Here is a 41,311-nt window from a genome sequence, read left to right as displayed (position 1 = left end):
CGGATAAGCATCTGAAGCAGCTCTGGCGTCAGCTTTCCGCTGATACGAAGCGTGCCGGCGGGCAGAACCAGCTCACAGCAGGGGGCATCGTCGCTCTGAACGGACGGTGGATGAGGCTGTCCGGGGCCTGATTCAGCAGCGAGCGTCACGGGCAACATGACCGGCGCATCTGTCCGCGCAGCCAGCAGCCCCTGCTGATAAAGTCGCCGCCAGTTGAACAGGAGATTATCGTTAATGTTATTTTCGCGGGCAAGCTGTGCCACGCTGACGCCGGGCTGCATCGACTGCTCCACCATGGCGATTTTGAAGTCGCGGGGGAAGTTGGGGCGTCGTGGTCGTTTGCGGGCGACAGGGATTTCACAGGGAGCAGGGACGACGGGAAGAACGGACGATTTTCGGGATGCCTGTTGGTAAAGGCGCTTATCCAGAATTTTGGCGTTGATTCGTGGCGGCAAAGGCCAGGAGAGACCGGCCTTCCTGAAGCGAACAAAGAGATCGCAGGCCGTGGTTTTGGGGATACCCAGCCTGCGCCCGGCCTCAATACGCGGCAGCTTTTCATCAAAATGGAGGCGAAGCGCCTCAAGGAGCCATGTCCGGTGTTTCACGCGATAGTGTCCATTAAAAAATGATGGACACTATTTTCCCGGAACCGGAGCCCGCTGCACAGACGGTTTAAATGTGACGCTTACATTTATCATGGCTTTTGTATGAAAAAAAACTAAGTCAGGACCATTTGTACCCAAGAAAAGCTAAATTATAGGGCTTTGTTGAATAAATGGATTTTATGCTGTGGTACTATGAAAACGGTTGTTTCAGATAACATAAAATCAATGCGTTACATGCTTGCGTATGACGGTGTTCTGTCTGGCATCAGCGTTTTCTACCAAAACAGTGCAGACAAAACAGAATGATTACCTATTATTCAACAAAGCCAAATTATAGTTGAATGACATTAAAAAAAATTGAGAAATGCTGAAGTATAAAAAGATATAGGCATAAAAAAATAATGGGCATATACGATCAATATTTCGAAACAAAATGAATTATTTAATTAAAAAAATCTCACAATTGGTATTTTATGCTAATATTTACTTATTTACGATGTAATGTCCTTGTTGTTGTATGATTCATATCTGTTATGTTCTACTGTGTGGCTTTGAAGATACAGGTCTATCTATTAATGATGTTGCTGAGATTTTAATTTTTTTTATAATATTCAGTCTTTTTGTTGAGTGACTTGTTATTTAAACTAAAAAACCGAAAGTAATTGCTACCGGGTAATGATTGTGATGGACGATCGATATTGTAGTCCTGATAGGTTTGGCCTATCACATTAGGTTGAAATGATCGATTCAAACCATTGGTCTTTTTTGAATTAGAGTATAATCTTTATTAAGACCAACCTTTATTTTGCATCACCACTGTGCGGATTGATTATAATTTGCGCATGCAAATAAAGGTTATGTCTCTTAAATAAGAGAAACTGATGACTATATCTACCGCATTAAATCAGTTTTTTTAGCTGACCTCATTACTGATGCTTCATGAGAAAATTAGAGGGAGCATGACTGATGATAAACATAATTAAAGATCTTTACGGGCCTGAAGTCATCGCCGCGCTATCGGGTTCGTTACTTTTTAACATTTCGCAAAAGAATTTTTATGGTCTAAAAAAGTTTATAGTGTTTATGGTTTCTTTTTCAATGGGTATTGTAGGTGCTGAAAATGTAGCATCTATTTTAAATGCCTACCTACCAGCAGAGATCTCACCAAGTCGAGAGATCGGCGCATTCATTTGCAGTTCCCTTATTGTTACAGTAATTATGAATGTCATTTCAAAAATGGAAAATGGTTCAGATAAAAAAAATAATCTTAAGGGGGGGGGGGCATGAATGATTTTATGCAAACGATTTTGATGAATGTAAATGTAATTGTATGCGGTGCCGCCGCGGTAAAACTTTTTCTCTTTGATAAAAAATTCTTAAGGCTGCGATTGAGGCTTTCTCTTTACTTTATGATGTTATCCTTAGCAACGGTAGTGGTAAGGGTTTTAACTGGTGAGTATTATTATGCGGATTGGTCTGAAACCGTAATTAATATCTCGCTGTGTTCATTCATTTTTTTGAAGAAAAGTTTTCTATATCATAGGGCTGAAACATGAAAATAAGCAAAAACGGCTTGCAGTTAATAAAGGATTTTGAAGGTTGCAGAATTCGAGCATATCAATGCTCAGCCAATGTCTGGACAATTGGGTACGGGCACACTCATAAAGTTCAGCCAGGAGATTGCATAACGCAAGAAGAAGCCGAGCATCTTTTAGCGAAAGACATCCAACTTTTTGAGGGTGTTGTCAACAGACTCGTTAAAGTCTCATTAACGCAAAATCAATTCGATGCATTGGTTTCATTTGTTTTTAATCTTGGAGAGGGGAACTTATCATCCTCTACATTACTAAGACACCTGAATTCAGGAGACTATCTCTCTGCCGCAAATGAATTGCCAAGATGGGTTAATGCAGGTGGTAAGCAAATACCAGGATTAGTGCGACGAAGGGAAGCTGAAAGGTTAGTTTTTATAAAAGACATGAAGGACAAGACATAATACCCTCCCCCACATTAATCAATCTAAATAAATTGAGGTTACTACTATGAGTAGTATTGAAGATATCAATAAAGTGCTGTCTGGTCAATCTGCTACCCATGGTTGGGATGCAATGGTTGCTTACAATCGCGACCGGGTAAACACACTTTTACATCAGCAATATATTGAGAAGGTCAGAGCTGGTGAGCATTACCATCCCTTTGATAATGAGTCAGATTCCACTGCTACCGGTTATCATTTCAAAAACCTGGTTCTCGGCCCTCCACTGATTTCTTTTGAGAATTCCACTCTTCAGGATTCCAAAGTGTCTGTGCGAATGATGTTCATTGACGGAAGTTTTATTCGCACAGACAGCGACGGTCAGGTCGTGCAGTGGGACAGATATACGCCTGCCAGTAAATATGGACTTAATATCACTATTGAACTGAAATACGGCTCCGGTAAGGTGAGTGAGGATGGCAAGGTTACTATCGATTTTACCGAGGCACAGATTTTTAAAATTGAGGGGCTAAACGATCTGCCTGCTGACGTTATCCTGGCTTTTCAAAACTTCCTTAACAGCAACCCTATGAGCTATACGCTTGGCGAACTGAAGCATGACGATAATCAGGAGACACTTTATCCTGATGAATTTGTCGTGCGTACACAAAAATACCCAGGTAGTAGTGCACTGGCATCTGCCAGTAATGCTGATGGTGCCGTACTGGTATTTATCAAGACACAGTATGGTGGCAAAGGAACTCTACCTTCCGATAACGACAGTCAGCCCTGGGTTATTCCGGAAGGAAAATCCGCGACACTGCTGATTTCTGATAAGCTGTTGTATGGTCCGTTACTGGCTGATAACTTTAAGAGCCGGATTACAGACTTTAAATCGGAAACCTCAGAAACAGACGGCAACTATTCTCTCAAATTCACTGATGGCTATGTGCCGACCACAAATGTTATTCAGAAAAGTATTGCTACAATGGGTGGCCTTCTGGCTATGTGGAGTTCAGATAAAGACCAAAATAAGAGACCCGCTCGATTATCAATGTCTGGTCTAAAGATGGTTAAGGGCGATGATAATCAAACTATTAAAGCTCAATTCGTGGAAGAAGCGTTCACTGATACATTTACTTTTGAGGCTTCCACCTTAGATGAGCCAATTTTTCAGACGCAAGATGATATTTTCTACCGTTCAGGTCAATTTTTAGCAAAACTGACACTGGACGATAAAGGGAATGTAATCTTTAACGGCAAGGCCGATTTTAAGTTGCAAGCAGACTCTAAAGCGCCATGGTACGATTTCGGTACGCTTGCAACAGAGGATTTCGCCAATGAAGCGACCTCTAATCTGAATAAAAACGGTTTATTCTCTCTGGACAGCATCAAGACCTTCTACCTCAGTAACGTCCTGTTCCCCGGAGATAACATTCTGTCTTTCAGCGAAGTTTATAATCCCGGGGACCTGGCTTTATACGGTGAGGTTGCACAGTCACTGACAACATTAACCATTACTCCGGATGAGTCAGTGATTGGCTGCGGACAGACATTACAGTTCAGCGCCAGCCTGAGTGATGGTTCTGCACCACAAGGGCTTGTCTGGTCGGTAGACGGAGTGGGCAGCATTGACTCTAACGGGCTGTATACTGCTCCAGCTACCGGAGACATTACCCAGACTAAAAATGCTATCATTACCGCAACTACCAGTGGGGGCCTTAAAAGCATTGCCATTGCAACGGTGCTGGTCTCTGCGCTAGATGTGGAACCTGCATTTATTCTCGTAAAAGAAAAGGCGGTGAGCCCGATACAGTTCACAGCCTACCTGGCTGGTTCTGCTGAAAAGAAAGTGACATGGACGCTTGTCGCGGATGTCAGTGATGCCGGAAGTATTGATAAAAATGGGGTTTATACACCGCCAGCCGGTCAATACGATACTGATGAGCCGATTGTTATCAGCGCCGTAGCAAGCTTACCGTCCGGGGAGCAGTCCCGTGCGATCATTTGTCTGTGGGGAGAGCAGATTGAATTGGGCTTCCCTGTCACACCGGCATATACACTTAATGTGACAGAAAAAAGCACCGCAAGTTTCAGTTCGCAAAACAGACACTTTGATGCAGAGAAATGGACAAATTACCCGGTGCTGGGCACGTTGTCTGATCCTGTGAAGCAGCCATCCGAAGATAAGATGCATATCTGGTCGTGTGATTATCACGCACCTGATGTGATTACCCAGCCACAACTGGTATTTATCAAAATAACTCAGGATGAACCTGATGCAGTCGCAGGTTATGCGCTTGTTGAACTGCAGCCTTCAGTATCACCGTGGAGTCGTGTAAAGGAACTTACCACCCTTTCAATCAGCACTGTGGGGTCATCCGCTGCAGGAACTGAAATCTACGGTAACGGCCTGAACCAGGCTACCATGCAAATTAATATCAATGCACAAGATAAAGACGGCGATCATGTAAATGTACTGGCGCAAGATATTATTCCATATATCACGCTCGTTGATTACTCTACTGGAGAAGAAATATCAAATGCCGGTGTATGGGCATATACAGATAAGATTAACGACTATAATACTTCTCCAACGGTATTGCAGTCGGGAACTAATGTCATATCGTTATATGTTACAGCAAACCAGGGGGCACTTACGAAAGATATTGCTGTCAAAGTCCAGTTGGTTAACCCAGACGCAGAAAACAAGTATGTTTCAACAGCAAAAGATATCGACGATGGGTTCGACAGTAAGGTAACCGTCAAAACGCTGCAACCGATCAACTATTCAGATAAAATGAACATTAAATATGGCAGTGATGCCCCAGTAAAGATTAAGGATAATTTGAGTTTTACGGTTATTACTGGTGATTCGTATGTTAGTAAATCAACTGGTGAGTGTTATCAAAGCATTGTTGAAATAGCCCCTGCCAACCAAGATGGTTCCGGTTTTAAAACGGTAATTATGGATTATAATCCTGTAATTAATGAAACGGTGAATACCGAAAATCAGAGTTGGGGGGATATAAAAAATGAGTTGAGCTTTTCCTGCCTTCCCTACGATAAACTACGTAAAAGTTGTTCTGTCGCGGGGTATCACGCTGGTAGCGGAAGTACAGATGATCCCGCATTAAAATCAAGCGCAATGATTTACTTCGACGCGAAACAGTTTGAGGGGAAGGATACTCATGATTTGGAGGGTGTTATCTATTTCCACAATGGTGATAAAAAGTATCGCCTCGAGGTAAGTAATATTTCTACCCCCTCATCAGGTGGCAGCAGCATTCTATTTTCAGGGTATATTTTTAAAATTCCTGATGCAGAAGTCAATCCACTAGGGTGGGATAACTCACTAAATCCAGTAAAAATCACGGTAACAGATCGTTATGGTAACTTCGGGAACATAACTTTACGGTGGGATGACCACGAGCATTATGTGACGCCTGCAATCATTTAATATTCTGTCATATACAGACTGCTCAGGGTAATTACCCTGAGCAGGGTTATTTAATAATTTTGCATTCACATATGTTTTTAACTATGGAGTGGCTTTGTTGAATAAATGGATTTTATGCTGTGGTACTATGAAAACGGTTGTTTCAGATAACATAAAATCAATGCATTACATGCTTGCGTATGACGGTGTTCTGTCTGGCATCAGCGTTTTCTACCAAAACAGTGCAGACAAAACAGAATGATTACCTATTATTCAACAAAGCCTATGGAGTATAAAATATGTCAGATTTTACTTCTCAGAGTGGCAATTTCCTTAGCGCATTTTCAGGTGCCGTTGATCCTCGCACAGGAATGTACAACTATAACTTTTCTGTTGCACATCTCACGGGTAATGCCGGCCTGGGGCCATCAATGCCAGTTGTGCTCTGCTACTCACCTTTAAATACAACTAATACCGGGTATGGTATTGGTGTTAACCTCCCTGTTTCCAGCTATGATAAAAGCACCCGAACACTTCAGCTCTCCAGTGGAGAACGTTATAAGGTAAGTGAAGCCAACCACGCTCTTAATATTATTCACTCTAAACCTGTCAATTTCAGGGCTGAAATTCGAGAGGATGGTTATTATATTTTCTACAAAAATGGTGTCACCGAGCGTCTGACTGCATCTTCAAAGGGCGGGAGCATGAAGGTCGCAGAGGAAATTATCTCTCCCGCGAATCGTAAGTTAGTGCTTAAGTGGGAAACTTATGGTAACGGTAAAAGACTTACCTCAGTCAGTGATGAATCCCGCACATTGCTGAACATTAAGCACACCACAGCCATGGTGACTTTTAGCATCTGGCCCGGCAGTACTGAGGAACACAGTGTTTTGCTTAAATTTCAGAATGATTTCCTGACGTCAGTGATGAACAAGCATGATTCTGCTGAATTGTCTTGGGCGCTGGGGTACACCAATAAAATCCTGACTGTGGTGAGCGGGCCCACAGGGCTTAAGGAGCTGGTAAATTATTCGGCGACCGGACACAGGTTCCCTACTGGTGGCCCAGGCCAAACGGTTCCTTACGTTATCAGTTATAAACAATCAGGTAAGGATGGACAGTTACTCCGACACCTGAGTTATGAGTTTTCAGATAAAAATTTTCTCGGGTATGGCGGAAGTAATCAATATTCCTGGGATAATGATACTGATTATCTGTATGGCGTTCTGGGAGATTACGAGTACACCAGTACTGAAACGGCTCATGATAAGCAAGGTAATCCTCTTAGCAGAGTCAAAAGAACATATAGCAATTATCACTTACAGACCAGTGAACAGAGCGCTATAGTGGGAACGACCTGCCAGGTTTTAACAAAGACGGAGTACTATGCCATCAGTGGGAAATCCTTTGATGATCAGCCAGCCAACTTTCAGTTCCCCAAACAACAGACCCGAACCTTTACAGACAGCTCAAAACCTGATGGTGAAAAGAGCCGGACAGAAATCACGCTGACAGATTTTGATGAGTACGGAAATCCTGTATATGAGAAAAGTCCTGATGGGTATGAGACGTATTATGATTATTATCCCGCAGAAGGGGATGGGGATAATTGTCCGGCTGAACCCAATGGATTTATTCGCTTTCTGAAAAAGAAAACGCACAAACCTCGTAAAGATGATGACACCACCCCTGAATTTGCAGAGTATTCTTATACTTTGTTAGGTGATACCCGCTGCGTGGTACAAAATACCCGTAAGCTAAGTTCCGGTAATATTCTCCTTTCAGAGCAGACGACTGAATATAATTCCGACAGCCTCAGCTCTGATTTTGGGCGCGTTATTAAAATTACGGGAATCAGATATGATGGCGTAAACTCATACACAACACGCCAGACATTTGCCACTTCCGTCAGTGACGGGAGTATGATTCAGAAGGTCACCTTTACTGGCCACGATAACCTTGAATCCACCCACAGTCGTACCCTGTCATTATTTTCTGGCCTGTTGTTCAGCGAGACAGATCCCCTTGGCGTAACAGTAAAACATGAATACGATCTTCTGGGGCGTATTGTTTCACAAACTGTCGCTCCTGATACTGAGTATGAGAATGTTGTTCGCTGGGATTATTCCATGGGTGATAACGGTCCCGTCACCACCCAGACAGATACCACAGGCAATCAACTGAGGATTTTATTTGACAGCGCAGGTCGTGAAATCGGGCGGCAGCAATTCGATCCTGATGTAACGAAAAAATTCTACGATATATACTCACAATCCTTTGATTTACTGGGCCGGGTGTCAACGGGTTTAAGCAGCGACTGGCTACCAGACTCAGGCAAGAGTATCTCATACAGTTTGCAAACGACTGTACTCAATGATGACTGGGGTGGCGTCCGGACACAACGCTTCAGTGACAATACCCGGCACGTTCAGGAGTCGGACCCGCTGGCATTGAAACAAACAACCTATATGCAAGGCGATGCCGGCAATACCACGACGATAACAGGCTCCGTTGCCACGTCTTTTGATACAGCAAGCTATCTGGCTCTGACGGATACGTTAACAGATACTTCTAATAATACCCAGGGTACGCGTCTTTATGGCTGGGACGGCTGGGGGCAACTGCGCAGAGAAACAGATGAGCGAGGTAATGTCACAGAACGAACCTATGACGCCTTTGGTCGCGTTCTTACACAAACTCTGCCAGATGGCAGTGTAGTGACCAGAACCTATTCCCCTCATCTGGCAGGAGAGCAGGTAGCCAGTATCACTGTCACGGGTCCTGATGCGGGGGGCAATACTCAGACCTGGCTGCTGGGAACTCAGGAATTTGACAGTCTTGGTCGCCTGACAAAACAGGTGAGTGGAGGCAGGACGACCACATACGTTTATGAAGGAGCATCCACGGGGCCGTCATTAGTGACGCTTCCGTCAGGTAAACAACTGCAATATACCTATATCCCCGAGCTGGGCAATGTGGTTAGCAGCGTGGTGGCTGACGATGTGACGCAGACATTCAGTTATGACAAGAGAACAGGACGTTTGTTACAGGAGCTGGAGGGGGAGATCGGCAATGATTATTTATGGAACGATTCCGGTTCTCTGGCAACTGAAACATTTATGCGGGGCACCCGGCAAAACGTGGCCTCACACTCCAGCACTCTTTCGGGCTCAGCGGTTACTTATCAGGATATTACCGGAAGTAAGATGGTTTACAGCCGGGATGAGTATGGTCGTATAACCGCCCTTATTGACGGGGAGCTTCAGGCGTCCTTTGAATACGATGAACTGGGGCGTATGCACAAACAGACGGTGAAAAATACAGGGGGAGCTGACAGTTTTATCACCGAGCTGGAATATGATGATTTCGGTCGTGAAATCAAACAGACCGTCACGGACAGTGCCGGAACATCTCTTGTTACGACGTCATCGTGGTCATTAAATGGCCTGCTCGAAAGCAAGAGTCTGGCAGCAACAGGGGCGGCTGACAGCATTAATCGTAATGAAATGTTTGAATATGACGCGCGAAACCGGCTGGTTCACTACGGCATTACCGGTACACCTCCTGTCCCTGACGCTTATGGAAACCCATTATCAGAAGTAACTTATCAGTATGACGCCCTGAATAATCTGACGGCAGTAATTTCCACCTTCGCAGATGACAGCACAGATACCATGACCTATGTATACGGAAACAGAAATGACCCGACACAACTGACATCAGTGACTCACAGCCATGACAGTTATCCGCCACACATCCCGCTGGAATATGATGCAGATGGCCGGATGATTAAGGATGAAGCCGGACGGGTGCTGGCATACGACGGCCTTGGACGGCTGAATTCTGTTGCAGGCGAAAATCTGACTGGCGGTCACTACCACTATGATGCGGGTAACCGCCTGGTCGATCAGGATACCGGCACTAACGGTGTGCGTCATCTGTACTACCGTGGCAGTGAGCTGGTTGTGGACGTTACATCCTCCTGAACGTTCTGACAGTCGTCAGAAGGAACCGTTGCCTGTATTCGGTATTTTTAACTGATGCCACCATAACGACAAGCGTCACATACCAATCGTATTGACGCTTATGCAATGAATGCCATCAAAACAGCAGAGTGTGTAACGTAATTATGGCTTTGTTGAATAATAGGTAATCATTCTGTTTTGTCTGCACTGTTTTGGTAGAAAACGCTGATGCCAGACAGAACACCGTCATACGCAAGCATGTAATGCATTGATTTTATGTTATCTGAAACAACCGTTTTCATAGTACCACAGCATAAAATCCATTTATTCAACAAAGCCGGGATTTATTTATCAATATATTATTTCATCGGGCATTGTAGTCGAAGAACGCGGCAGCCACATGCTATCGCACTCTCCTTTTTCAAATGCAGCATCGCGCAATATTACGCTCGAATTAATTCATTGCTTTTCCGCATTCATCCAAAAGGGTCTGTCGACCGATTCTTTATTATTTGAAGGTTTGCTATTCCATATTAAGCCGCTACTTAACCGGCTTAAATATCATATTACGATTCGCAATCCCTTACTCGATGACATAAAAGCGGAATTACAGGATATTTTCACGCTGACCCAACGCGCCATGCAGGTAACGGCCGAGCGGTTTCATTATGGGCCAATCGATGACGATGAGATCGGTTATCTGTGCGTGCATTTTCAGGCCGCGCTTGAACGGCAAATCGCCCATAAACGTATTTTGCTGGTGTGTTCCAGCGGCGTCGGCACGTCGCATTTGCTGAAAAGTCGCATCCTGCGCGCCTTTCCGGACTGGATTATCGTGGGCGTTATTTCGGCCAGCACGCTGGACGACTTTTGTCAGCAGGAGCCGGTGGATCTGGTCATCTCCACCATTCATCTCGATATCAGCACCTTGCCCACCGTGTATGTTACTGCGTTTTTTAACGACGACGATATTCGCCGGGTGACGGACGCCATGATTGGTCGCCAACTGCCACAGGCCGCAACGCGCGCACTGGCAGAACATTAACTGAATGAGGTCTGATTAATGGATATTTCTCGCATTCTCACGCCATGCCGCGTCAATCTCAATCTGCAGGCCAGCAGCAAAGAAGCGGCCATTATCGAACTGACGGAGTTGCTGTTCAGTGACGGTGCCATTAGCGATAAAGAGGCCTTTATCCGCGATGTCTGGCTACGCGAGGCGGAGGGATCGACCGGGTTTGAGAATCATATCGCCATTCCTCACGGTAAGTCCTCTGCCGTTAAGCAAACCACGCTGGCCATCGGGCGCAGCCAGCTGGATATCCCCTGGGAGACGCTGGATGGCAGCAAGGTGCGCTGCATCATCCTGTTTGCCGTGCGGCTGGAAGATCAAAACACGACCCATATTCGCCTGCTGTCACAGGTGGCCAGTGCGCTGGCCGATGATGAGGTGATTGCGCAACTGCTGGTGGAAAACGATCCCAGCGAAATTATTCGGCTGTTTAGTCAGTACGCCGAAACCGACCTCTGTTAACCCTGGAGTCCGAGGTAATCATGAACATTGTCTGTGTTGCCGCCTGTACGGCGGGCATCGCGCATACCTACATTGCGCGTGAAAAAATGATCAAAGGCGCTCACGCCCTTGGCCACACCATCCATGTGGAAACGCAGGGCACCATCGGGACAGAAAACGCCCTGGATGCCGAAACGATAGCGGCAGCCGACGTGGTGATCCTGGCGGTGGACGTGAAGATCACCGGCGAGGAACGTTTTCGTGGCAAACCGATCGTGCGGGTGAAAACCGAAGTGGTGATCAAGTCGCCCATCAAGTTTCTGGAAAAAGTGGCGGATTCACTGGCGCGTGCCTGAGGAGATCCACAATGAACGCTAACAAAAGCCAGTACGGGCAAGCGATCAAAGGCCATCTGTTAACCGGGATCTCCTGGATGATCCCGCTGATTGTCGCCGCCGGGATCTGCATTGCGCTGGGTCAGGTGATTGGCGGGCCCGATGTGGGTAAACATCCCGGTACGATCGCCTGGATGCTGAACCAGATCGGTGGCTGGGGCATGGGCTTAATCGTCCCGTTGATCAGTGCGGCTATCGCTTACTCGATTGCCGACAGGCCGGGCTTCGCGCCGGGTTTGATCGTCGGGTTTATCTGCGGACAGATTGGCACCGGCTTTATCGGTGGCATCCTGGGTGGCTTCCTGGTGGGTTACACGGTGATTCTGCTGCGGCGCAGTATCCGGTTGCCACAATCGATGCAGGGGCTGATGCCGATCATGGTCTTGCCCGTACTGAGCACCATCATTGCCGGGCTGCTCATGATGACGTTTATCGGTCAGCCCATTGTCTGGCTGCAAAAGGCGCTGATCGCCCTGCTGGAATCAATGCAGGGGGGCTCTAAGTTCATCATGGGGGCGATTCTGGGGGCGATGGCGACCTTTGACTTCGGCGGGCCGGTCAATAAAACCATGTCGCTGTTTGCGGATGGCATGCTGGTGGACGGCATTTACGGGCCGGAAGCGGTCAAATTTGCCGGTTCGATGATCCCGCCCTTTGGCATCACGCTCTCCTGGCTGCTCACGCGCCATAAGTACACCCGCGCGGAAAAAGAAGCCCTGAAAGCGGCCTTCCTGATGGGGATCTGCATGATCACCGAAGGTGTGATCCCCATTGCCGCACGCGATCTGTTCCGGGTCGTCGGGAGTTGTGTGGTTGCCTCAGCCGTTGCTGGTGGCCTGATCATGGTCTGGGGCGTGGAAGCGCCGGTGCCTCACGGCGGCATGTTTGTCGTACCGCTGTTCACCAAACCCGGGTTGTTCTGCCTGGCGCTCGGTATCGGCACCACGATCTGTGGCGTCATGCTTTCGCTGCTGAAAAAGCCCGTCACTGAAGCCGACGAAGAGTTTGACGACGTGGAAGATCACACCGTTCGCGACGACGACATTAAATTCACACTGGAATAAGGAGTGAGTATGTACGCGGCAATGAACGACCTGATAAGCCAGGCTGCGCAGAAAAAATATGCCGTTCTGGCCATCAACTGCTTCAACCTGGAAAGTGCCCGGGCGGCGGTTAAGGCGGCGGAGCCGCAGCGTGCGCCCCTGATACTGAATGTGTATCAAGGCCATAGCCGTCATTTTCCGCCAGCCATCGCGGTGCCGCTGGTGCAGGCGCTGGCGGCGGAGGCCAGCGTACCAATCGCGCTGGCGCTCGATCATGGCAAGGCCTTTCCGCTGATTGGCCAGGCCTTTCGCGCAGGCTTTACCGGGCTGATGATCGATGCTTCGGCGGAGCCGCTGGCCGAAAACATTCGTCAGACGGCCCGCGTGGTCGACATGGCCCACACCGCCGGGGTTTGCGTCGAAGGCGAACTGGGCCATATCGCCGATGCGCCCACCTACGCGCTGGCCGACGCGGCGGTCAAAATGACCCAGGTGGCGGATGTCCTGCCGTTTCTTGAGCAGACCCATATCGATCTGCTCGCGGTTTCGGTTGGCACCGCGCATGGGCTTTATCCCGCTGGGGTACAGCCGACAATCGATTTCCAGCGTCTGGCAGACCTGCACGCGGCCTCATCGCGCCCACTGGCGCTTCACGGCGGCAGTGGCACGCCAGCGGACGATATTCGGCGCGTCAGTCAGCACGGCGTCGCCAAGATTAACGTTGGCGCGGCGGTATTTGAAGCCGGTAAACAGGCGCTGCACCAGGCGCTTAAACACCCTCCCACCACCGAACTGCCGGACTTACTCGCCCTGATGGAGTCCGCCTGTTGTGAAGTCGTCAGTGACTATCTGAGCTGGTCTGGCTCCGCCCGTCAGGCCTGATGGCTTTCTGCTGTAACCCGGTGCGCGTCTCTGAACGTCAGCGCAGGGCAACCCTTTGTCATAAAACAAGCCGAGGAAGATTTAACATGTTGATTTCTATGAAAGAGATGTTAAGACCCACCCGTCAACATCGCTTTGCGATTGGCGCCTTCAATGTCGCTGACAGCTGTTTTATCCGCGCGGTCGTGGAAGAAGCCGAAGCCACTCAAACCCCGGCCATTATCTCGATTCATCCCAGTGAACTGGAATTCGTCACCGATGCATTTTTTGGCTATGTGCGGGAGCGCACACTGAAAAGCAGCGTGCCGTTTACGCTGCACCTGGATCACGGTGCATCGGTGGCCCATGTGCTGCGCGCTATTCAGTGCGGTTTCACGTCGGTGATGATTGACGGCTCCCTGCTGCCTTATGAAGAAAACGTGGCGCTGACGAAAGAGGTGGTGAAGCTGGCCCATGCGGTGGGCGTGTCGGTTGAGGGCGAACTGGGGACGATTGGCGATACCGGGACGACCGTGGAAGGCGGCGTGAGCAAAGTGATCTACACCGACCCGGCTCAGGCCGAAGACTTTGTGCAGCGAACCGGCGTGGATACCTTAGCGGTCGCCATCGGCACCGCGCATGGTATCTATCCCAAAGATATGAAACCGGAATTGCAAATGCATATCCTGCGCGACATTTCACAGCGCGTTTCCATTCCACTGGTGCTGCATGGCGGCTCGGCGAATCCCGATGCCGAAGTGGCCGAGGCGGTGACGCTGGGCGTGGGTAAAATCAACATCTCCAGCGACATGAAATATGCCTATTTCCAGAAGGTGCGTGAAGTGTTAACCCGTGAAACCTGGTGGGATCCGAACGTAATTTATCCCGAAGCGATTGAGGCGGCAAAAGCGGTCATTCGCTACAAGATGAATTTGTTTGGTGGGCTGGGTAAAGCGTCGTTGTATTAAGCATCTTCGCTTTTTGATTCAGACAACCGAACCGTGGCGTTTCAAAGCCATCTGACAGGAAGTCGGAGCAGGCAATCCGCAGCGCTGAACAGAGCGATAAAACCAGGATTTGCCCGCAGGACGCGGGCAAAATACGGAGTCGGTACAGGCTGTATCGTCTCCGTCGGTCCATCAGGCTGAAGCGCGACATGAAGGCAACCGCGACAGCGGCGTGAGGACGCCCGCTCAGAAACCCTGTCGGATGGCGTGTGCACCGCTGCGAAAAAAACTGAGCGCACAAAACATGATTACTTCATCACGCCCATCCACTGCTGCGCAATCTTCGCATATTCTCCCGTGGCCGTGCTCAGGTGTAGCCACTGATCGACATACTGTTTCCAGCTCATATCATCACGCGGAAGCATATAGGCCTTCTCGCCATACTGAAGCGGTTTATCCGGATTGAGTGCGCACAGGGAAGGAAAGCGTTTTTGCTGATACAGCGCCTCTGAGGCATCGGTAATCATCACATCGGCTTTGTTATCCACCAACTGCTGGAAAATGGTGACGTTATCGTGAAACAGCGTTAACGCCGCCTGAGGAAGATAACTGTGCACAAAGGCTTCGTTCGTCCCGCCCGCGGGTTCGATTAACCGGACGCCGGGTTTATTTAGCTGGTCAACCGTCTGATACTTCGTTTTATCCGCGCAGCGCACCAGCGGAATTTTGCCGTCCACGCCAAGCGGCTGAGCAAACCAGGCGGTTTGCTGGCGCTTCAGCGTAACCGATACGCCACCCAGTGCGATATCACACTGTTTCGCTAAAAAGTCCTGCATCAGAGTTTTCCAGGTGGTAGGTACCCATTGCACTTTCGCTCCCAGTGACGCCGCCAGCGACTCCGCCATGCTGATATCCAGCCCTTCATAGTGGCCATCGGGTTTCAGAAAGCTGTAGGGCTTGTAGTCCCCGGTCGTACAGACTTTCAGGGTTTTGGTGTTGAGCACGCTGTCCAGACGCGACTGGGCCTGAGCACCGCCAGCCACCAGCAGTAAAGTCATTATGAGTGTTTTCTTCATCATTCTTTTTTTTCGGAGGTGAGTTTGCGCCGTTATGGTGACATAACCTTACGGGTTATTGCGCTAATCGCAAAAGTGTTGTGATCATTCTCGCATTTTTCTCCCGTGCGTCGCGGCCTAAGCTACTCCCTATAAACGCATACGGGAGACACGCTTAATGAGCAACATTCTAATTATCGATGGTGGTAAAACTTTCGCCCATTCTAAAGGTGAACTGAATCATACGCTGACCGACGTGGCCGCCAGCCAGTTGCGCGATCTGGGCCATGAGGTGACCGTTACCGTCGCCGACAGTGACTATGTTGTGGCAGATGAGATCCAAAAATATCTCGACAGCGATGTCGTGATTTATCAGATGCCAGGCTGGTGGATGGGCGAACCCTGGACCGTGAAACGTTATATTGACGAAGTCTTTACGGAAGGCCACGGCAAGCTGTATGCCAGCGATGGTCGCACACGTTCAGACAGCGAGAAAAAATACGGTTCTGGCGGCCTGCTTCAGGGCAAAAAATATATGCTTTCTCTGACCTAGAACGCTCCGCTGGAAGCCTTTACCGATCCTGAGCAATTCTTCGAAGGCGTCGGCGTGGATGGCCTGTACGTGCATTTTCACAAGGCTAATCAGTTCCTGGGAATGGAAGCCTTACCGACGTTCATCTGTAACGACGTGATAAAGCAGCCTGATGTGCCACGGGATATTGCACGTTATCGGGCGCATCTCAGCGAAATTTTTGCTTAAATAGACTTTCCCCCCGAAAGAGGAAACGTGAATGTTAACCGTCGTTGCTGAAATTTGTGTGAAGCCAGGGGCTTTGTTGAATAAATGGATTTTATGCTGTGGTACTATGAAAACGGTTGTTTCAGATAACATAAAATCAATGCGTTACATGCTTGCGTATGACGGTGTTCTGTCTGGCATCAGCGTTTTCTACCAAAACAGTGCAGACAAAACAGAATGATTACCTATTATTCAACAAAGCCGAAGCCAGGCTACCGTCAGAAAGTACTGGAGGCGTTTCATCAGGTGATCCCGACCGTGCTGGAAGAAGAAGGCTGCCATCAGTACAGCGCGCTGGTCGATCATCAGGCGCAGGTGCCGTGGAAACACAACTCACCCGATTCGATTTTCATGCTGGAGCAGTGGGAAACCCTGCGTCATCTCGACCAGCATCAGCAAATGCCGCATATGGAAGCCCATCGCGCTGCCATTAAAGAATATGTGACAGACGTAAAAATTCTGGTGCTGGAACCCGGCCAGTAATTTCTGCAACGCTGACACGAAAAAGCCCCGGTACAGGCCGGGGCTTTTTGCAGCGGGTGACCGACTCAGACTTCGATATCGGCCTTGTCGCCTTTTTCCTGTAACCAGTTGCGGCGATCTTCAGAACGCTTCTTCGCCAGCAGCATGTCCATCGTCCGCAGCGTCTGCTCAATATCGTCGTCACTGACGGTAAGCTGAACCAGACGGCGGGTATTCGGATCGAGCGTGGTTTCACGTAACTGAAGCGGGTTCATTTCACCCAGACCTTTAAAGCGCTGAACGTTCGGTTTGCCCTTCTTACGCTTTAACTGCTCCAGTACGCCCTCTTTCTCGTCTTCATCCAGCGCGTAATACACTTCTTTGCCCAGATCGATACGATAAAGCGGCGGCATCGCTACATAAACGTGGCCGTTTTTCACCAGCGTACGGAAGTGCTTCACGAACAGCGCGCAGAGCAGCGTGGCAATGTGCAGCCCATCTGAGTCGGCATCGGCGAGAATACAGATCTTACCGTAGCGCAGCTGCGTCAGATCTTCGCTGTCGGGATCGATACCGATCGCCACAGAGATATCGTGCACCTCCTGTGAAGCCAGCACTTCATCCGACGAGACTTCCCAGGTGTTCAGGATCTTGCCTTTAAGCGGCATGATCGCCTGATATTCGCGGTCGCGTGCCTGCTTGGCTGAACCGCCCGCCGAATCCCCTTCCACCAGGAACAGTTCGGTTTTATTCAGATCCTGTGCTGTACAGTCTGCCAGTTTTCCAGGCAACGCCGGGCCGCTGGTCAGCTTTTTACGCACGACCTTCTTCGCCGCGCGCATTCGGCGCTGGGCGCTGGAAATCGCCAGCTCTGCCAGCTGTTCTGCCGCCTGCACGTTCTGGTTCAGCCACAAACTAAAGGCATCTTTGACCACGGCTGACACGAAGGCAGCGCACTGGCGTGAAGATAAGCGCTCTTTGGTTTGACCGGCAAACTGCGGATCCTGCATTTTCACCGACAGCACATAGGCACAGCGATCCCAGATATCCTCGGCGGACAGCTTCACGCCGCGCGGCAGGATATTGCGGTATTCGCAAAACTCACGCATGGCGTCCAGCAGGCCCTGGCGCAGACCATTAACGTGTGTCCCACCCTGCATGGTCGGGATCAGGTTCACATAGCTTTCGGTCAACAGCTCACCGCCTTCCGGCAGCCACAGTAACGCCCAGTCCACCGCTTCGATATCGCCTGCAAAGGCACCCACAAACGGTTTTTCCGGCAGCGTCGGCAGGCCGTTTACGGCTTCACACAGATAATCTGTCAGGCCATCTTCGTAACACCAGCGCTGCTCGGTATTGTTGAGCTTGTCTTTAAAGACGATTTCGACACCCGGACACAACACGGCTTTCGCTTTCAGCAGGTGAGATAAGCGGGAAACCGAGAAACGCGGGCTGTCAAAGAAGTGTTCGTCCGGCCAGAAATGGACGCTGGTGCCGGTGTTGCGTTTGGCTACCGTGCCGGTGACGGTCAGATCCTGCACCTTTTCACCATTTTCAAAGGCGATAGTGTAGATCTCGCCGTTACGGCGCACATTCACTTCAACGCGTTTGGACAGGGCATTAACCACCGAAATCCCGACGCCGTGTAGGCCACCGGAAAACTGGTAGTTTTTATTGGAAAATTTACCGCCCGCGTGCAGCCGGCACAAAATGAGTTCAACAGCCGGAACGCCTTCTTCCGGGTGGATGTCCACCGGCATGCCGCGCCCGTCGTCGATGACTTCCAGCGACTGATCGGCATGCAAAATCACCTCTACCCGTTTGGCATGGCCCGCCAGTGCCTCATCGACGCTGTTATCAATGACTTCCTGACCCAGGTGGTTAGGGCGCGTCGTATCGGTATACATTCCCGGGCGACGGCGAACCGGCTCAAGGCCAGTCAGGACCTCAATGTCACCCGCATTATAGCTTGATTGACTCATGGTAACTGTCTGATTAGATGAAGAAAATGGTTGCGATTTCCACGTTGCTCAAGCGTGATTCAGGCCCAGAAAGTCCAGAATTTGCGGGAAATGGCGCTCGAATCCAGTAAATGCATGATTTCCGCCCTCTTCAACCGTATGACGGCACGCGCTGTAATAGTCGAGTGCCTGGCGGTAGTCGAGCACTTCATCGCCGGTTTGTTGCAGCAACCACAATAAATCAGGCGCTTCCAGCGGATCAATCTGCATCACTTTCAGATCGTAAATGTGGCGAGACTCTAACACATATTGCTGACCGGTGTAGGGATTCTGATTTTCACCCAAAAAATCCACCAGCAACTCAAACGGGCGAACGGCGGGATTGACCACCACCGCCGGCAGCATAAAACAATGTGACAGCCAGGTGGCGTAGTAGCCGCCCAGCGAAGAACCGACGAGGCCCAGCTGTCGTCCGCTGTGGCTGAGCACAATATCTTCCAGCATAGCTGCCGCATCCGCAGGAAACGTTGGCAACTGCGGCACAATCATCTCAATATCGGGATGATGCTGGCTCAGCCACTGTTTAAACAACGTCGCTTTTGCTGAACGCGGTGAGCTGTTAAAGCCGTGCAGATAAAGCAGCGCCTTCATCCGTTAATATCCTTCAGCATCCAGATCGGGGCGAAAAGCCTGTGTGGTGAGTCGGTTGACTTCGGTCTCAAGCTGACCGTCATTGTGCAGCGTAAACCAGCGCCAGCCGGGCGCAACGGTATCGATGGTAAAGCTGGTACAGTGCGGTTTGAACTGCACGCAGGTCGACGGCGTTGCCAGCACACGGCGGCCCTGCCACGGTACATCCATTTCCTGATGAATATGGCCGCAGACCAGCGTTTTTGCCAGCGGATAGTGCTGCAACACGGCGTCTAACTGATGCGGATTGCGCAGGCTGTGTTGATCAAGCCAGGTGCAGCCCGACGCTAAAGGATGATGGTGCAACAGCACCAGCGTATGGCGCTGCGGATAACGGGCAAGCGTGGTATTCAGCCACTCAAGCTGGTAGTCACTTAACATGCCATGGGGCACGCCGAAGACCTGGCTGTCCAGCAGAACAACCTGCCAGTGCTCGCCTAACAGCACATGCTTGTGTGCGTTAATGCCGGCCTCTGCCAGCGTATCGACCATCGCAGGTTGAAAATCATGATTCCCCGGCAGCCAGACGCAAGGTTTAGGCAGGCGCGAAATGCCCTCAACAAAATGCTGATAGGCTTCGACTGAGTGATCCTGAGAGAGATCGCCGGTGGCAACGATAAGATCATAATCACGCTGCTGCGCGATGATCGCATCCAGTACCGCGTCATAACTGGCCCAGGTATTCACCCCCAGCAGGGATTCGTGTTTTCCTGCGAACAAATGCGTGTCCGTTACTTGCAGAATCCGAACCTCAGATTCTGTTGTCGCAGGAAGAGTTAGCAGGCTATCCAAAGCGTTTCCTTCGTCTCTACGCCATTCAGTGCATTATACGCATCAGCAAACCGGTACTGCCATCGCGCCGTGCGTCAGGCAATAACGTAACCAGTCAGCAAGAAACTGATTGATTTGATGCTTCTCATCACGCTGATTCATTTTTTTATTCGGATAATCATAACGTGCTTTGAACCGATAGATCTGCTGTGTCGAACACACTTCAGCCACCATCGCGTCATGATACAGCCTGACAGACATTGACGGCAGGCTCCAGTAACTTACGGCTGGGGCCGTCTGACGGATATCGACCAAGGTAGTATAACGCGTTGATTCTTCAACGGTTACCTGGTAGCGGGCGCCACTCACCTGATAGATCACCGATGCGCCTGCTGCGTCATCACGTGGTAGCAGACGACGTAACTGGGCGAAATTGGTTTCGCACAGCCTCATCATCTCGGGGAAATCAGGGATATAGCGCTGTTTCATTTTTGCGTCCACTCTTCTCGAAGTTTTTTATGGTGCAGTGCCAGCCATTGCAAGGCGATGACAGATGCCGCGTTATCAATAATCCCCTGTTCCACCCAATGGTAAGCCTGTTCACGACTGACCACATGGACAAGAATATCCTCATTCTCTTCCTCCAGACCATGGCATCCTTTTGCCTGGCTGGCATCCACTTCTCCGACCATTACCGATAACCGTTCGCTGGTGCCGCCGGGGCTGGCCAGGTAGTTCAGCACCGGTTTGACCCGGCCAACCATCAGATCCGCTTCTTCGACGGCTTCACGGCGTACTACCTGCTCCGGGGTTTCACCCGGTTCAATAATGCCTGCCACCATTTCCAGCAGCCAGGGCGTGGGACTGCAATCGAAAGCCGGGATGCGGATCTGTTCAATCAGCACCACTTCATCACGGACGGGATCATAAGGTAGCAGCACAGCGGCATGACCGCGCTCAAAAACTTCACGCGTCACTTCCCGGCTCATTTGGCCATTAAACAACCGATGACGAAAGCGATAACGCACAATGGAAAAAAAACCCTCGTACGCGGTTTCTCGTGCAATAATTTCTACATCATTTTTTGTGAAAGTCACAGGTGATGTTTTATTGTCCTTCATCATTAAGTTCCTTATGCAGATTGGGATAACACAGATAAAACACAAGCCCAGATGCCATCCAAAGGGTTATTACTGAGTTATTTACCTGAAACACACAAATATGGCACGTTCAGCCACCTTATCTCACAGTTGCCCTCTGCTAGAATCTGCGATAATTTTTGGCTTACAGGCGGCACAGTCACTGCGATTTGCTGCAACAAAAGGAATGCAAATGAAAAAACTGCTCCCATTTTTTATTGGGCTGAGCCTGGGCGGTTTCAGCTTCGCCAGCCAGGCGGAAAACCTGCTTCAGGTTTACCAGCAAGCGCGTTTAAGCAACCCTGATCTGCGTAGCTCTGCGGCGACGCGTGATGCGGCGTTCGAGAAAATTAACGAAGCGCGCAGTCCTTTATTACCCCAACTGGGTTTGGGTGCAGACTATACCTACGCAAACGGCTACCGTGATAGTAGCGGTATTCACTCCAATACCACCAGTGGCTCGCTGCAATTGACGCAAACCATTTTCGATATGTCAAAATGGCGTGCGCTGACGCTACAGGAAAAAGCAGCCGGTATTCAGGATGTGACCTACCAGGTCGCCCAGCAGGATCTGATCCTGAACACCGCGACGGCCTACTTCAATGTGCTGAAAGCCATTGATACGCTTTCTTACGTCGAAGCGCAGAAGATGTCGATTTATCGCGAACTGGATCAAACGACCCAGCGCTTCAACGTGGGCCTGGTCGCCATCACCGACGTGCAGAACGCCCGCGCGCAGTACGACAGTGTCCTGGCGAATGAAGTGACCGCGCGTAATGACCTGGACAACGCAGTGGAGTCTCTGCGTCAGATTACCGGTATGGATTACCTGGCGCTGGCGTCGCTGGATATTGATCGCTTCAAAACCACTAAACCTGAAGCGGTTAACTCGCTGCTTAAGCAGGCTGAAAGCCGCAACCTGAACCTGCTTTCTGCCCGTCTGAACCAGGACTTAGCCCGTGAGCAAATCCGTTCAGCGGAGGCGGGCCATTTACCGACGCTGGATCTGACCGCCTCGACTGGCCTGTCCAACAGCAAATACGGCGGAAGCCGTGCTGAGCAAAATGCCAGCTCGACAGATTCCATCACCGGCAACAACAAAGTGGGCCTGAGCTTTACCCTGCCGCTTTACAGCGGTGGCAGCGTGACCTCGCAGGTGAAACAGGCGCAATACAACTTTGTCAGCGCCAGTGAGCAGTTGGAAGCCGCGCACCGTTCAGCCGTGCAGACCGTGCGCTCGTCTTACAACAACGTCAATGCGTCAGCAAGTAGCATTGCCGCTTACAAACAAGCCGTGGTGTCCGCGCAAAGTTCATTAGACGCGATGGAAGCCGGTTACCAGGTGGGAACCCGTACCATCGTTGACGTGCTGAATGCGACATCAACGCTTTATAACGCTAAGCAGCAGTTGTCGGATGCGCGTTACAGCTATCTGATTAACCAGTTGAATATCAGCTATGCCCTGGGCACGCTGAACGAGCAGAGTTTGGGTGTGCTTAACAGTCAGTTAGGTAAAGAAATCTCAACCTCGCCGGAAACGGTTCAGCCACAAAATGTACAGCAGGTGCTGGGTGAAGATCACATCTCCACTTCCGAAACGGCACCAGCACCGGCCCCCGTACATAAGGCCGCACATAAGAGCAGCCGTAATCCGTTCAGTCACTAAGCCTGTTGCGGGCTGCTTTGCGGCCCGCCTCTCTGCAAAACGTATAACTACGTAAAGATCCCCGTCCTGCCTGGCCGTTAGCTTCATTTCTCACCACTCATCCCCTATTCTATGCACTACCTTTGGGCACAGGATATTTATAATGAAACGGACTAAAACGATCCGCTATGCCGCCTTTCGTAAGAGCTGGCAAGCAAGACACTTAACGCCTGTTGCTATCGCTGTTTCAGCGGTATTTATGCTGGCAGGTTGTGAGCAAAACGACGAAACCGTCACCCTTTATCAAAACGCGGACGACTGTTCAAAAGCCAATCCGGGACAAAGTGCGCAGTGCACCACCGCGTTTAACAACGCGAAAAAGGAAGCTGAACGCACCGCGCCAAAATACGCGACACGTGAAGACTGTGTCGCCGAATTTGGTGAAAACCAGTGCCAGCAGGCACCGGCACAGGCGGGCACAGGCAGTACGAATGCCGAAGCGCAGCAAAGTGGCAGCTTCTGGATGCCGTTAATGGCAGGCTACATGATGGGGCGCATGATGGGCGGTGGCGCGGGCTTTGCCCAGCAACCGTTGTTCTCACCGAAAACCCCCAACAGCCCGGCAAACGGTCAGTTCGTGGATGCCTCTGGCCGTAACTACGGTAATGCCACCCCAGGTAAAACCATGAACGTGCCCAAAACTGCCCTGGCGCCGAAACCGACCACCACCTCCACCATCACACGTGGTGGTTTTGGCGAAACGGTTGCGAAACAAAACGCGATGCAGCGCAGCAGTGCTAGTGCTTCCGGCACCTCCAGTCGTTCGCTGGGAGGCTAATACCGTTTATGCAACGTATCGCGATTTCTGAGCGTCCGGGCTGGCGGGAAAAAGCCACAGAGTTTGGTTTTCGTTTTCACACCATGCACGGTGAGCCCTACTGGTGCGAAGATGCTTACTATCAGTTTACCCTGGCGCAAATCGACTATCTGGAGGAGGTGACCGCCGAACTTCATCAGATGTGTCTGCAGGTGGTGGAAAAAGTGGTAAACAGTGAAGCCCTGCTTACCCGCTTCCGTATTCCAAAACACACCTGGGATTTCGTGCGTGACTCGTGGAATCAGCGTCAGCCTTCACTCTATTCCCGTCTCGATCTGGCGTGGGATGGCCGAGGCGATGCCAAACTGCTGGAAAACAACGCCGATACACCGACCTCGCTGTATGAAGCGGCGTTTTTCCAGTGGCTGTGGCTGGAAGACCAGCTGAATGCGGGCCAGTTGCCGCCTGGCAGCGACCAGTTTAACAGCCTGCAGGAAAAGCTTATCGATCGCTTCACGGTGCTGCATCAGCAGCACGGCTTTAACTGGCTGCACTTTGCCTGCTGCCGGGATACCGAGGAAGATCGCGGCACGGTGCAATACCTGCAGGACTGCGCCACGGAAGCCGGCTTACCCAGCGAATTTCTCTATATTGATGAGATAGGGCTGGGTGAGAAAGGCCAGTTTACTGACCCGCACGATCAGGTGATCAGTAATCTGTTTAAGCTTTACCCGTGGGAATTTATGCTGCGCGAAATGTTTTCGACCAAGCTGGCGGATGCGGGCGTGCGGTGGCTTGAACCCGCCTGGAAAAGCATTCTGTCAAACAAAGCGTTATTGCCAATGCTGTGGCAGATGTTTCCCAATCATCCCAACCTGCTGCCTGCCTGGTTTGCTGAAGACGACGTGCCGCCTATGGACAAGTATGTGGTCAAACCGCTGTTCTCCCGCGAAGGCGCTAACATTCGTATCGTGGAAAACGGCAAAGAGATCGCCCGGGTGGATGGTCCATACGGCGAAGAAGGCATGATTGTGCAGCAGTTCCATCCGCTGCCAAAATTTGGTGACAGTTATACGCTGATTGGCAGTTGGCTCATCGACGATCAACCGGCCGGTATTGGCCTGCGGGAAGATCGGGAGTTGATCACGCAGGATCTGTCGCGTTTCTATCCGCACGCCTTCATTGAATAGCCTTTTATCTCCAGGCCAGTTCGCTGGCCTGTCTTACGCGTTAACCGACCTGTACCGACAACATACTGATTGCGCCCATCTCCATACCTTCCACCGGAACGGTCACTGGCTCATCTGCGTGACGGGAACCCAGCACATACAGCAATGGCAGGAAGTGTTCCGGCGTCGGGTTGGATAAGGCCGCATCCGGATGCTGCATAAAACTCACCAACGGATGTGAGTCCGCCTCGGCCTGCACCGCCAGATTGTCCCGCACGAAGTTATTGAACCCTGTCGCCCAACTGTAAGCTTCGCCACCGCCCCAGAGAACTTTACGCAGGTTGTGCACCACGTTACCGCTGGCGACGATCATCACGCCGCGATCGCGCAGCGCAGACAGCTTTCTTCCCATCCCGAAATGCCAGGCGGCGGGCTTGCCGCTGTCGATACTGAGCTGGACGACCGGGATATCTGCGTCGGGATACATCTTAATCAGCACGCCCCACGAGCCATGATCCAATCCCCATGCGTGATCCAGATGAACCGGCACCGGGGATAACTGTTCCGCAATCTCTTCCGCCAGTGCGGGTGAGCCCGGCGCGGAATAACGGGTATCAAAAAGCGCCTGAGGAAAGCCGCCAAAATCGTGAATAGTGCGTGGATTGTCCATCGCCGTTACGGCAGTTCCCTGTGTGTACCAGTGAGCCGAAACCGCCAGAATCGCACGTGGCCGTGGCAGGGTTTCACCGGCTTTACGCCAGGCTGCGGTATAGCGGTTTTCTTCTAAGGCATTCATTGGGCTGCCGTGTCCCAAAAACAGCGCCGGCATGCGAACCTGACTCATAGTGATCCTTGATGTGTTCATTCTGTGAACACCACGATACGCTTTTTACCGGCGTGATCACGCGGATAAGCATGATGTTCTCTGTCAGAAATTTTGAATAAAAATGGCAGGGACTGAGGAAGCGCACAGACAGGACAAGGCGAGACGATCAGGCCAGAGAACTGGCCTGATTAAGACGAAAACTAGCTGGCCTGACGCGTTTCGTGTTCGCGACGGTAGGCTACCAAATCTTCGATGGTGACGACGGGCATGGCGTGTTGTTTCGCGAACGCGATCACTTCCGGCGCATGCGCCATGGAACCGTCGTCGTTGGTCAGTTCACACAGAACGCCTGCGGGCTTGAAGCCTGCCAGCGTCACCAGATCGATAGTGGCTTCGGTGTGGCCACCGCGCGTCAGAACGCCACCATCATGGGCACGCAGCGGGAAGACGTGACCCGGACGGTTTAAATCTTCAGGTTTTGCGTCATCGGCAATCGCGGCACGGATAGTGGTAATACGATCCTGAGCAGATACGCCGGTGGTTACGCCTTTTGCCGCTTCAATCGTCACGGTGAAACCGGTGCCGTAGGCGCTGGTGTTGTTTTCCACCATCATCGGCAGCGCCAGTTGCTGGCGACGCTCTTCAGTCAGGCACAGACAAACGATACCGCTGCCGTGACGAATGGTTAACGCCATCTGCTCCACGGTCATGGTTTCCGCGGCGAAAATCATGTCACCTTCGTTTTCGCGATTCTCATCGTCGAGAACCATAACACCACGGCCTTCGCGTAAGGCTGCGATAGCACGTTCTACACGCTGTTTCGGCGTGCCAAATTCAGAAAGTAGAGTCTGATTCATGGTAATAAAACCTTATAAATGTGTTGGGTTACCAGAATCAGGGCAAGCTTAGGAGTGACGTCGTAAAGACGTAGCAATGACGCAAAACAGACATAATGCCTGACAGATGTCGTTACCCTCTCCCATCCGGACTTTAACCGTCGGCCCCGGAATTACACCGGATCTGCTGACCTTCACCATTACTGCGAAGCGCTCGCGGGCTTTCAGCCTGGGCTGATTTACCGCCGGTGGGGAATTTCGCCCCGCCCTGAGAATAAGCGTTTTAACTATAACGTTTCCCCGTCAGGGCAGCAATCCACAAAGCCATTATTGCTTTAGCTTTTTTTGCGCTATGGATTTCAGGTTTAACCTTTTCAATTCAGGCATTACACTTAAGTGACTCTAGCGTTGGTAAAATGCTGCCACAGCAACCCGTAACCAGGAAATCATCATGATCGACACGAAAAAAATTGAACAAATTGCCCGTCAGGTTCATGACGCGCTGCCGAAGGGAGTTCGTGAATTTGGCGATGATGTTGAAAAGAAAATACGGCAGACTCTGCAGGCCCAGCTGACCCGCATGGATCTGGTCAACCGTGAAGAGTTTGATGTACAGACTCAGGTTTTACTGCGTACGCGGGAAAAACTGGCGGCGCTGGAACAACGTCTGGCCCAGCTGGAAAGCAAAGGAACCGGGACCGCATCGTCTGCACCAGCGGTGCCCACCACGCCAGGCCCGGCACCGGCGATTGTCCCGGCGGCGAACCCTGCGGATAAATCCGGCGAGTGATGCTGGCTGGCGGGAGCGCAGGCTCCCGCCATCACGACTCAGTTGCCGCGAATGGTTTTAATGATATTGGTGGTTGAAATGCCATCTTCAAAGTTCAGCACCCGCACGTCACCGCCATTCGCCCAGACTTCCTTACTGCCTGCAATGTCTTCCGGCTTGTAATCCCCGCCTTTCACCAGTAAATCCGGTAATATGCTGGCGATCAAACGCTGCGGCGTATCTTCTTCAAACAGCACGACCCAGTCTACGGCTTCCAGCGCACCCAGCACGATCATCCGGTTTTCCTGCGGATTCACCGGACGGCTGTCGCCTTTAAGACGTTTCGTCGACGCATCGCTGTTTACCGCCACAATCAGGCGATCGCCCAGTTTACGGGCGTTTGCGAGGTAGGAAACATGACCGGCATGCAGAATGTCGAAGACGCCATTGGTCATGACCACTTTTTCGCCGCGCTGACGGGCCATAGCGACGGCCTCTTTCAGTTCCGCTTCGGTCATGATGCCAAAACCGCGCTCCGGACGGGCATGAATGGCGTTTTCGAGCTCCACGATGCTGACGGTTGAGGTTCCCAGTTTACCCACCACCACACCGGCTGCCGCGTTGGCCAGGAAACAGGCTTCTTCCAGCGAATCCCCCGCCGCCAGAGCAGCAGCAAGCACACCAATCACCGTATCCCCGGCGCCGGTAACGTCAAACACTTCCTGTGCCTGCGTGGGCAAGTGCAGCGGCGCTTTCCCCGGCTGTAGCAGCGACATGCCATTCTCAGAACGCGTGACCAGCAGCGCGGAAAGGTCGCAATCGGCAATCAGTTTCATGCCGCGTTCAACAATTTCCTGCTCCGTCCTGCATTTACCGACAACAGCTTCAAATTCCGACAGGTTGGGCGTCAGCAGCGTCGCGCCGCGATAGCGGGCAAAATCGGTGCCTTTCGGATCGATCAGAACAGGCACACTGGCTTCACGCGCCAGAGTGATCATCTGCTGAACGCTGTCGAGCGCCCCTTTGCCGTAATCCGACAACACCACCGTGCCACTGCTGGCCAGCGACTGGCGCATTTTTTCGTGCATCGGTGCGGCATCAACCTGCTCAAAACCTTCTTCAAAATCCAGGCGGATAAGCTGCTGGTTGCGGGACAGCACACGCAGTTTGGTGATCGTCGGATGGCTTTTTAACGTGACAAAATTGCAGTCAACACGAACGTCCTTAAGCGTTTTACTCAGGACCTGAGCCGCATCGTCCTCACCGGTCAGCCCGATCAACCGTGAACCGGCACCCAGCGCAGCAATATTCATCGCCACGTTAGCGGCGCCGCCAGGGCGTTCTTCAACGGTCTCCACTTTCACCACCGGCACCGGGGCTTCAGGGGAAATACGGCTGGTAGGGCCATACCAGTAACGATCCAACATGACATCGCCAACGACCAGTACCGAAGCCTGGCCGAACGCGGGCAGAGTAACTTTCATTCCAGACACTCCAGACTGCATTCAAAATAGTGCGCGGATGATAGCACAGTTGCTATCAGCATCACGCCGTGAGAGATTCTGCTGACTGCAACCACCGCTGCCAGCTGGCGTTGACCGACGCTCTTTCCTGCGCAAAGGCATCCGGTTCGACGTGTCCCGGCAGCGCCTGCAGCGCCAGATGGTGCAAGGCATCGCGCAGCGTGACATAGGCATGGGTTAACGCCGCCGCTTCGTCGTCTGCCATTTTTTGATGGTTTGCCATCAGTTCAAAGATCCGCACATTGTCCGACCAGCGCGTTAAGGCAGGCTCTGCTGCGGCATAGCGCAGTACGAGATATTGGGCAATAAACTCGATATCGGTAATGCCGCCTTCGTCGGTTTTGATCTCCCAGCGCCCTTTATGCTTATTGCTCAGATGCGCGCGCATTTTATCACGCATCTCCCTGACCTCGGTTTGCAACGCCACCGGTTCACGGGGCAGGCAGAGAATCGCCCGGCGAATGGCGTTGAAACGTTCGCTCAGGGCGGGCTCACCGAAGACAACCCGGGCACGCACCAGCGCCTGGTGTTCCCACGTCCAAGCTTCGTTACGTTGATAGTCATCAAAAGCGTCGAACGTGCTGACCAGCATGCCCGCCGCACCGGAAGGACGCAGGCGCGCATCCACTTCGTACAAAATCCCGGACGAGGTGCGGGTGCTAAACAGGTGCATGATGCGCTGCGCCAGCCGCAGATAAAACTGTCGGCCGTCAATGCTGCGTTCGCCCTGGGTCACCGCGTCCAGCGGGCAGTCGTGCAGAAAAACCAGATCAAGATCGGAGCTGTAACCCAGCTCCCATCCACCCAGCTTGCCATAGCCCAGCACGGTAAAACCCCGCTCGTGCTCCTGCCCCAGATGCGAAGGCCGACCGTAACGCTGCACCATCATATTCCAGGCCTGTTGCACCACCGATTCAATGATGGCTTCGGCCAGCCAGGTTAAGTGATCGCTCACTTTCATCACCGGCAACGTCCCTGCAATGTCGGCTGCCGCGATGCGTAACATCTGCGCCTGTTTAAACTGGCGTAACGCTTCAAGCTGTTGCTCTTCATCGTCGGCGGGAATGCGCATCAGGTACTGGCGCAGTTCATCACGATAGGCATCCGTCGCGGTGGGCTGATACAGCGTGGCGGGATCGAGAAGCTCATCCAGCAGCAGCGGATAATGCGCCAGCTGGCTTGCCACCATCGGCGAGGCTGCACACAGACGGATCAGGTGCCGCAGGGCTCCGTGATATTCCGTCAGCAGCTCCAGATAGGTACTGCGCGTCAGCACGCTGAGCAGCAGCGGTGCCAGCCGGCTAAAGGTGACGGCCGCATCGCTGCGCAGACAGACTTCGCTCAGCAGGCGCGGCATCAGCTGATCCAGTGCCTGACGACCGCGCGGACCAATGGAACGGCGGCTGATATCCTGACGAAACGCTTCCAGTGACTGATTGAGCGCCTGACAGTGTTCCGCGTCCAGTTGAGGAACCAGCGGGGCCAGCTCGCTGTCTTCCAGACTGTCCTGCCAGAGCATATTAAAATCGGCCAGCTCCGGTTGATCGCCAACATCCGGCGAATCTTCACCAATCAGCTCGTCAAAGATTGCCCGCACGGCGGCCATGTGCGTATCCAGTTTTGCGCTAAGTTCTGACCAGTCCTGACACTGCATCGCCCAGGCCAGTCGGGCGCGGTGCAGTGCATCTTCCGGCAGCGTTTGCGTTTGTTCATCGGCCAGGCTTTGCAGCAGGTTTTCCAGCCGCCGCAAAAACAGGTAGGCCTCGCGCAGTGCAGCAACCTGCTCCGGTGGCAGTAAGCCCAGGGATTCAATGGCGGAAATCGTGGGCAGCAAGGCTCTGAGCTGAAGCGAGCGCTCACGTCCACCGCGAATCAGTTGAAAGACCTGGACGATAAACTCCGTTTCGCGGATGCCGCCCGCCCCCAGCTTAATGTTATTTTTCAGGCCACGGCGGCGCACTTCACGTGAGATCATCGCCTTCATGTTACGTAACGACTGAATCACGCTGAAATCAATATAGCGGCGATAGACAAACGGCCGCAGCATCTGCTGCAACTCCTGGCTCCAGCGATCCTGATCATCGCCCATCAGTCGGGCTTTCACCATGGCATAGCGTTCCCAGTCGCGCCCCTGCTCCTGGTAATAATCTTCCAGCGCGGCAAAGCTCATCACCAGCGGCCCACTGTCGCCAAAGGGCCGTAAACGCATATCCACCCGGTAAACAAACCCGTCCGCGGTGGGCTGATCGAGCACCTTGATCAGGCGCTGCCCCATACGGGTAAAAAATTGCGCATTGTCGAGTTCACGCCGACCGCCACGGGTACTGCCGTTATCGGGCCAGACAAAAATTAAATCGATATCAGAGGAGAAATTCAGCTCGCCGCCGCCCAGTTTTCCCATGCCCAGGATCAGCAGCGGCTGAGGCTCACCCGCGGCATTACAGGGCGTGCCAAACTCACGACAGCAGTCCTGATAAACCCAGTCACGCGCCGCACTGATCAGGACCTCCGCCAGTACACTCAGCTGTTGCAACGTCTGTTCTGTGCTGGCGTGATGCAGGCACTGCATCCAGGCAATGCGCACCAGCATCCGACGCCGAAACAGGCGCAGCACGCGCATCAGACTGGCTTCGCTGTCTGCCGCCGCCATGTCACCACTTAGCCACTGCGCGTAGTGCCGCCACTCTTCATGCTGAGGCGAGCGGTCAGCGATCGCCTGCCACCAGTCCGGGTTCTGCTGCAGGTTGTCGAGCACGAAATCGCTGAAGGCCAGACCGGCAAGTTGCTCTTCCGTAAGAGCAGAACCGGTAAGACCTGACTGTTCGACCGCCCGCTCGGCCTGAGTACGCAATACGGTAGGTAAGGCTGGCAACATGTTCTCTCCCTGATAGCGTGCTGTTAGATTCAGCGCGGCGAGCTGCTGGTTAACCAGAACGGCGGTTGTTTCATTGCCTGCGCGGTTAAGCCGTCTAAGCTGACGTGCTGCTTTTCGTGTATGGCGCGCTGTAGCTGCTGCCACGGGGCCAGCCAGTGCTCTACCGCGTCCGGCGAGTAAGCGCCCGCCAGCAAATGAACGGCCAGTAATTGTCGATCGAGACGCGTGGCTTTGTCCTGATATTCATTCGCCTGATGAATGGTGGCAAAGGTTTCTTTCAGATCGGCATTAATGCGGCCCAGCATGATATCGCCGAAGCGCTTGAAGGAACCTTGCAGCTTGGCTTGCCCCTTCTGATCAATCCACGGCGTCCATTGTGCCTCAGCCAGCCAGTGAGTAAGTGCTAACTGGGTTTCTACGGAGCGAGTAGAGAAGCAGAAGCTGTCTGCATCCACGTCTTCATTCAGCAGCGTTTCTTCCAGCGTCGTCAGCTTCTGACGCAGATCGCTACTGGCCTTACGCGGCACTAACGCACCAAAGAGCGCAAAGGCCTGGCGCAGCACGTCCAGCGCTTCACGTACTGATTCCCGCGCGCGCTTATTGCCCCGTAACCACACTTCTTCATGATATTGCCAGTGCTCCAGGCCAGCGGCCATTGCCGCCACCATGCCAGCTTCCACCGTCGCCTTCGGTCCGGCTTTCAAAAGCGGAAAAGCACGTAATTCACGTGGAAGGTTACCTTTCGCCAGCTGATAGCCGCGTGCCGCTTTGCTCAGGCTGCCCATACGCAGGTCGCCCACGGCAATCAGCTGCTGCGCAAACGCCAGCATATCGCTGCGCTCACCGCTTTTTAACTCCAGTTCGACTTCTGACAGCGCGTCCTGATGCTCACCGGCCGCGACCTCGCCTTTATCGAACGCGATTTCCACTTCGCTCTTACCTGCCGTCACCAGCCAGATTTCACGGTCAAAATGCGTGCTGAACAGCGGGTTCAGGCGCTGCTGCAAGGCCGCGATATCCGTTCCCTCTGGCCAGATGTCGGCGGGCAGACGGCTGATATCCAGCGTAGGTTCCGTCAGGTCAACGTTGTATTCGCCGCGCTGATGTAAACCGCCCAGCGTACTGCCGGCCGTTTTCAGCGTCATTTCGTAACGCTGGTCCACGCCGCGAATACGTAAGCCCATGTTCCACCGTCGTAACTGGTTATCGTCGGTTTCAAAATAGATATTGGTCAGCTGGCGCGCTGCCTGATGCTGATGCGGAAAAGCCGCCAGCCTCTCTGCCAGTTTCCCGGCAGCGTTGGGTTTTGCAATGAACTTAAGCTCAATCTCAATGGTCATATTTTTTTATTCACTACGTCGCTGGCACTTGAGGATATATTCCCTGCCCGTTTAAGGTTATCTTCTGCTGCATCCACTGAGCCGAAGATGCGGGTTTTCAGGCGAAGAGTAATGCACAGAAGCCTTGCTGTCTCTGGTTTCTTTCTGCTTTCGCTCGCCTTTTCGCACTCTTATGAGACCAGGATAGTTCTCATTCAGATTTATGCGAAGCCTCTACAGACTGTGCCGGTAAATTATCTTTATTTTTAAACAAAACGAAATCGAATGAAAAAAATCACACTTGCTGGAATCACTTTGCTGGCCCTCAGCGCCCTTACACCTGCTCATGCCGATCAAAAACGCTATGTTTCTGACGAATTATCCACCTGGGTTCGCAGCGGCCCCGGCGACCAGTTTCGCCTGCTCGGTAAGCTGAACGCGGGTGAACAGGTCGAACTGCTACAAACCAATGACGCCACCAAATATGGCCAGGTGCGCGATGCGGAAGGCCGCACCGTCTGGATTCCCCTGTCGCAGTTGAGTGAAAATCCCAGCCTGCGCACCCGGGTGCCTCAGTTAGAACAACAGGTTAAAGACCTGACAGCTAAGTTAGCGAACATTGACAACAGCTGGAACCAGCGCACGGCCGAGATGCAGAATAAAGTGGCCAGCAGCGACAGCGTCATCAATGGGCTGAAAGAGCAAAATCAGAAGCTGAAGAACGAACTGATTGTGGCCCAGAAGAAGGTCAATGCCGCTAACGTTCAGCTGGATGACAAACAGCGCACGATCATCATGCAGTGGTTTATGTACGGTGGCGGCGTGCTCGGCGTGGGCCTGCTGCTGGGTCTGTTGCTGCCGCATATGGTGCCGCGTCGCAAGAAAAACGATCGCTGGATGAACTAACCTTTTCCACCGCTCGCTGCAAAAGGGGATCGTAAGATGCCCTTTTTGGCCTGTCTGCAATATGTCGAATTTGTGTAACAATAAGGGTTGTGCCCGTCTGAATTCAGGTGCAGGACGCCCGCAGACGCGCAGGTCGCTTATTTATCTCTGGAGTGGTGCGTGAAGACGTTTCTTGTTGGCGGTGCGGTGCGTGATGCGTTGTTGAAATTGCCGGTTAAAGACAAAGACTGGGTGGTCGTGGGCGCAACGCCAGAAAGCATGCTGGAACAGGGCTATCATCAGGTGGGCCGCGATTTTCCGGTGTTTCTGCATCCTGACAGCCGCGAAGAATATGCACTGGCGCGCACCGAACGCAAAAACGGCAAAGGCTATACCGGTTTTACCACCTGGTCGGCCCCGGACGTCACGCTGGAGCAGGATTTACAACGCCGCGATCTGACGATCAACGCCATCGCCCGCGATGAAAACGGCACGCTCTATGATCCCTACCAGGGGCAACAGGATATTGCTGACCGACTGCTGCGCCACGTTTCAGAAGCCTTTAGTGAAGATCCGCTGCGCGTGCTGCGCGTGGCGCGATTTGCTGCGCGCTTTGCCCACCTTAACTTTCGCATTGCCGATGAAACCCAGGCGCTGATGCGGCAAATGGTGGAGAGCGGCGAGCTGGCCGATCTTACCGCTGAGCGCGTGTGGAAAGAGACCGAAAAAGCGCTGTCCTCGCATAATCCTCAGGTCTATTTTCAGGTGCTGCGTGACTGCGGTGCCCTGAAGGTGCTGTTCCCGGAAATCGATAACCTTTATGGCATCCCCGCCCCCGCCAGATGGCATCCTGAAATTGACACGGGCGTGCATACGCTGATGGCATTGACGCTCTCCGCCGCCTTAAGTGAGGCCATTGATGTACGTTTTGCCACGCTGTTTCACGATGTAGGCAAAGCGTTAACGCCCGTTGAAAAGTGGCCCAGCCATCGCGGTCATGGCCCCGCCGGCGTGCCGCTGGTTGCCGCACTCTGTGAGCGTTTGCGCGTGCCGAATGCCATTCGCGATTTAGCCCTGCTGGTAACCGAATTCCACGACACGATGCACACCATTGAGCAGTTGCCTTCTGAGGCGATTGTGGCGTTATTTGACCGTCTCGACGCCTGGCGTAAACCTGAACGCGTGCATCAACTGGCGCTGTGTAGCGAAGCCGATGCCCGTGGGCGCGGTGGGCTCGCCAGCATGCCGTATCCACAGGGCGACTATCTGCGGCGCGCATTTGCGCGGGCGCAGGCCGTGTCATCGAAAGCGGTGGTTGAGGCGGGCTTTAAAGGGAGTGCGGTGCGGGAAGAGCTGACGCGGCGCCGCATCGACGCCGTTGCCGAAGGCAGAGGTTAACGCGGCCAGTGACCTGGCCGCGTTGGGTTTACGTGAACAGCATGTAAACCGCAGTCGCTACGATAAAGCGGTAGACCGCAAACGATACGAAAGAGATGCGTTTGATCAGCTCCAGGAACACTTTGATCGCAATCATCGCGACGACAAAGGCAGTGATAAAACCCACTGCAAACATCGGGAAGTCGGCCATGCTCAGGAAGCCCAGGCTCTTGTACAGATCCAGCCCGGTCGCCCCCATCATCATCGGTACGGCGAGGATAAAGGAGAACTCGGACGCCGCATAGCGACTCACGCCCATCAGCATCCCGCCTGAAATCGTGGCACCTGAACGCGAGAAGCCCGGCCACAGCGCCAGACACTGGAAGCAGCCGATCATAAACGCCTGACGATAAGTAATGTCATCCACGCCAACGGATTTTGGCTGTTTTGGCTTCAGGAATTCCGCCGCTAACAGCAGCAAACCGCCGACCACCAGCGCATACATAACATTTATCGGATTAAACAGCGTTTTAATTTGATCGTGTAAGACCAGCCCTATCACGACAGCAGGAATCATGCCCAGCAGGATATGAATCAGCGTTAAGCGACCGGTTCCTGTCCCTTCGTGTTTGACTTCGCCAAAGTGGATGCCGATCAGGCCAAACAAACGCCGCCAAAACATCACGACTACCGCCAGAATGGAGCCTAGCTGAATCACGACTTCAAAGGTTTCGGCTTTGTCACCCTCAAAGCCAAGCAAATGCCCCACTATAATCATGTGCCCGGTGGAAGAGACCGGTAAAAACTCGGTCAGCCCTTCTACCACGCCCAGGATTGCAGCTACCCACAGCTGATGAATATCTGCCATCAATGTATTCCCTCTGTCCGTTTTAAAACCATGAAAAAGGCGCTAGCAGTCGCGCTATCGCCTTGAATCTTATCTGTCCAGCCTGAATATAACATTAAGCTCGCTTGCCATTGAGTTTGTTATAACGAAACGGCACCTGCTGAGACAGACCATAATTTGGTTTGGTTTCATTGTGATGGCAATCACATCATCACTATTTAGGAATAGTCCCGCGCTCAATTCGCACGCCAACCTGCGCGGCCTGCGCTACAGCGCCCGGTTTTGCTACCTTTATACGCACACCGGGCGAATTGAAACGGTTCATCAACAGATCCGCAATTTCTTCGGCAACGCGTTCGACCAGTGCAAAACGTCCGCCCGTCAGATGTGTCAGGATCGCCTCAGAGACGTCAGCGTAGCTCAGACAATCCTTAACATCGTCACTGGCGGCCGCCTGGCGGTTATCCCAGGCCATTTCGATATCGATCACCAGCTTCTGCTGAATCCCCTGCTCCCAGTCGTAAACGCCAATTGTAGTGAAGACGGTGAGTTGTTCTATAAAGACGATATCCATGACGGTGCTCTCTGTTTTTGGCCAGGCCGGATACCACTTCCGGCAGATTGTGCGTATTATCCATAGTTGACGTGATCAAAACGACCCCAAAGGAAACGGGACGGTGTTATGAGTGCTTTCGCGCTTGGTATGATTATTTTCGCGTATCTGTGTGGGTCCATCTCCAGTGCGATTCTGGTATGCAAACTCGCCGGGCTACCCGATCCCCGCACCCACGGTTCAGGCAACCCGGGTGCCACCAATGTGCTGCGCCTTGGCGGCAAAGCGGCGGCAGCAACGGTGCTGGTATTCGATATTCTGAAAGGTATGGTGCCTGTCTGGCTGGCGTACCTGCTTCACGTGCCCCCGCTTTACCTGGGCTTAACCGCTATTGCCGCCTGTCTGGGCCATATTTATCCGGTGTTTTTCCGCTTCAGAGGCGGGAAAGGCGTGGCGACCGCGTTTGGTGCTATCGCGCCGATCGGCTGGGATCTGACCGGGCTGATGACCGGCACCTGGCTGTTGACCGTCCTGCTCAGCGGTTACTCATCGCTTGGGGCGATTGTCAGCGCCCTGATTGCGCCGTTCTATGTCTGGTGGTTTAAACCGCAGTTTACGTTCCCGGTTTCCATGCTCTCCTGCCTGATTTTGCTGCGACATCATGACAACATCCAACGTCTGTGGCGTCGTCAGGAAAGTAAAATCTGGAAGCGCAAAAAGAAACAGTAAGCGTAAAAAAAGCCGGTTGACCGGCTTTTTTCTGTCAGATGGCAGGCAGTTCGGCCAGCGGCCAGCGCGGCCTGACGCTTACGCCCAGCTCTCCCCGCGTACCGCCTTTCAGACGCACCATGCCCGCGTAGGCAATCATGGCGCCGTTATCGGTGCAAAATTCAGGACGGGCATAAAATACCTCACCACCGCGCTTCTGCATCATGACCGCCATTTGCTCGCGCAGCGTACGGTTGGCACTCACGCCGCCCGCAATCACCAGCCGCTTAAAACCGGTTTCATCCAGGGCGCGTTTGCATTTGATGGCCAACGTATCCACCACCGCATCTTCAAACGCACGGGCGATGTCGGCACGGGTTTGCGCGTCATCGTCATGGCCACGAATGGTATTCGCCGCAAAGGTCTTCAGGCCCGAGAAACTGAAATCCAGCCCCGGACGATCGGTCATCGGACGCGGGAACGTGAAGCGTCCAGCCGTGCCCTGCTGCGCCATTTTCGACAGCATGGGACCGCCGGGATAATCCAGCCCCAGCAATTTGGCGGTTTTATCGAAGGCTTCGCCTGCGGCATCGTCAATTGACTCGCCCAGCAGTACATATTCACCAATGCCGGTAACGCTGATCAGCTGCGTGTGGCCGCCAGAAACCAGCAAGGCCACAAACGGGAAGGCGGGTGGATTGTCTTCCAGCATCGGCGCCAGCAGATGACCTTCCATATGATGCACGGGCACCGCAGGCACCTTCCACGCAAAGGCCAGCGCGCGCCCAATCGTCGCGCCCACCAGCAACGCGCCGACCAGGCCCGGCCCCGCCGTATAGGCCACCGCATCAATCTGCTGCGGCGCTAAATCCGCCTGTTTCAGCGCCGCCTGAATCAGGGGCACCGTTTTACGTACGTGATCGCGCGAAGCCAGTTCCGGTACCACGCCGCCGTAATCGGCATGCAGTTTTACCTGGCTGTAGAGCTGGTTCGCGACTAAGCCAGCCTCGTCATCATAGATTGCGATGCCGGTTTCATCGCACGATGTTTCAATACCCAGAATTCGCATTGCTTCACCTCATTCTTGCGGCGCGCAGTTTAGCATAGCCACTGTGCAAAAAGAGGACTCAATCCACGCAAAAAGTCATTTTCTGCTGCCTAAAGAGTGCGCTATACTCCCGCACCTGGAAAAAAACGGCAGCCGCACAGGCATACGCTCCTGTTGGTTCTTAATTATCCATGGTGCTTTACAAGCCGACGCGAGTTGGAGTAAAATGCTGCACCATTTTGAAATGTGCTGGCGCCGCAGTCAGCAGAAAAACCGAATTTTATTGAGGTGAGAGTTACATGCCGGTAATTAAAGTACGTGAAAACGAGCCGTTCGACGTAGCACTGCGTCGCTTTAAGCGTTCTTGCGAGAAAGCAGGCGTTCTGGCTGAAGTTCGTCGTCGTGAGTTTTATGAAAAACCAACGACCGAGCGTAAGCGCGCTAAAGCATCTGCAGTTAAGCGTCATGCCAAAAAACTGGCTCGCGAAAACGCACGCCGCACTCGTCTGTACTAATATCCCGGAGGTTCGCCTCCACAGCGTGATAAACGCAGACCGAGTCAAGTAAAAGGCCGTGCTTTCCGAAAGGAAGCGCGGCTTGTTGTCGTTTATGAGCTGAAAAAACGGGGCTTATGGCAGGACGAATTCCACGCGTATTTATCAATGACTTACTTGCCCGCACGGACATCGTGGAGTTGATCGATGCTCGCGTAAAGCTAAAAAAGCAGGGAAAGAATTATCATGCGTGCTGTCCTTTTCATAATGAGAAAACCCCCTCTTTTACCGTAAATGGCGAAAAACAGTTTTATCACTGTTTTGGTTGTGGTGCGCACGGTAATGCCATCGACTTTCTGATGAACTACGATCGTCTGGAGTTTGTTGAAAGTATCGAAGAGTTAGCCACTTCTCACGGGTTAGATGTCCCTTACGAAGCGGGTAACGGGCCCAGCCCGATGGAACGCCATCAGCGCCAGAGCCTGTACCAACTGATGGACAACCTTAACGGTTTTTATCAGCAGAGTTTGCAGCAATCCAGTGCCCAGTCAGCGCGCGATTATCTTCAACATCGCGGCCTGAGCGCCGATATCATTAATCATTTCGCGATAGGTTATGCCCCCGCCGGTTGGGACAATGTTCTCAAACGCTTTGGTAAGCAGCCGGAAGATCGCGAGTCATTAATGGAAGCGGGCATGCTGGTCAGTAATGACAAAGGCCGGGTTTACGATCGCTTTCGCGAGCGCGTGATGTTTCCCATCCGCGATAAGCGAGGCCGCGTTATCGGCTTTGGCGGCCGCGTGCTGGGTAATGATACGCCGAAGTATCTGAACTCGCCCGAAACGCCTGTTTTTCATAAAGGTCGTCAGCTGTATGGCCTGTATGAAGCCTTAAAAAATCATCCTGAACCGAAACGCCTGTTAGTGGTGGAAGGCTATATGGATGTCGTTGCCCTGGCGCAATACGGCGTGGACTACGCGGTTGCCTCACTGGGTACATCGACCACGGCTGAACATATTCAGTTGCTGTTTCGCAGTACGGATAACGTAATTTGCTGTTACGACGGCGATCGCGCCGGACGTGAAGCCGCTTGGCGAGCGCTTGAAACCGCATTGCCTTACATGAATGACGGTCGTCAACTACGCTTTATGTTTTTACCTGACGGCGAAGACCCGGATACGTTGGTTCGCAAAGAAGGTAAAGCCGCATTCGAAGCGAGGATGGAGCAGGCTATGCCGTTCTCTTCGTTTTTGTTCGACAGCCTGTTGCCGCAGGTCGATTTAAGCTCTCGTGACGGCAAAGCGCGTTTAAGTACACTGGCATTGCCACTGATCACGCAGATTCCTGGTGAAACGTTACGCATTTATCTGCGTCAGGAACTGGGAAACAAACTCGGTATTCTGGATGATGCGCAGCTTGAAAAGCTGATGCCTAAACAGGCACAGGGCGCAAGCGCACCGGTTGCTCCGCCGCTGAAACGCACCACAATGCGCGTTCTGGTGGCGTTGCTGATTCAGAATCCACAACTGGCAAGCCTGGTCCCTGCACTGGATGGGCTGGCCGAGTCAAAAATAGCCGGTTTACCGCTATTTATTGAATTAGTGAAGCGCTGTAACGAGAATCCTGGATTGACCACCGGTCAGCTACTAGAGTTATATCGCGGAACAAATTTTAGCCAAACGCTTGAAACACTGGCCGTGTGGAACCACATGATAGTGGATGAAGAGAGCGAAGCGGTGTTCCAGGATTCCCTGGCCAGTATTTATGACGCGGCTCTGGAAGAACGACTGGAGTTCCTGATTGCGCGAGAACGCACCCATGGACTCAGCACCGACGAACGTCGCGAGCTCTGGACACTGAGCCAGGCCTTCGCGAAAAAGTAACAGGTTACCCTACCTGCTGCTGTCCGTAACCGGAGCGGCAGGTTTAGTTATTCAGGGCGAAGCAGGTTTTGTCGCGGTAAGCGAACCGTTACCTCCGCTATGTGAGGATGACGAGTA

Annotated in this window: 37 protein-coding genes, 2 pseudogenes and 1 riboswitch (1 of these 40 cut by a window edge); of the genes and pseudogenes, 24 read left to right on the top strand and 15 right to left on the bottom strand. The window is 52.3% G+C overall.

Features of this window, described 5'->3' with window-relative positions:
- The coding region (gene tnpA / locus F7Q90_RS01605; RefSeq protein ID WP_151160775.1) for an IS66-like element accessory protein TnpA at positions 1 to 605 on the bottom strand (605 nt) is incomplete at its 3' end.
- A 966-nt stretch (positions 606 to 1,571) separates the two neighbouring features.
- On the opposite strand from tnpA, the gene F7Q90_RS01600 reads away from it, so the two are divergent.
- The 11 genes and pseudogenes from F7Q90_RS01600 (at position 1,572) to F7Q90_RS01550 (ending at position 14,764) form a co-directional block, all read left to right on the top strand.
- On the top strand, positions 1,572 to 1,892 hold the full coding sequence (locus F7Q90_RS01600; RefSeq protein ID WP_151160774.1) for a putative holin: 321 nt from the start codon (positions 1,572 to 1,574) through the stop codon (positions 1,890 to 1,892).
- Positions 1,889 to 2,161 carry a phage holin family protein gene (locus F7Q90_RS27785; protein WP_044242610.1) on the top strand — a complete coding sequence of 91 codons (273 nt, stop codon included), beginning with the start codon at positions 1,889 to 1,891 and terminating at the stop codon, positions 2,159 to 2,161. The genes F7Q90_RS01600 and F7Q90_RS27785 overlap by 4 nt, the downstream gene beginning before the upstream one ends.
- Positions 2,158 to 2,601: a lysozyme gene (locus F7Q90_RS01590; protein ID WP_006120907.1), complete on the top strand. Its 444-nt coding sequence runs from the start codon at positions 2,158 to 2,160 to the stop codon at positions 2,599 to 2,601. Before F7Q90_RS27785 ends, F7Q90_RS01590 begins: the two co-directional genes overlap by 4 nt.
- A gap of 46 nt (positions 2,602 to 2,647) precedes the next feature.
- The gene (locus tag F7Q90_RS01585) at positions 2,648 to 6,040 is read left to right on the top strand and encodes a hypothetical protein (RefSeq protein ID WP_151160773.1); all 3,393 of its coding nucleotides are present in this window, start codon (positions 2,648 to 2,650) and stop codon (positions 6,038 to 6,040) included.
- Between the two features lie 278 nt (positions 6,041 to 6,318).
- Complete coding sequence (locus F7Q90_RS01580; RefSeq protein WP_006120905.1) at positions 6,319 to 10,005, top strand: RHS repeat domain-containing protein; 3,687 nt, start codon at positions 6,319 to 6,321, stop codon at positions 10,003 to 10,005.
- Between the two features lie 319 nt (positions 10,006 to 10,324).
- Positions 10,325 to 11,029 (top strand): annotated as a pseudogene (locus F7Q90_RS01575) (BglG family transcription antiterminator); the annotation flags it as partial.
- A gap of 18 nt (positions 11,030 to 11,047) precedes the next feature.
- Complete coding sequence (locus F7Q90_RS01570; RefSeq protein WP_006118181.1) at positions 11,048 to 11,518, top strand: PTS sugar transporter subunit IIA; 471 nt, start codon at positions 11,048 to 11,050, stop codon at positions 11,516 to 11,518.
- 20 nt (positions 11,519 to 11,538) lie between these two features.
- Positions 11,539 to 11,853 carry a PTS fructose transporter subunit IIB gene (locus F7Q90_RS01565; protein ID WP_006118182.1) on the top strand — a complete coding sequence of 105 codons (315 nt, stop codon included), beginning with the start codon at positions 11,539 to 11,541 and terminating at the stop codon, positions 11,851 to 11,853.
- An 11-nt stretch (positions 11,854 to 11,864) separates the two neighbouring features.
- Positions 11,865 to 12,956, top strand: a complete 1,092-nt coding sequence (locus F7Q90_RS01560; protein ID WP_006118183.1) for a PTS fructose transporter subunit IIC — start codon at positions 11,865 to 11,867, stop codon at positions 12,954 to 12,956.
- Positions 12,957 to 12,965: 9 nt separating this feature from the next.
- A complete protein-coding gene (locus F7Q90_RS01555) occupies positions 12,966 to 13,817 on the top strand; it encodes a class II fructose-bisphosphate aldolase (RefSeq protein ID WP_006118184.1) in 852 nt (283 codons plus the stop codon).
- A gap of 86 nt (positions 13,818 to 13,903) precedes the next feature.
- A complete protein-coding gene (locus F7Q90_RS01550; protein WP_006118185.1) occupies positions 13,904 to 14,764 on the top strand; it encodes a ketose-bisphosphate aldolase in 861 nt (286 codons plus the stop codon).
- A 287-nt stretch (positions 14,765 to 15,051) separates the two neighbouring features.
- On the opposite strand, the gene F7Q90_RS01545 is transcribed toward F7Q90_RS01550, so the two are convergent.
- Complete coding sequence (locus tag F7Q90_RS01545; RefSeq protein WP_006118186.1) at positions 15,052 to 15,801, bottom strand: transporter substrate-binding domain-containing protein; 750 nt, start codon at positions 15,799 to 15,801, stop codon at positions 15,052 to 15,054.
- 175 nt (positions 15,802 to 15,976) lie between these two features.
- Between F7Q90_RS01545 and F7Q90_RS01540 the strand changes: the two are divergent.
- The 3 genes and pseudogenes from F7Q90_RS01540 to F7Q90_RS01530 all read left to right on the top strand — a co-directional run bounded on the left by F7Q90_RS01540 (position 15,977) and on the right by F7Q90_RS01530 (position 17,080).
- Positions 15,977 to 16,558, top strand: a pseudogene (locus tag F7Q90_RS01540) (NAD(P)H-dependent oxidoreductase).
- Between the two features lie 31 nt (positions 16,559 to 16,589).
- Positions 16,590 to 16,778, top strand: coding sequence for a hypothetical protein (locus tag F7Q90_RS01535; RefSeq protein ID WP_044241463.1), 189 nt, complete (start codon positions 16,590 to 16,592; stop codon positions 16,776 to 16,778).
- Entirely contained in the window at positions 16,775 to 17,080 is a 306-nt protein-coding gene (locus tag F7Q90_RS01530; protein ID WP_044241465.1) for a putative quinol monooxygenase, read from the top strand. Before F7Q90_RS01535 ends, F7Q90_RS01530 begins: the two co-directional genes overlap by 4 nt.
- Positions 17,081 to 17,145: 65 nt before the next feature.
- Here F7Q90_RS01530 and parE read toward each other — a convergent pair whose 3' ends face one another.
- The 5 genes from parE to nudF are packed head-to-tail and all read right to left on the bottom strand — an operon-like array spanning position 17,146 to position 21,602.
- Positions 17,146 to 19,041: a DNA topoisomerase IV subunit B gene (parE, locus tag F7Q90_RS01525; protein WP_006118187.1), complete on the bottom strand. Its 1,896-nt coding sequence runs from the start codon at positions 19,039 to 19,041 to the stop codon at positions 17,146 to 17,148.
- A 48-nt stretch (positions 19,042 to 19,089) separates the two neighbouring features.
- Positions 19,090 to 19,671, bottom strand: a complete 582-nt coding sequence (yqiA, locus tag F7Q90_RS01520) for an esterase YqiA (protein WP_006118189.1) — start codon at positions 19,669 to 19,671, stop codon at positions 19,090 to 19,092.
- 3 nt (positions 19,672 to 19,674) lie between these two features.
- A complete protein-coding gene (cpdA, locus tag F7Q90_RS01515) occupies positions 19,675 to 20,502 on the bottom strand; it encodes a 3',5'-cyclic-AMP phosphodiesterase (protein ID WP_006118190.1) in 828 nt (275 codons plus the stop codon).
- A 42-nt stretch (positions 20,503 to 20,544) separates the two neighbouring features.
- Entirely contained in the window at positions 20,545 to 20,970 is a 426-nt protein-coding gene (locus tag F7Q90_RS01510) for a DUF1249 family protein (protein WP_006118191.1), read from the bottom strand.
- On the bottom strand, positions 20,967 to 21,602 hold the full coding sequence (gene nudF, locus F7Q90_RS01505) for an ADP-ribose diphosphatase (RefSeq protein WP_006118192.1): 636 nt from the start codon (positions 21,600 to 21,602) through the stop codon (positions 20,967 to 20,969). Before nudF ends, F7Q90_RS01510 begins: the two co-directional genes overlap by 4 nt.
- Before the next feature lie 211 nt (positions 21,603 to 21,813).
- On the opposite strand from nudF, the gene tolC reads away from it, so the two are divergent.
- The 3 genes from tolC (at position 21,814) to F7Q90_RS01490 (ending at position 25,272) form a co-directional block, all read left to right on the top strand.
- Positions 21,814 to 23,286, top strand: a complete 1,473-nt coding sequence (gene tolC, locus F7Q90_RS01500; RefSeq protein WP_006118193.1) for an outer membrane channel protein TolC — start codon at positions 21,814 to 21,816, stop codon at positions 23,284 to 23,286.
- 142 nt (positions 23,287 to 23,428) lie between these two features.
- Positions 23,429 to 24,103 carry a DUF1190 family protein gene (locus tag F7Q90_RS01495; RefSeq protein WP_006118194.1) on the top strand — a complete coding sequence of 225 codons (675 nt, stop codon included), beginning with the start codon at positions 23,429 to 23,431 and terminating at the stop codon, positions 24,101 to 24,103.
- An 8-nt stretch (positions 24,104 to 24,111) separates the two neighbouring features.
- On the top strand, positions 24,112 to 25,272 hold the full coding sequence (locus tag F7Q90_RS01490; RefSeq protein ID WP_006118195.1) for a glutathionylspermidine synthase family protein: 1,161 nt from the start codon (positions 24,112 to 24,114) through the stop codon (positions 25,270 to 25,272).
- A gap of 40 nt (positions 25,273 to 25,312) precedes the next feature.
- Here F7Q90_RS01490 and ygiD read toward each other — a convergent pair whose 3' ends face one another.
- Both ygiD and ribB read right to left on the bottom strand, forming a co-directional pair.
- Positions 25,313 to 26,095 (bottom strand): 4,5-DOPA-extradiol-dioxygenase, encoded by a 783-nt coding sequence (gene ygiD / locus F7Q90_RS01485; protein ID WP_006118196.1) that lies wholly within the window; start codon positions 26,093 to 26,095, stop codon positions 25,313 to 25,315.
- Positions 26,096 to 26,277: 182 nt separating this feature from the next.
- Positions 26,278 to 26,934: a 3,4-dihydroxy-2-butanone-4-phosphate synthase gene (gene ribB / locus F7Q90_RS01480; RefSeq protein ID WP_006118197.1), complete on the bottom strand. Its 657-nt coding sequence runs from the start codon at positions 26,932 to 26,934 to the stop codon at positions 26,278 to 26,280.
- Positions 26,935 to 27,044: 110 nt separating this feature from the next.
- Positions 27,045 to 27,193, bottom strand: a riboswitch (FMN riboswitch).
- A gap of 171 nt (positions 27,194 to 27,364) precedes the next feature.
- On the opposite strand from ribB, the gene ubiK reads away from it, so the two are divergent.
- A complete protein-coding gene (ubiK, locus tag F7Q90_RS01475; protein WP_006118198.1) occupies positions 27,365 to 27,703 on the top strand; it encodes a ubiquinone biosynthesis accessory factor UbiK in 339 nt (112 codons plus the stop codon).
- 38 nt (positions 27,704 to 27,741) lie between these two features.
- On the opposite strand, the gene hldE is transcribed toward ubiK, so the two are convergent.
- The 3 genes from hldE to F7Q90_RS01460 form a co-directional block, all read right to left on the bottom strand.
- A complete protein-coding gene (gene hldE, locus F7Q90_RS01470; protein ID WP_006118199.1) occupies positions 27,742 to 29,166 on the bottom strand; it encodes a bifunctional D-glycero-beta-D-manno-heptose-7-phosphate kinase/D-glycero-beta-D-manno-heptose 1-phosphate adenylyltransferase HldE in 1,425 nt (474 codons plus the stop codon).
- Positions 29,167 to 29,227: 61 nt separating this feature from the next.
- The gene (gene glnE, locus F7Q90_RS01465; RefSeq protein WP_006118200.1) at positions 29,228 to 32,080 is read right to left on the bottom strand and encodes a bifunctional [glutamate--ammonia ligase]-adenylyl-L-tyrosine phosphorylase/[glutamate--ammonia-ligase] adenylyltransferase; all 2,853 of its coding nucleotides are present in this window, start codon (positions 32,078 to 32,080) and stop codon (positions 29,228 to 29,230) included.
- Positions 32,081 to 32,109: 29 nt separating this feature from the next.
- A complete protein-coding gene (locus tag F7Q90_RS01460) occupies positions 32,110 to 33,420 on the bottom strand; it encodes a CYTH domain-containing protein (protein ID WP_006118201.1) in 1,311 nt (436 codons plus the stop codon).
- Between the two features lie 264 nt (positions 33,421 to 33,684).
- On the opposite strand from F7Q90_RS01460, the gene F7Q90_RS01455 reads away from it, so the two are divergent.
- Both F7Q90_RS01455 and F7Q90_RS01450 read left to right on the top strand, forming a co-directional pair.
- Positions 33,685 to 34,305: a TIGR04211 family SH3 domain-containing protein gene (locus F7Q90_RS01455; protein WP_006118202.1), complete on the top strand. Its 621-nt coding sequence runs from the start codon at positions 33,685 to 33,687 to the stop codon at positions 34,303 to 34,305.
- A gap of 159 nt (positions 34,306 to 34,464) precedes the next feature.
- Positions 34,465 to 35,682 carry a multifunctional CCA addition/repair protein gene (locus tag F7Q90_RS01450; RefSeq protein ID WP_006118203.1) on the top strand — a complete coding sequence of 406 codons (1,218 nt, stop codon included), beginning with the start codon at positions 34,465 to 34,467 and terminating at the stop codon, positions 35,680 to 35,682.
- Between the two features lie 28 nt (positions 35,683 to 35,710).
- Here F7Q90_RS01450 and bacA read toward each other — a convergent pair whose 3' ends face one another.
- Both bacA and folB read right to left on the bottom strand, forming a co-directional pair.
- A complete protein-coding gene (gene bacA / locus F7Q90_RS01445; RefSeq protein ID WP_006118204.1) occupies positions 35,711 to 36,529 on the bottom strand; it encodes an undecaprenyl-diphosphate phosphatase in 819 nt (272 codons plus the stop codon).
- 193 nt (positions 36,530 to 36,722) lie between these two features.
- Positions 36,723 to 37,082 (bottom strand): bifunctional dihydroneopterin aldolase/7,8-dihydroneopterin epimerase, encoded by a 360-nt coding sequence (gene folB / locus F7Q90_RS01440; RefSeq protein WP_006118205.1) that lies wholly within the window; start codon positions 37,080 to 37,082, stop codon positions 36,723 to 36,725.
- 108 nt (positions 37,083 to 37,190) lie between these two features.
- Here folB and plsY point away from each other — a divergent pair, with 108 nt between their 5' ends.
- On the top strand, positions 37,191 to 37,790 hold the full coding sequence (plsY, locus tag F7Q90_RS01435) for a glycerol-3-phosphate 1-O-acyltransferase PlsY (protein WP_006118206.1): 600 nt from the start codon (positions 37,191 to 37,193) through the stop codon (positions 37,788 to 37,790).
- Positions 37,791 to 37,824: 34 nt separating this feature from the next.
- Here the strand turns inward: plsY and tsaD are convergent, their stop codons facing one another.
- Entirely contained in the window at positions 37,825 to 38,838 is a 1,014-nt protein-coding gene (gene tsaD, locus F7Q90_RS01430; RefSeq protein ID WP_006118207.1) for a tRNA (adenosine(37)-N6)-threonylcarbamoyltransferase complex transferase subunit TsaD, read from the bottom strand.
- A 278-nt stretch (positions 38,839 to 39,116) separates the two neighbouring features.
- Here tsaD and rpsU point away from each other — a divergent pair, with 278 nt between their 5' ends.
- The 3 genes from rpsU to F7Q90_RS26560 all read left to right on the top strand — a co-directional run.
- A complete protein-coding gene (rpsU, locus tag F7Q90_RS01425; protein WP_001144069.1) occupies positions 39,117 to 39,332 on the top strand; it encodes a 30S ribosomal protein S21 in 216 nt (71 codons plus the stop codon).
- Positions 39,333 to 39,448: 116 nt separating this feature from the next.
- Entirely contained in the window at positions 39,449 to 41,194 is a 1,746-nt protein-coding gene (dnaG, locus tag F7Q90_RS01420) for a DNA primase (protein ID WP_006118208.1), read from the top strand.
- Between the two features lie 107 nt (positions 41,195 to 41,301).
- Positions 41,302 to 41,311, top strand: the 5' portion of a protein-coding gene (locus tag F7Q90_RS26560; protein ID WP_006118209.1) for a hypothetical protein. 128 nt of this gene lie beyond the right edge of the window; the window shows 10 of its 138 coding nt (coding positions 1-10); it begins with the start codon at positions 41,302 to 41,304; the stop codon falls past the right edge of the window.

This window comes from Pantoea stewartii subsp. stewartii, assembly GCF_008801695.1.
GTDB classification, from domain to species: domain Bacteria; phylum Pseudomonadota; class Gammaproteobacteria; order Enterobacterales; family Enterobacteriaceae; genus Pantoea; species Pantoea stewartii.
Note: the sequence above shows the minus strand (reverse complement) of the source record. Positions and strands in the feature narration are given on the sequence as shown.

Coding starts and splice junctions, on each gene's coding strand:
- F7Q90_RS01510 (WP_006118191.1), bottom strand. CDS start 20,970: ATGAAACAGCGCTATATCCCTGATTTCCCCGAGATGATGAGGCTGTGC.
- hldE (WP_006118199.1), bottom strand. CDS start 29,166: ATGAAAGTTACTCTGCCCGCGTTCGGCCAGGCTTCGGTACTGGTCGTT.
- tolC (WP_006118193.1), top strand. CDS start 21,814: ATGAAAAAACTGCTCCCATTTTTTATTGGGCTGAGCCTGGGCGGTTTC.
- F7Q90_RS01530 (WP_044241465.1), top strand. CDS start 16,775: ATGATTACCTATTATTCAACAAAGCCGAAGCCAGGCTACCGTCAGAAA.
- F7Q90_RS01570 (WP_006118181.1), top strand. CDS start 11,048: ATGGATATTTCTCGCATTCTCACGCCATGCCGCGTCAATCTCAATCTG.
- tsaD (WP_006118207.1), bottom strand. CDS start 38,838: ATGCGAATTCTGGGTATTGAAACATCGTGCGATGAAACCGGCATCGCA.
- ubiK (WP_006118198.1), top strand. CDS start 27,365: ATGATCGACACGAAAAAAATTGAACAAATTGCCCGTCAGGTTCATGAC.
- ribB (WP_006118197.1), bottom strand. CDS start 26,934: ATGAATCAGACTCTACTTTCTGAATTTGGCACGCCGAAACAGCGTGTA.
- glnE (WP_006118200.1), bottom strand. CDS start 32,080: ATGTTGCCAGCCTTACCTACCGTATTGCGTACTCAGGCCGAGCGGGCG.
- rpsU (WP_001144069.1), top strand. CDS start 39,117: ATGCCGGTAATTAAAGTACGTGAAAACGAGCCGTTCGACGTAGCACTG.
- F7Q90_RS01545 (WP_006118186.1), bottom strand. CDS start 15,801: ATGACTTTACTGCTGGTGGCTGGCGGTGCTCAGGCCCAGTCGCGTCTG.
- F7Q90_RS01535 (WP_044241463.1), top strand. CDS start 16,590: ATGTTAACCGTCGTTGCTGAAATTTGTGTGAAGCCAGGGGCTTTGTTG.
- F7Q90_RS01590 (WP_006120907.1), top strand. CDS start 2,158: ATGAAAATAAGCAAAAACGGCTTGCAGTTAATAAAGGATTTTGAAGGT.
- dnaG (WP_006118208.1), top strand. CDS start 39,449: ATGGCAGGACGAATTCCACGCGTATTTATCAATGACTTACTTGCCCGC.
- F7Q90_RS27785 (WP_044242610.1), top strand. CDS start 1,889: ATGAATGATTTTATGCAAACGATTTTGATGAATGTAAATGTAATTGTA.
- F7Q90_RS01560 (WP_006118183.1), top strand. CDS start 11,865: ATGAACGCTAACAAAAGCCAGTACGGGCAAGCGATCAAAGGCCATCTG.
- ygiD (WP_006118196.1), bottom strand. CDS start 26,095: ATGAGTCAGGTTCGCATGCCGGCGCTGTTTTTGGGACACGGCAGCCCA.
- yqiA (WP_006118189.1), bottom strand. CDS start 19,671: ATGAAGGCGCTGCTTTATCTGCACGGCTTTAACAGCTCACCGCGTTCA.
- F7Q90_RS01555 (WP_006118184.1), top strand. CDS start 12,966: ATGTACGCGGCAATGAACGACCTGATAAGCCAGGCTGCGCAGAAAAAA.
- F7Q90_RS01580 (WP_006120905.1), top strand. CDS start 6,319: ATGTCAGATTTTACTTCTCAGAGTGGCAATTTCCTTAGCGCATTTTCA.
- F7Q90_RS01495 (WP_006118194.1), top strand. CDS start 23,429: ATGAAACGGACTAAAACGATCCGCTATGCCGCCTTTCGTAAGAGCTGG.
- F7Q90_RS01550 (WP_006118185.1), top strand. CDS start 13,904: ATGTTGATTTCTATGAAAGAGATGTTAAGACCCACCCGTCAACATCGC.
- bacA (WP_006118204.1), bottom strand. CDS start 36,529: ATGGCAGATATTCATCAGCTGTGGGTAGCTGCAATCCTGGGCGTGGTA.
- folB (WP_006118205.1), bottom strand. CDS start 37,082: ATGGATATCGTCTTTATAGAACAACTCACCGTCTTCACTACAATTGGC.
- parE (WP_006118187.1), bottom strand. CDS start 19,041: ATGAGTCAATCAAGCTATAATGCGGGTGACATTGAGGTCCTGACTGGC.
- F7Q90_RS01600 (WP_151160774.1), top strand. CDS start 1,572: ATGATAAACATAATTAAAGATCTTTACGGGCCTGAAGTCATCGCCGCG.
- F7Q90_RS01455 (WP_006118202.1), top strand. CDS start 33,685: ATGAAAAAAATCACACTTGCTGGAATCACTTTGCTGGCCCTCAGCGCC.
- F7Q90_RS01490 (WP_006118195.1), top strand. CDS start 24,112: ATGCAACGTATCGCGATTTCTGAGCGTCCGGGCTGGCGGGAAAAAGCC.
- nudF (WP_006118192.1), bottom strand. CDS start 21,602: ATGAAGGACAATAAAACATCACCTGTGACTTTCACAAAAAATGATGTA.
- plsY (WP_006118206.1), top strand. CDS start 37,191: ATGAGTGCTTTCGCGCTTGGTATGATTATTTTCGCGTATCTGTGTGGG.
- F7Q90_RS01585 (WP_151160773.1), top strand. CDS start 2,648: ATGAGTAGTATTGAAGATATCAATAAAGTGCTGTCTGGTCAATCTGCT.
- F7Q90_RS01460 (WP_006118201.1), bottom strand. CDS start 33,420: ATGACCATTGAGATTGAGCTTAAGTTCATTGCAAAACCCAACGCTGCC.
- F7Q90_RS01565 (WP_006118182.1), top strand. CDS start 11,539: ATGAACATTGTCTGTGTTGCCGCCTGTACGGCGGGCATCGCGCATACC.